Below are 57,036 nucleotides of genomic sequence, written 5' to 3'. Positions count from 1 at the left end.
TTCTGAATAGTGGCATAAACCCCCTGTACCACTTTTGCCATACGCTGATAATCCAGTTGGTCCCAGGTATCACCGTTAGATTCGTGGTAGTGGTGATTACGATAAAATGCGGTATCGGTGATCATTACCGCCGGGAAGTCCTGCTTCCAGTAATGCAGATGGTCAGAATAATCGATTCCGGGAATGAATGAGGGGGCATTCAGTGAATAAACCGGTAAGTCGCTGGCACCCATCATCAGGCTTTTCACTTGTGCCGTGATGTCCCGATTACTCAGATTGCTAATGACGGTAATAAAGTGCCCTTTATCACTGTAGAGCGATTTCATTATACTCAATGGAAAATCTTGTGAGTCTGCCTCATCACTGAAATAACCAATCATTTCCAGCGACATCATCAGTTTTACTGGTCGTTGAGTTTCCGCTAATTGTCGGGCATGGAAAGCGCTTCCCATTTCATCGGTACTGAAAAAGGGCGGTTCTTCCAGACTGTAAGCCACCAGTTCCACCGGCGATGAAGGCGGATGTTGTTTTAACAAACGGGCTAATTCCAGCAAACCGGCGACCCCGCTGGCGTTATCATCCGCACCGCGAGTTTTATGGTAGGAGTCATAGTGAGCACCAACCACAATTAATTCACCTTCCGCGGGTCCAAAACGGGCAATGATATTGCGATAAGGCTTATCTCTTACGGTAAATTTTTGCTCTGATAGCCTGTCGGTATAAGGTTCCAGCTGTTGCATAATGTAATCAGCGCTGGCATTCAGATTTTCCGGATGGGTGTAATCTCTTGGGTAATAGGTTTCGGATAACTGCCTGACGTGTTGGGTTAACCGTTCGCCAGAAACATCCGGGGCAGTACTGTATCTGGCTTCCACCGAAGATTGAGTAAATAGTGAGCAAGAGGTCAGACTAACCGCAAATAAGCATGTTATCGAAACCAGCAGCGATTTTTTGTTGATATTAAAAGATGTCTTCATATCCCTGAATGTTAACTCCTGATACCTGACGTAAGGTTTCTACCCACCGCCAATGATTAATTGGAAAAAACAGCGCTCTGTTAACAGTATTAGCACAATCTATAGCCTATCATGATCTGAATCATGCATTTCTTTGTTACGGCTCACGCATTATCAGGTATAATTTGCCGATTTTTTTGAGAGCGACAGTGCACCATCCGCGATATGGGAGAGGAATAAATGAAGATCGTTGTAGTTAAGCATCCACTGGTTAAACATAAGTTAGGCCTGATGCGCGAAGAAGATATCAGCACTAAACGTTTTCGTGAATTAGCCTCAGAGGTTGGTAGTTTACTAACTTACGAAGCAACCGCCGATTTAGAAACTGAAAAAGTTACCATCAATGGCTGGAATGGCCCGGTAGAAATCGAACAAATCAAAGGTAAAAAAATCACCGTCGTGCCGATTCTGCGTGCAGGCTTAGGCATGATGGAAGGGGTATTGGAACACGTTCCAAGTGCGCGTATCAGCGTAGTGGGTGTGTATCGTGATGAAGAGACCCTGCAACCGGTGCCTTATTTCCAAAAACTGGTTTCCAATATTGAAGAGCGTATGGCGCTGGTAGTTGACCCAATGCTGGCGACCGGTGGCTCGATGATTGCAACCATCGATTTACTGAAAAAAGCAGGCTGCCAGTCAATTAAAGTTCTGGTACTGGTTGCTGCACCTGAAGGCGTTGAAGCATTAGAAAAAGCGCATCCGGATGTTGAGCTGTATACCGCTTCTATCGATCAGGGCTTAAACGAAAAAGGTTATATCATTCCGGGTCTGGGTGACGCGGGCGATAAAATCTTTGGCACTAAGTAATCAGTAAACTGATATTCAACAAGGATGTTGTTGCCGGGGCCGGTGTTGATTGTGCTACCCACTCTACCTCTGATAATTAGGGTGGTTTATCAGTCGTCGGTGCCCGTTTGGTTTTAATAAAAATAAGGTGTGTCGTATGCCACGTTATAATTATTTTTTAGCGGCAATATTCTCCCTGTCTTTTGCCTCTCCGGTATGGAGTAGCGAAGCCCCTGTTAATCATGCCAACAGCAATGCCAATAGCCGTGAAGTAGCCAGTGCGTTGGGTGGCATTACCAACAAGACCTTTTCCTTAAAAGAAGCGCCAGTACTGAAGGTAGCTTCTTTCAATATCGCTGCCGGTAAAGTCAGTGATATGACGGCAATTGCCAAAGCCATTAAAGCTATGAATGTTGATATTGTCGCCCTACAGGAAGTGGACAAACTTACTGCACGTAGCAGTAAAGTGGATCAACTGGCTGAATTAATGAAGCTAACCGGTATGCACGGTGTGTTTGGTCGGGCTATTGACTATGACGGCGGTGAATACGGTCTGGCTTATCTGTCTAAATATCCAATTAAAGATCAGGTTATCTATCCATTGCCTTCAGGTCAGCGGGAACAACGCATTGCGTTTGTGGCTAAGGTTGAAGTGCCTAATTTTGCAGTACCGGTTACCGTAGTGAATGCTCATCTGGATACCAAAGAAGATCCGGCTATGCGTTTGGATCAGGTGAGAGAGTTAAACGATCGCACCATTGAAATCCGCGGTATCAAGCTATTGTTCGGCGATATGAACGATGTGCCACAGAGCGTAACCTGGCAGGAATTAAATCGTTACTGGAATGATATTCAACCGGGTGACAAAGATGGTCGCAGTTGGCCTGCTGAAAATGCCGAAATCAAGGTAGACTATATCTTTACCGGTAATGCACAACGTTGGCATCTGGATAATCTTATTATTCCAAATGCGACCGGTGAGTGGGCGGGTATTAACTGGCCATCGGTCAGTGACCATCTCCCCATCGTGGCGGAACTCAGGATGACTGAGCAATAAACAGATAAATATGGGCGACACGATCGCCCATATTTATGGATGCAAGTTGGCTAATAGTATGGTGGTTTTACGGAACATCCGGGTGTTATCAGGCTAAAAGTAAACCTGATAACAAAGTCTGATTGGTTCAGCTTTGTGTTTTAACATAGCCAATCGGAGGGAGAGCTTTCCGTTTGGGTCGACTTGGCGTAAGCCAACGAAGCGCCCATAGGAAAGGTAGGCCCGACGCGCTCCGCAGCTAAGTACAAATGGTTTACCGACCGTTACCAGTGCCGATATCAGCACATCGTTTTTACGGTCGGAATATTCACGACTGCCAATTTATCAGCAATATCAGGCTAAAAAATCAGCCTGCAGTAGTAATAATAAGTCATAAGAAATTAGTTACAGGCAAGACGACCGGCGCTCATGTAAAGGTGTAACCGCGCCGGATAACAACATCATTTCAAACTAGAGGTTTATTTTATGCAACAGCCGTCAATGACCGGCGCACAGCCACCTGCCTGGCAGAACGTTCTGGTGGGAGCTCAAATGCTGTTTGTGGCATTTGGTGCGTTAGTACTGGTACCGCTGATCACAGGGTTAGATACCAACGTGGCACTGTTTACCGCAGGCTTCGGTACCTTGCTGTTTCAACTCTGTACTAAAGGTAAGGTGCCGGTCTTTCTGGCGTCATCTTTTGCCTTTATTGTTCCTATCAGTTACGGCGTTCAAACCTGGGGGATCCCTGCCACCATGGGTGGATTGTTTGCCGCCGGTGTGATGTACATGATTTTTGGCGGCCTGATTAAACTGCGCGGTTCGAATATTATTGAAAGGCTGCTACCACCGGTCGTTACCGGCCCAATGATTGCGATCATCGGTCTGACGCTGGCACCTGCAGCGGTAAACATGGCATTAGGCAAAAGTGGAGATGGTGGTTCAGTGATTCTGGGGGATTACCGTACCGCACTGTTCATTTCTATGCTGTCGCTGCTGACGACCTTACTGGTAGCCGTTTGGGCAAAAGGTATTTTCCGCCTGATTCCAATTTTATCCGGCATTGTGGTTGGTTATGTTGTCGCACTGATGATGGGAATCGTTAACTTCCAACCGGTGCTGGATGCGCCGTGGTTTGCTATTCCTAATTTTACCGCGCCGGAATTCCACTGGCAGGCGATTCTGTTTATGTTACCGGTGGTTATCGCGCCAACGATTGAACACGTTGGCGATATTATGGCGATCAGTTCGGTTTCCGGTAAAGATTACGCGAAAGACCCGGGCCTGCATCGTACGCTGGCGGGTGATGGTCTGGCCACTTCGGCCGCGGCCTGTTTTGGTGGTCCTCCTTGTATTACCTATGCAGAGGTTATCGGTGCAGTCACGCTGACTCGTAACTTTAATCCATTAGTCATGACATTTGCTGCCTGTTGGGCGGTGTTCATGTCATTTATCGGTAAGATTGGCGCTTTCCTGAATACGATTCCATCGGTAGTGATGGGCGGTATTATGGTGCTGTTGTTTGGTTCAATCGCCGCCGTAGGTATCAATATTCTGGTGAAAAACCGCGTAGATCTGTCCGTTGCGCGTAACCTGTGTATTGTTTCTATCGTTCTGGTGTTCGGTATCGGCGGTATGGTGTTTAACTTCGGTCAGTATTCACTGCAGGGCATTAGCCTGTGTGGTGTCATTGCTATCCTGTTGAACCTGATCCTGCCTAAAGCGCCGGTTCACCATGAATCAGAGAAATCAGCCCATTAATTTGGCTGCCGGCAACCTGGTGTTGCCGGTTCTCCCTCTCTCTTCGGTATGCTAGACTGATCCGGTTTTCGGTTTTTTTAGTTTGAGGTGTTTCTGAATACATCGACGCAGCTATCTTTTCCTCTCTATCTTTCTGATGATGAGCGGTTTGCCAGCTTTTATCCCGGCGAAAATGCGTCGCTGCTTTCGGCTATTCATTCCGCACTGGAACAGGAACACAGTACTTATATCTATTTCTGGTCTGGTGATGCCAGCGGAAAGAGTCATCTACTGAATGCCGCCTGTTCGGCGCTCTCTCAGAAGGGAATGGCAGTCGGTTATGTGCCGCTGGATAAGCGCACCTATTTTGTGCCTGAAGTGCTGGATGGCATGGAACAACTGGCGCTGGTCTGTATTGATAATATTGAGTGTATTGCCGGTGACAGTGAGTGGGAGATGGCTATCTTCAACCTGTATAACCGCATCCTTGAAACCGGGTTTACCCGGCTGTTGATTAGCGGTGATGTTCCTCCCCGTCAGTTAAATCTGTCATTGCCTGATTTGGCTTCGCGTCTGGATTGGGGGCAAATCTATCGATTACATCCACTGTCAGATGAAGACAAACTTCAGGCGCTGATTCTACGGGCAAAACTACGTGGTTTTGAACTACCGGAAGACGTGGGGCGTTTTCTGCTTAAGAGACTTGAGCGGGATATGCGAACTCTGTTTGAAACGCTGGACCGTTTAGATTCAGCATCTATCACGGCCCAACGTAAATTAACCATTCCTTTTGTTAAAGAAGCACTGGAACTATAAGCTTCTCATAACACCATTTTATAACGTACAGGGCTGAAAACGCTCGAAATCGGTTCTGGTTTCACCCATCTGACCATAGGTCACATTAATAATCAGCTCATCGAGATCGGAGATCATCGAATAGGGCCGATCTTTATTGGCTTTTTTCATTGCCTCATAAAACGGTTGATAAAAGTCAGCAGTTTGCCCCTGAGGATCGTATTTGAGGCTGACATAAAAAACCGGGTAATCGCCGTTATTGCATAGCTTAGCCGCGGTAACATCAACACCATATTTGGCTAAAACATCCCGGGTTGCTGGTTTCCAGTCTTTTAATACAACATCCCGGCAGTCATGAGTTATCTCGGTAAATAGCCTGGTTTTCTCCAGTGAAGGAATATATTCAGCGGCGAAAGGAGTGCCGGACATAACCAGACCGGCAGAGAGCAGGCTACCCATAAATAATGATTGTAGATGTGGCTTTTTCATTATTCATCCTTAAACAACGTGGGCGTAGATTCAGATAATTTCCAATACGTTTTCTGGCGGTCGTCCTAAACGTGCCTGTTCACCAACTATCACAATGGGTCGCTCAATCAGTTTTGGGTTAGCCGTCATGGCATCAATCAGCTCTTGTTCTGAGGCATCCACCAGATTTAGCTCTTTATACAGATCTTCTTTAGTGCGAATTAGCTGACGAGCGGAACTGAAATTCAGCTGCTTTAACAGGGTATGAATTTGTTTGCTATCGGGTGGGGTATCCATATACAAAACAACATCAGGTTTAATCCCTTTTTCTTCCAGTAGCTCCAACGTTTTTCTACTGGTACTGCAACGAGGGTTATGAAAAATAGTTACGGTTTTAGTCATTATTATTGTTCTCCTGAGATCATTCTTAAGATCGGTCAAACTGTTTAAAGCGTTGTTGTAGTTGGCGTAGCTGGTCGATACGTGCATCATAACGCGCCTGTTTCAGGCTCCCAACCTGAACCGAAGAACTGGCGGTGGTCAGCATACTAATTGCCTGATCGAGGCGACCAACCAATGCCATACTCTCAGCCCGGGCGGCTAACTCTTCATCACGTAATCCTTGATCGGCCGCGGCTTTTGCCAACAAGTCCCAACCGTTAGGATCTTCCGGATGGCTATAGGTATAGCGATTAAGCAAGGTGGTCGCTTTCGCGGTTTGACGAGCTTCAATATAAGCATTACCCAGATTGAGCTGCAGTACAGCGCTGTTTGGTTGGCTCTTAATCGCCTGTTCTAAGCGGCTGACTGCTTGTGGAGCACGGTTTTGCTCCAGATCGATATCGGTGGCCAGATCGAGGAACCAAACATTGTTGGGTTGCTGAGTTAACAGTGGCTGAATAATGTTGCGAGCGGCATCGAACTGCTTGGATTTATAGTAGAGAATCGCCTGACCATACTTTCCGGCCATCTGTTCACGGGCGTTGCCTTTTTTATAGTCATCCAGCATAAACTGGCTTAATCCGTCCATACCGCCGTACATACCTAATACGCGCAGTTTAGCAAACAGATAATCCTGAGAAGAGGCAACGACTTTATGGCCTAGCTGCTGGGCGCGACTACGGGTGTCAGACATACGACTGTCTGGCAGGGGGTGAGTCAGTAACATTTCTGGAGGCTTGCTGGCATAGCGATATTTGTCTGCCAGTTTTTGCATAAAGTCCGGCATGCCCATAGGGTCAAAACCTGCGCGTTGTAATACGCGAATGCCGATACGGTCAGCTTCCTGCTCATTGGCTTGAGTGAAACTGATCATACCCTGTTGGGTTCCGGCAATGGTGGTACTTAACGCTGCCATACCCGCCTGAGGGTTAGCCATTGCCAGTAAAATTGAACCTAAAGCCCCAACCCAGGTCAATGGTGCATTACGCTGCTGTTCTTCCATAGCGCGCGCTAAATGGCGCTGGGTAACGTGTGAAATTTCGTGGGCCATTACTGAAGCTAACTGACTCTCATCGTCCGTTTCGCGAAACAGGGAAGAGTGCAGAACTACGTTGCCGCCAAAGAAGGCAAAGGCGTTGATCTCGTTATTCTGGATGAGATAAAAATGAAAGGGTGTTCTTACCGCATCGGCTTTAGAGACCAACTTTTGACCCAGATTATTTACGTAATCAGTCAGCAGCGGATCGTAAATCAGCGGTGCGCCGGAACGCAGTTGCCGCAGGTAAAAGTCACCCATCAGCAGTTCTTGATTAATACTGAGAGTACCACCGGCAGTGGTACCAATATCCGGCAAGTCGCTGGTAGTATCAGCGATAACCGGGATGGCCGGGCTGCATAGCAGCGTACTACCTAATAAGGTGACGAGTAAGGATTTACCAAAACGGGTGGACATATCGATATCAATTCCAGAAGTTATATTAACCTACAGAACAGGCTCTGATGCTGATGCAATGAGAGCCGTTTTCCCTAAACTTACATTTGTCTGCATTTTCCCGAGAAAACCATCGGGTTACCTTAAATCTTATCGTGTTAACAGGCGGTTTGTTGCTATTATAGCGATAGCTCCGGTTAGCCATCCTTCAGTATGCAATACATGATAAATTATCACTGTTATGCGGCGGTTGCACCGAATAACTGAAGCTTAGTTGAGGCATTTCCGGGCGATAGTTTACTCACCTGATTATGTAGACAACGAATATCATGTTTTGTCCTGTCTATTTCTGTTCTTCCTATAGGTTTTTTAATTTGAATCTATATGAAGCACTGAAACAGATTCAATGAAAGGTTTTCTCCCCGGAGGTTGTTATGTTGGAGATGTTGTCTCGCTGGTATCGCCGGCGTTTCACTGACCCTCAGGCTGTAGCATTACTGATTATTTTAGTCGTAGGCTTCGGTATTATCTATTTTTTCCATGGTATTTTGGCGCCGCTATTAGTGGCGATTGTACTGGCCTATTTACTGGAATGGCCAACTACCAAAATCCAGGATATGGGGCTTTCTCGTGGGTTAGCCGCGACCAGCGTGATCATCCTGTTTGGTGGAATCATGTGTGTAGCCATTCTGGTGGTCATGCCAGCAGCATGGCAACAGGGGGTGAATCTGGTTGCGGATATGCCGAAGATGCTAAACCGCTTTCACGACTTTGCCGCAACGCTTCCTGCTCGCTATCCGGCGCTGGTTGATGCCGGCATCATTGATTTATTTGCGGAAAATCTGCGTACCAAACTGGCCGGTCTGGCGGATTCAGTGGTGAAATACTCTATGGCATCACTGATGGGGCTTTTAACGCTGGCGATCTATTTGATTCTGGTACCGTTGATGGTGTTCTTCTTGCTGAAAGATAAACGGCAGATGATTTATGCGGTACATCGCATATTGCCGCGTAACCGTGGGTTGGCAGGCAAAGTATGGTTGGAGATGAACCAACAAATCACCAACTATATTCGCGGTAAAGTGGTTGAGATTGTGATTGTTGGTGTGGCCACTTATCTGGTGTTCTGGTTTATGGATATGCGCTATTCCCTATTGTTGGCGGTGTTGGTTGGGATATCGGTGTTAATTCCTTATATCGGCGCAGTGTTAATCACCATACCGGTGTTTATTGTGGCGTTATTTCAGTGGGGGATTGGGCCTGATTTCTGGACGCTGGTTATTGCCTATCTGGTGGTTCAGGGGCTGGACAGTAACATTCTGGTGCCATTTTTATTCTCAGAGGCTGTTAACCTGCACCCGTTAGTGATTATTCTGTCAGTAGTGATTTTTGGCGGGCTGTGGGGATTCTGGGGCGTGTTCTTTGCCATTCCTCTGGCAACACTGGTTAAAGCGGTTATTCACGTTTGGCCGGACGATTTGATAGCAGAGAATCTGCGTTAAAAAAACGAAACAAACAACGGCTACCTCCCCTGATGGGGTAGCCGTTGCCATAAAAATCCGTCAACCTTTACCGTTTAGATAGTTCAGTACAATCTCATGGTGGTTGTTGGTTTTGAAATCATCAAAGACTTTTTCAATTTTTCCATCAGTGCCAACTAAAAAGCTGATGCGATGAATACCGTCATAGGTTTTACCCATAAAGGTTTTTTCACCCCAAACGCCAAACAGTTCGCAAACCTGATGTTCCTCGTCAGAAAGCAGCGTAAAGTTCAGCAGATCTCTTTCAACAAAGCGAGATAGCTTTTCTGGTTTATCAGTGCTGATACCCAGAATGTCTACACCGAGTTTTTTCAGTTCATCCATGTTATCCCGTAATCCGCAGGCTTGTACGGTACAACCTGGCGTCATGGCTTTTGGATAAAAATAGATAAGAACTCTCTGCCCTTGAAAATCACTCAGGCTGATATCTTCACCATCTTGATCCGGGAGTGTAAATTCAGGGGCGGTATCACCGGCTTTTAATGGGTTTATCACTAGTTCCGTCCTTTTTTCATGCTTGTGGATTGATTACGATGTTAATACTGCCTTGTGCATTTAGTTCTGTACAGAGGCAATAGAAATCTTGTTCAACCTTTTTATGCGTGCCGGTCAGGGCACTGTGTAAAGTAATCTCAATATACAGCTTAGCTTCTTTTGTTATTTCGCAAATGCTGGTTTTTGAAGTAAGTTCAGCAATGCTGGTTTCTGCTGCATCAAATAAGTTGGTAAAGCGTTCAATCAAGTGGGGCGAATCTTTTACCTCTACTTTTACCCACATCGTGACCGGCATGGGAGGGCGAGGGTGCTGAGTTGTGCGCTTCATCACAATCAATAACTCTAATTCCACCCCTTTTTGTGGCAAAGTAGATTCGAGCAGCATCATGGCGCTCCATCCACCGGAAAGCAGCATAATAAAAGTAAATTCTTCACCCAACAGTGCCAGACGGCTATCCTCTATATTACAGCCGCAGCTACTGACATGCCGGGTAATAGTATTGACTATTCCCGGACGATCGGTACCCAAGGCGGTAATGACAAGGTAATATTCAGATTGCTGTGGCACGTTAAAACTTCCTGCCTGAAAATGATGATACTATGGTAAACATAAAAAAATCACCCAGACAAGCAGTTAGAGTGATGTTGTTGCTTGCTTTTCGCTATTGGTCAAAAGTACCATGTTCGATATGTCTATTAAGGGGAATCGCTTATGTTTACGGGAAGTATGGTTGCACTGGTTACGCCAATGGACTCAACAGGTTCAGTTGACCGCGCCAGTTTGAAAAAACTGATTGATTATCATGTGGCTAGCGGCACTGTCGCGATCGTTTCCGTAGGCACCACTGGGGAATCAGCCACGCTTAATCATCATGAACATGTTGATGTGGTGAAATTAACGTTAGATTTAGCCGATGGTCGCATCCCTGTTATCGCCGGAACCGGCGCTAATGCGACAGCGGAAGCCATTTCTCTGACTCAGCATTTCAATAATACCGGTGTTATCGGTTGTTTGTCCGTAACACCCTATTACAATAAGCCAACTCAGGAAGGTTTATTCCAGCATTTTAAAGCGATCGCCGAGCATACTGATTTGCCTCAAATCCTTTATAATGTTCCTGGTCGCACCGGTTGTGATATGTTACCTGAAACCGTTGCCCGTTTAGCGGAAGTGCCAAACATTGTTGCATTGAAAGATGCAACCGGTAACTTAAGCCGGGTTAGCCAGACTCAGGCGCTGGTAGGAAATGATTTTAAATTGCTCAGCGGCGACGATGCGACCTCTTTAGAGTTTATGCAGTTAGGTGGTCACGGTGTGATTTCCGTTACGGCAAACGTTGCTGCGCGTGAAATCGCAAAATTATGTGAATTAGCTGCGCAAGGAAACTTTGCTGAAGCTCGTTGTCTTAATGAACGGATAATGCCTTTACATCTGAAATTGTTTGTTGAATCCAACCCAATTCCAGTGAAGTGGGCATGTTATCGTTTAGGTTTAATTGCTGATGATACAATGCGGTTACCAATGACTCCGCTGGCGCAAAGCGCCCGGCCGATAGTTGAACAGGCGTTAAAGTCTGCTGGTCTGCTATAAATTTTAGGAAAAATTAATGGTTCATTCATTACAGAAAATAGTTGGTGTCTCGCTGGTTGTGCTGCTGGCTGCTTGTTCTAACGATCAGACATATAAGCATCAGGTAAGTGGCGATGAAGACTATTTAAAAGCCCCTGCGTTAAAGGAATTACGCGCGCCGGCAGGAATGATATTGCCTGTTCAGAACGGTCAGTATGCGGTAAGCAATAGAGCTGTCTCAACCGGTAACGTTGGTTTAGCGCTGGATATTCGCCCACCATCTCAGCCTCTGGCTCTGATGACCGGATCGCGAGTGCAGTACAGTGCCAATACCGCCACGCTTTCATTAGAGAACAGCAGCAAGTATCAGGCGCTATGGTCTCAGGTTATTGCGGTTCTTGAGCAAAAAGGCTATCGCATCGCCGACCGTCAGGATGCCAGCCAAACGCTGACAACTGACTGGGTTAACTGGCAGCGTAGCGATGAAAACGTTGCTCACAGCGCTCGTTATCAGATAGCGGTTCAGCCTCAGGGTTATCAGAATCAACTGTCAGTGAAAGTGCTGGAACTGAAAGCCGGTGATAAAACGGTGTCTGATGCCGCTTCTATGCAACGCTACAGTATCAGTATGTTGAATGCCATTACTGAAGGCTTAGATAAAACTCAGAGCAATCTGAGTTCTCAACAGGCTGCAAAAGCAGGTGGTAGTATTGTTCTGCAAGCAGCCCACGATGATACTGGTCTACCGGTAGTCATTGTACGCGCGCCTTATACTAACGTTTGGGAGCGTCTGCCAACGGTGCTGGAAAATGTGGGCATGAAGATTAACGATCGTAATAAGCAACTGGGCTTAATTACCGTGACCTTCAAGTCATCAAACAGCAACTGGGCAGCATTGAGTGTGCCAAATCCAGATTTGAAAAACGGTGATTACAAAATTCAGGTGGGCGATTTAGATAACCGCAGTAGCCTGCAATTTAGTACCGATAAAGGCCAGGTGTTGAAAGAGTCAGAAAACAACGCACTGGTTACGGTTCTGCAATCCGCGTTTAACCATAGCTTGATAGCTGAATAATGAAAAAAGGGGCTTAACGCCCCTTTTTTATTCCACGTTTAGTAATAAAAACCATCACATTTGAAATCAACGGAGAAAACTGAAGATGCAAAAGGTAGCCGAACTTTATCGTGGTAAGGCAAAAACCGTTTATACAACAGAGGATCCGGACCTGCTAGTTCTGGAATTTCGTAATGACACTTCAGCCCTGGACGGTGAGCGCATTGAGCAGTTCGATCGTAAAGGAATGGTCAATAATAAATTTAACTATTTCATTATGAGCAAGCTGGAAGAGGCGGGAATTCCGACTCAGATGGTGCGTCTGCTTTCTGATACTGAAGTACTGGTTAAGAAGCTGGAGATGGTGCCGGTTGAATGTGTAATCCGCAACCGTGCTGCGGGATCTCTGGTGCGTCGTTTAGGCGTAAAAGAGGGAATGGAACTCAGCCCACCGTTGTTCGATCTGTTTTTGAAAAACGATGCCATGCATGACCCAATGATCAACGAATCTTATTGCACTACTTTTGGTTGGGTGAATGAGTCTAATCTGGCGCGAATGAAAGAGCTGACCTATAAAGCCAACGACGTGCTAAAAAAACTGTTTGATGATGCCGGTCTGATCCTGGTGGACTTTAAGCTGGAGTTTGGTCTGTTTAAAGGTGAAATTGTGCTGGGCGATGAGTTCTCCCCGGACGGCAGCCGCCTGTGGGATAAAACAACGCTTAACAAAATGGATAAAGACCGTTTCCGCCAAAGCCTGGGTGGCTTGATTGAAGCGTACGAAGAGGTAGCACACCGTCTCGGTATTAATTTGGACTAGTTGCGCAATCGATTTCGTAAGCTCAGTGTCACTGTTAAAAGCCGGTTTATCCGGCTTTTTGCTTATCTGGTGATGGTGATTCTTACAACAAAATTATGCTTTATTACTCGTTTTATCCTGCATCAATAGGGCTTTTTATGTTTTGCTGCATATACTCAGGTTATATAATGTAATTATTGGCCTGATTTATGGCCGTTGATAATGAGAGACAAGATTATGCGTTGGCAAGGTCGTCGGGAAAGCGATAACGTTGAGGATCGCCGTAGTGAGTCAGGTGGTTTTTCTCGTGGAATGGGTGGCGGCGGTATGCGAGTACCCAGAGGTAAAGGTGGATTGGTTCTGCTGGTCGTGGTACTGGTGGCCGGATACTACGGCGTAGACCTGACACCACTGCTAAACGGTGGCGATGTACAACCTACCCAGCAAAGCCAGGCTCTCTCTCCGCAGGATAACGAAAAGGCTAAATTCACCTCAGTGGTATTGGCCTCTACAGAAGATACCTGGGATGCCATCTTTAAAAAAGAGGGGAGTAGCTATCAGGACCCTAAACTGGTGCTGTATCGCGGCGCAACCCGTACCGGTTGTGGTACCGGTGAATCAGTGATGGGGCCGTTCTATTGCCCGGCGGATAAGACCGTATATATCGACCTGTCGTTTTATCAGGATATGGAAACACGTCTGAAAGCCGGTGGTGATTTTGCTCAGGCCTACGTTGTTGCTCATGAAGTTGGCCACCATGTACAAAATCTGATGGGTATTGCCAATAAAGTTCGTGCTATGCAGCAGCAATCCCGTAGTCAGGCTGAAGTGAACCGTCTCTCTGTGAAGCAAGAGCTACAGGCAGACTGCTTTGCCGGGGTCTGGGGGCACAGTATGCAAAAACAGCAGGTATTAGAAATGGGTGATATGGAAGAAGCGCTCAACGCCGCTCAGGCGATTGGTGATGACCGTCTGCAAAAGCAAAGCAGCGGCCGCGTTATTCCTGATAGTTTTACTCACGGTACTTCACAGCAGCGTTATACCTGGTTCAAACGTGGTTTTGATTCTGGTGATTTTCGCCAGTGTGATACTTTCTCAACCGATAAACTATAACGCTTTTGATTATTTGCGGTATGATGAATATCGGAATTTCTTAACCGATATTCATCAAGCATTTATTTGTATCTTCATTTATGAGAACTACCGCAAATGCCCAGTATTGACCCCACACTTATCATCCTGCTGGTATTGGCCGGGCTAGGTATTCTTAGCCACAACAATACCGTCACTATTGCCATTCTTGTTCTGCTTATCCTCCGCCTGACGCCACTTGAGGCTGCATTCCCAATGGTGCAGAAATATGGATTAACCGTGGGTATTACCATATTGACCATTGCGGTGATGACACCGCTGGCTAACGGTAAAATGAGTCCAGCCATGTTGTTGCAGGTGTTTGTTAACTGGAAATCGATAGTCGCAATCATTATCGGGATTGCCGTAGCCTGGTTGGGGGGGAGAGGGGTAACGCTGATGACCAGCCAGCCCTCCATTGTGGCGGGGCTGTTGATTGGTACCATTATTGGTGTGGCATTTTTCCGCGGAGTACCGGTAGGCCCATTGATTGCTGCCGGAATGGTATCACTGATTGTTGGCCGAACCTGACGGTTGATCGGTTAGCGAAAACCGGCGATAGCGGGATGGTGAAGTAGCAAAATACTTTTTAAATGCCCGACAAAAGCTCTGCTGAGAATCAAATTGATATTTTGCCGCCACATCGGCCACGGTTACTCGGCTCTTTTTTAATTCACTGGCAGCATTATTGAGCCGCTGGATGCGAATGTAAGAGGCGAGTGGATAGCCGGTAATGCTCTTAAACATTCGCTGAAGGTGCCATGGAGAGTAGCCTGACCTTGAAGCAACCGTTTTGATATTAAGCGGCTCCTGAAGATTATCCTTAATCCAGCTGGTGAGTTGATTGACCACATTGGTATGAAACATGAGTTTTCCCTCCTGCGAGTGATTGTCTGGCTGTGATTCAGGCTGGTTGGGCCATCGCTGGTAAATTGAACATCTGCCCGATTCGCTGCATAGCATTAGCCATTGCCACATCTCTGCCAGGATGGGACATACTGACACCCTCTGCCCGAACAATATGAATATCCTTTAAGCCTAATGTTCCCAACATAGAAACCAGATAAGGCTCCTGAAAATCATGGGCTAAGCCTTCTCCATGGCTATAGATACCACCGCGAGATGAGGCAATAAATACCGGTCTGTCTTTCAGTAAGCCCACCGGGCCACTGGAGGTATAACGAAAAGTTTTCCCTGCCTGACAAATCAGGTCCAGCCAGGTTTTCAGATGGCTGGAAATAGAGTGGTTGTACATTGGAGAGCCAATAACTAAAGCATCACACACTTTTAGCTGTTCTATGGCTTGATTAACGGCGGTGATTTCCGCCAGGGCGCTGTCGGATAGATTTGTGCTCTGGTGTGAACGCAGGCTGGTCATGGCTTCTGCTGACAGGTGTGGCGGTGAATTAGTGCCATAGTCCTGATAGACGGTATTCACTTCAGATTCTGTTTGTTTCAAGGCAGTAACGATAGCGGCTGACAGCTCCCGGGAGACAGAGTCTTTGATGAAGGGGCTGGAGTCGATATGTAAGATATTCATAAAAATTTGTTCCTGTTGCTTGTGTTTTTTACCTGACACATGGCTTGTTAATAAAAAGACATTCAGTTTTGAGTATGTTTCGTCCACTAATAGTGCAGTATCTAAATTAATCATAGTGCGAGTGGCCGAGCAGGAGGCGTTAAGGCGAACGCCTCCTGCACCTCCGCGCCTTCGCACCCGAATCCAGGTCGCCTGACGGCGACTTCCCTCCGCCTTTATTCGGGCTTACGCACCGGCATGGATTCGTTCCAGACGAAGCCATGCCTCGCCAAACCTCCATGTTTGGCGTGCTACCCTCATTCAGTTGTCGGCTGAATTCCAGTGCTCTTCAGGAAGGTCAAGACCTCTCTTAATCAATAGTTCGTTTCCTGTGGCTTGTGCTTACTTAACCGGGATAAGAATATTCGTTGCATAATTAATGTGAAATATCTAAATTTGAAACATATTGTTCCATTTTCAGGACAATAAGAAATGAGTCAGGATTTAAATGATATGGCCTATTTTGCTGCGGTTGTTCAGCACCATGGTTTTACTGCGGCAGGTAAAGCGCTGGGCGTTTCGAAATCCTTAATCAGTCGACGGGTAGCGGAGCTGGAGGCGCGTTTGGGGGTCAGGTTGTTACAGCGATCTTCCCGTAAGTTACAAATCACCGATATCGGGCAAAAGTATGCTGAACAGTGCGTGAAAATGCTGGAGCAGGCGGAAGTGGCTCAACAGATAATTAACGATATTTCCGGTCAGCCAAAAGGGCGCTTAAGGATCAGTGCTCCGGTTATGATGAGCGAAGTTCTGATAGGCCCTTTGGTACAGGACTTTCTGGCTCAATATCATGAAGTGCAAATTGACTTACTGGCGATTAATCGTGATGTGGATATTCTTGATGAAGGAATAGATATCGCATTTCAGGCTAAGCCATTACCGCTGGCCGACTCTAATTTGCATATGAAAAGCTTGGGGAATCAGCGGGACTGGCTGGTTGCCAGCCCGGATTTCGTTGCTCAGTACGGTAATCAATTAACTCTGGAAGGATTAAGCCGTTTACCTACCCTGAGCCGTAGTCGGATGAGTCATTGGATATTGGAGCATGAGCAACAGCAGCGGGTGAGAATAGATATACAGCCCCGGCTGTCAGCAAATAACCTTAATGTGCTGGTTCAGGCGGCGGCTAAGGGGTTGGGCGTTACATTAATTCCGGAATATGATTGTTACAAAGCCATTGATGACGGACGTTTGATTCAGGTGTTACCACAGTGGCGCTCGCCATCAACTCATGTACATGCCATCTTTGCCTCCAGTAAGGGGTTGTCTCTGGTCTGCCGCACTTTTCTGGATTATATGACTGAACAATTACGTCCCAGATTTAACTGATATGTATTCACCCATAATATGAATATAATCAGCTATCAAACAAACAAACGAATCAATCATAAAGTGATAGCTCAGCGATGAATATTGATTTAGCGCCTTACCTTAGTCAGATGCAGCAATATGGCGTACGTCGCCTGCTGGTTTTAAGCGGTGAGGTGGAGTGGTGTCGCCAGCAGGCGTTAGGTTTCACCCGTCAATATTCCGGTGACTGGCTGTGGATAGCCGATGAGCCATTATCGGATTACCCCCATCTACAGCGAAAACCAGAAGCGGTGCAAAATTTGTTAGGCTCAGAGTTTCGTCATGCGGTGTTTGATGCCACTGAAGGTCTCAATGCGGAGGCATTAATTGCCGTTTCCGGTACTTTGTCAGCCGGGAGCCTGCTGGTGTTAATGCTACCGGAATGGAACAGCCTGGAACAGCAACCGGATAACGACAGTTTGCGTTGGAGTGAAGCGCCTGAAGCGATTAAAACGCCCTATTTTATCCAACATATTAAACGCCAATTGAATAGTGACCCGGACGTACTGCTCTGGCTGCAGAACAGCGAATTTACCGGTCAATTACTGGCAGAACGAAAAACATGGCTGATGCCCGATGGTTCCCCGACAGAAGAGCAGCAACATTTACTGGAAAATCTGCGGCAGACAGATACCGGCACCTATGTGTTAATTGCCGGTCGTGGACGGGGGAAATCAGCACTGGCAGGTATGCTGGCCGCTCAGTGGAGTGGTAAAGGTGAATGTTGGCTAACGGCACCGGCTCAGGCATCGGGAAATACTTTACGACAATGGGCCGATGGTAAGGTTAACTTCCGGGCGCCGGATGCACTGCTGGAGCAGTGTCAGAAAGAATCACCGCAAAATGTAGACTGGCTAATTATTGATGAAGCCGCTGCAATACCTACGCCACAACTTTATCGTTTAATTGCCTGTTTTCCGAGAGTATTACTCACCACCACCGTTCAGGGTTATGAAGGCAGCGGTAGGGGATTTTTATTAAAATTCTGTGCGGGCTTGACTGATATGCACCTGCTAAATCTGCAACAGCCCATTCGCTGGGCGGAAAACGATCCGCTGGAACGCTGTATTCATCAATTATTGCTGGTAGAAGCTGAAAATAGCCTGAGTGAGCAACCGGGTAAGTTGCAGCAGATTATCGAGATTAATCAGCATCAATTAGCCAATAACGAAAAGCTGCTTAATCAATTTTACGGTTTATTAACCAGCGCCCATTACCGTACTACTCCGCTGGATTTGCGCCGCTTGTTTGATGCGCCGGGCTTATCGTTTTCCGTTGGTTTAGATGACAAACAGTCAGTGATTGCCGCACTGTGGCTGGTGGATGAAGGTGGACTCTCTCCGGATTTGGCTCGCGAAGTCTGGGCCGGACGTCGGCGACCCCGGGGAAATCTGGTAGCACAATCACTGGCGGCTCATGGCGCAGAGTATCTGGCACCTCAGTTACGTTCTGCCAGAATTAGCCGTATTGCCGTGGTCTCCGCCATGCGTCGTCAGGGGATTGCCCGCGCCCTTATTGCTCAGCAAATTGAACGGGCAAAACAGCGCGGTTTAGACTATCTGTCAGTGAGTTTTGGTTATACCGACGAGTTATGGCAATTTTGGCAAGCCTGTGGCTTTGAGCTTATTCATATGGGAAGCCATCAGGAAGCCAGCAGTGGATGCTATGCGGCAATGGCGATTGTGCCTTTTAGTCAGGATGCGGTATTACTCGCCAGAAGAGCCAAGCGGCAGTTTTTGCTTAATCAGTTGCTGTCTTGTGTCAAATTGCATCATGTTAATGATATTGCCCCGGCAGAGCTGGCGGAAGAGGATTGGCGTGAGCTGGCTGGATTTGCGTTTGCTCACCGCACGCTGGAGGCCAGTCAGGTATCACTGTATCGCCTGTTACGCCATCAGGTAGCCCGGTGCCATAGTTTAAGACCACTATTGGAAGGGCTGACAAGCGTGGAACGGTTGGTAAAAGAGGGCAATCTTAGCGGACGTAAAGCATTGATGCAGCAATGGCGACAAGAAGTGGCAGAGGCGCTGTTGGTGCTAAATTCAGAGAAGTGTCACTACTGGAAAAGCTGGGTAGTCGCCCGGCTACCGGTTATCAGTCCGGTAACTCAGGGGCGATAGTCTACTTTTTATTGTTGCGGTTCCACTCTTCGTCTTCCTCTTTGTCCCATGCCGCGTTGTTGTCCCGGTGAGGAGGAAGCTTCGAGTTTTCTTTCATTGAGCGGTCATAATTCACTTTATACAGTGCTTTTATACCATTGATAATCATACCGACCAGAATGATCAGGATTACCCACCAGTAGTCTGCGAGCCAATGCATGATGATGACACTCCGTTGGGTAGGGTGATAAAACGTTTAAATACCTGGTTAAGATGGCAAGAGAGCCAGCTAAAACCCGCAATTTCTTTATCCTGCCAGGCCGACAGCAACAGTTCTGGTGTCAACAGGTGTTCGGCCTGTTGAGCCAGTGGATAATAGCTGAGGTGCCATGGCTCTGCGGCAACACCGCCCTGGTCGCTGACGAAAGGTCGATAGAAGCCGTATCTATTCATATTAGCGCTTAACCAACAGCTTAGCGGATAAAAATAACCATTTTCTTCATATTCCCAGGGTTCCAGCTGTAGCTTTTCCCCTTCAGGTAACAGGTCGGGATCGTAAATATCCAGATCGGTTCCCCAATGATGGCGGCTGGCTCCCGGCATTGCTGACCAGCGTAAAATTGCACAGCAACGTTGTTCATCATCCAGCGTTGAGATATCCATCGGTTGACTCATCGCGTCCATTACCGGACGCAGACCGATAAATTTCTCATTCCAAATCATTTGTTGGCGGGTAAAATCCCGAAAGGTGCTGGCGGGTTGAAGGTTAAACCCCACCTCTTTTGCTGCGGCCTGCATGGCAAGGAAAGCGTTAACCGCTTCCGGCTGCAGGCGATGGTTTCCCGTCAGGGTGACCAGATGCTCTTCACTCTGGCCGGTCAACATGGCTGGCGTTATCATACTAATAACTGCTCCATGATTTTTTGGTACATACGGCTAAGCAACTGCAAATCAGACGCTTTAACGCATTCGTTCACTTTATGAATGGTCGCATTGACCGGTCCAAGTTCTACTACCTGAGTTCCCAATTGAGCAATAAAACGACCATCGGACGTGCCGCCGTTAGTCAGTAACTGGGGGGTAGTTGCCGCGTAATACTCCACCGCATGGGACACTGCATCAACCAGTTTACCGCGCGGGGTCAGGAAGGGTTTTCCGGACAGGTTCCATTCAATAGTATAGCGTAGCTGGTGGCGTTCCAGCATGGCTTGCACCTGATGCATAATTTGTTCGTGGGTCAGCTCGGTACTGTAACGGAAGTTGAACTGCACAAACATCTCTCCGGGAATCACGTTATTACTACCGGTTCCGGCGCGGATATTGGCGATTTGCATGCTGGTAGCCGGGAAGAATTCATTGCCTCTGTCCCATTCGGTATTCACCAGTTCATTGATAAATGGCGTAGCGCGGTGAACCGGGTTATCCGCCAGATGAGGATAAGCCACGTGTCCTTGCGTACCATGAATAGTTAAGTTAGCGGTAATTGAGCCCCGGCGTCCGTTTTTAACTACGTCGCCTACGCGTTCGGTGCTGGAGGGTTCTCCCACCAGGCAGTAATCAACCCGCTCACGGCGAGCCGCTAATGCTTCAACCACTTTAACCGTGCCGTTAACCGCACTGGCTTCTTCATCGGAAGTGATGAGAAAGGCCAGACGTCCGCTATGGTTAGGATTAGCGGCAACAAAACGTTCGGCAGCGACCACCATGGCCGCCAGAGAGCCTTTCATATCGGCTGCACCACGGCCATACAGAAAGCCGTCCTGAATGGTGGGTTCAAACGGTGGCTGATGCCAGTGGCTTTCATCACCGGCTGGAACCACATCGGTATGACCAGCAAACGCTAAAGTAGGCGCTCCACCATGACCGCCGCGCCATGCCCAGAAATTAAGGGTATCGCCAAAATTCATCTCTTCAACGGTAAAGCCAATGGCTTTTAACCGTTCAATCATCATCTGCTGGCAGCCTTCATCATGCGGGCTTAAAGAAGGGCGCTTAATTAACTGCTGTGCCAGAGTAATCACCGGACAGAACATTATTTATCTCCACCGGTAAATTGCTGATAGTTGTCCACCGAAAATCCTAACAGCATTTTGCCATCAGCGACCAGTACCGGGCGTTTAATGATAGATGGTTGTTCTAACATAAGTGTTTTAGCACCGGCCTCAGTAGCTGCTGCTGCCTTTTGATCGTCAGTCAGCTTGCGCCAGGTTGTTCCGCGAGTGTTGAGCAGCGGCTCCCAGCCTAAGCCATCAATAAGCTGTTGTAGCAATTGGTCATCTAAACCATCAGCGCGGTAATCGTGAAAACGGTAGTCTATCTGGTGTTCTTCCAGCCAGCGGCGGGCTTTTTTGATGGTATCGCAATTCTTAATGCCGTAGAGGCTGTATGTCGTTTTCAAAGAGGTTCCCTCATCAGTCAAAATTAGTACGCCTGCCGTAAACTTACCCGTTCAGCAAAAGGCTGACAAAGCAGGGAGGATAGCTAATAAATTTACCATTAAATCCGGGGGGATGGGGAAAGTATTTCGAATGTATTAATGTATAAAGGAAAAGGTGAAAAGTTAATGGAGAATCATCAATTAATAAAATACGCTCAGAAGGCTAACGGTTGGCAATAAAAAACCGGACTCCCCACCGAAAGCCCGGTTCTTTCACCGAATTGAATCTTAACTTAGCCGTTACTGGCTTTTTCTTTCCAGGTACATTACGGTTGCCGCCACGCGTGAACGAACGTTCAGCTTACGCAGCATATTACGGATATGTACTTTGACCGTCTCTTCGGAAATGTGTAAATGAGAGGCGATTTGTTTGTTAGACATACCGCGAGCCACTTCCTGCAACACATCTAACTCGCGTTCAGTTAATGATTCAAATGGATCGCTCTGGTCATCCCGGGTCTCGAGATATTCAAGAATAATGTCGCTAAACACATTCTCGCCGTTGGCTGCCTGCAGAATTTTCTTCAGTAGTAGCTCCGGCTCGCTGTCTTTCAGCAAATAGCCATCGGCTCCTGCATCAATTAGTGCATAAATATCGCTGCGGGAGTCAGAAACGGTAAGGACGATAATCCGGGCTGCAATGCCCTCATTACGCAGGGCTTTTAAGGTATCCAGACCCGACAGACCTTTCATATTCAGGTCCAGCAGAATCAGGTCAGGCAGCAACTGACAGGCATAAGTAACCGCTTCGTTGCCGTTGCTGGCTTCTGCCACAATGTTGAGTGAAGGCTCCAGTTCAAGCAACTGCCGGACTCCGCGTCGCATCAGGGGATGATCGTCTACGATCAAAATATTACACTGTTCTTGCACGGTCATTACTCCATTCTTTTTAAAATTATTAAATTAAAAGGTGCCGCAACGCTATTTCTAACCTTGTCATTCTTATTGTTGAGGGAAGATGAGACGGACTAATGTCCCACCTTCTTCATGCGGCCCAATGGTTAACGTTCCACCTAAACGTGAAGCACGTTCGCTCATAATGTTGAGTCCGTAATGTCCTTCGGGCTCATCTAAACTTTTTATTCCAGCTCCGTTATCGGTAATGGTAATCATATTATTACCATCACCCGTAGGCTCACAATGGATACTAATCAGGCTCGCATTGGCGTGTTTTATGGCATTCAAAACCGCCTCTCGGACAATTTGTAATGCGTGAACCTGCTGTTGCGCATTTAACGCCTGTGACGAAAGGGCACAGTGCATTTGAATAGGGACTTCCGTTTGTGCCTGTAACGGAGTGATTAACTGATTTAGGGCTTCGTGCAAGTCAGCTTCCTGAATTGTGAGTCGAAATGTGGCTAATAGTTCCCTGAGCTGACGATAAGCACTGGAAAGCGCCTGATCGAAATCAGTAATCACACTCATAGCTTTCTCATTATTACTGGGAATAACACGTTTAAGCAAGGTGAGTTGAATTCGCAGGAAAGAAAGCGATTGTGCCAGCGAGTCGTGAAGTTCCCGGGCGATAGTGGCCCGCTCCTCCATCAGGAGTACCTGTAAATAACGTTTTTGCGCCCGGTTAAAATAGATCCCCCGGCTAAGAATATTGCTTACGTTTTCAATTAATTGGGGATGGACGGCGGTGTCTGAACATTGCCAGCTCATCTTACCCAGAATCTGTTCATCTTGCTGCAGTGGCAGATGTTGCCAAATTCGGTTTTTATCTTCATCGCCTTCTTCAAGTACCCAGCGGCCTTCTCCGCTGTCCTGAATTTCCAGACGAATCGCCACCATATTTTCACTGGTGCGAACAATGTGCAGAACCTGTTCGAAACACTGACGATCAACCTGGCTAACGCTCAGGGCCTGAAGGCAATCGTATAAAACGCCCAGTGAGCGGTTAGCCTGAGTCAGCTTAATGGTTTTCTCTTCCACTTTTTGTGCCAGTGACTGGTACATTTTGGCTAAATCAGATGACATAGAGGTAAAGGCCGTTGCTAATACCCCTAACTCATTATGCTTTTCTACATCTAACGGTTGATGGTCAAACCGCCCGGTTTGAATATAGTGGCTGGCCGCCACCATGCGGTTAAGCGGGTCGACAATTTCCCGGCGACTGAAGTGGATAACATAAAACACCAACCCAATGGTGCTCAGCACGCTGATGATACTGATAAAAACTGCGGCTTTGAGTTTCAGTTCGGAAAATAGCTGAATGGCAAGTACAAACTCATTAATTTCATTAACGTAATCAGCCAACTGACTGATGTAAACATCCCCATTATTATGCGTCAGCTCTTGTTCCAGCTCCTGCCAGCGATCCAGTAAAGTTTGGTACTTTTGTTGTATATCCGCCGGAAAGTAAAATTCGTTAATCTCTTTTAAGGCTGGTGCATTAATTGACAGCGCATACTGTCGGATATGCGAGTTCAGGTAAGGGGAGTTGGTGGTCAAATCATAGGCCAGACGGTAACTTTGCATACGCAAAGAACCAGAAATATTGATGGCTTCGGCATCTGTACGGCTGGCCGCCAATGAAATCAAAGCAAGCCCGGCAGACAAGATTGAGAGGATCACAATTGCGATCAGCATACGGGCGATACTATTGGTTACCGAGCGTTTAACAGAAGCCATAAATCCCCAAAGCGTTAATTGATTTGTACTTTGTCATGTCCATGTACCAGAGCAAATTACCTGCCCACTTCTGCTCACTGATGGTAAGGGCAACCTGCTTTTTGTTTAGTCTACTGATTATTTTGCTGGGTTTTAACCCAAAAATAACCAAATAAAATGCTGTAGGGGTCAAATATTGGGTTAAAAATGCAGCGAACGATTGATCTAGCGCAAGCTACCTACCTATTTACCCCTTAAGAGTAATTATATCTCTACTTCGCAAGGATTAACTTACTCTGGCCAGAGTCTCTAAATATGTCGTTTTAAGTAACAGAGATGATGTAAGTAATTAATGATGTCCTCCTGAGCGAGTGGAGTAATTAAAGCATGTCAATTTTATCCCGGCGAAATCTGTTACGTGGTCAATGGCGAGGCCACGATGCTATCAGGCCGCCGTGGTCGGTAGATGAAGCATTGTTTACCGATGGCTGTAGCCGTTGCCATGCTTGCGTTGAGGCCTGTGAAACGGGCGTTATTATGGTAAGTGGTAACCAAAGTTTTCCTGAGCTGGATTTTCAACGTGCAGAGTGCACGTTTTGCAAACGCTGTGTAGAGGTTTGTCCGGAACCGATATTTCATTCAACAGAAAGTCAGCCCTGGCAGCGTTATGCAGTGATTAATCAAACGTGTCTCACTTATCAGGGGGTGGCCTGTCGAAGCTGTCAGGACGCCTGTGAGCCCTATGCAATTAAATTCAAACTGCGGTTGGGGGGCATTGCTCAACCGGAGCTGGAAAGAGAGAGCTGTACAGGATGCGGGGGCTGTGTCCGAAGCTGTCCGGTTCAGGCAATAACAACCCGTGAGAGTGATCAAGATAATGACGGAAAACAATGACTGGCACGTTTGTAGTTTGATTGTTCAGGTACGTCCGGAAGACATACCTAAAGTAAGCGAAGCGCTGTATGCACTACCAGGAACAGAGATTCCCGGAGTGAATGAAGACGAAGGAAAGTTAATTGTTGTTATGCAGGCGGACAATTCAGATGTTCTGTTTGCCCAAATTGAGTCAGCACGTGATATAGCCGGTGTGTTGGCGGTGTCGCTGGTTTATCACCAGCAAGATGAGCAAGGTGAGGATACGCCATGAAACTCAGTCGTCGAGACTTCATGAAAGCAAATGCAGTGGCTGCAGCCGCAGTTGCCGCAGGAATGACTATTCCGACAGTAGCGGTTGCTGCTGATGGGGATCAATCAATTAAGTGGGATAAAGCTCCGTGCCGCTTCTGTGGTACCGGCTGTAGCGTACTGGTTGGGACGCAAAACGGTCGCGTTGTAGCTTCTCAGGGTGACCCGGATGCACCAGTTAACCGTGGGTTAAACTGTATCAAGGGTTACTTCTTACCTAAGATTATGTACGGAAAAGACCGTTTAACTCAGCCACTGCTGCGGATGAAAAACGGCGAATACGACAAGAACGGTGAATTTACTCCGGTTAGCTGGGATAAAGCCTTCACTGTGATGAGTGAGAAATATAAAAAAGCCTTTAAAGAACAAGGGCCAAACGGCGGCGGTATGTTTGCCTCCGGTCAGTTCACTATTTGGGAAGGTTACGCTGCCGCTAAATTATTTAAAGCGGGTTTCCGTTCTAACAACATTGACCCGAATGCCCGTCACTGTATGGCGAGCGCCGTAGTTGGCTTTATGCGTACTTTCGGTATGGATGAGCCAATGGGCTGTTACGATGACATCGAGCATGCTGATGCCTTTGTACTTTGGGGCTCCAACATGGCAGAAATGCACCCGATCCTGTGGTCGCGCATTACTGACCGTCGTCTGTCGAATCCAAACGTTAAAGTTGCGGTCATGTCGACCTATGAACACCGCAGCTTCGAATTAGCCGATAACCCGATTATCTTTAAACCGCAAACTGACCTGGTTATTCTGAACTATATCGCTAACTACATTATTCAGAATAATGCTGTTAATCAGGACTTCCTGGACAAACACGTTAATATTCGCCGCGGTGATACCGATATCGGCTATGGTTTACGTCCAAACCATCCATTGGAAAAAGCGGCTAAGAACCCAAACAGCGACAAATCCAGCCCAATGACTTTCGACGAATATAAAGCGTTCGTTGCAGAGTACACTTTGGAAAAAACCGCTGAAATGACCGGCGTGCCAAAAGATTCGCTAGTTGAACTGGCGAAACTGTATGCCGATCCAAATGTGAAAGTAGTTTCTTACTGGACTATGGGTTTCAACCAGCATACTCGTGGTGTGTGGGCCAACAACCTGTGTTACAACATTCACCTGTTAACCGGTAAGATTTCTCTGCCGGGCTGTGGTCCTTTCTCTCTGACCGGTCAGCCTTCTGCTTGTGGTACTGCGCGTGAAGTAGGTACTTTCGCACACCGTCTGCCTGCGGACATGGTGGTCACCAACGAAGAACACCGTAAGATTTCAGAACAGAAGTGGAAATTGCCGGAAGGCACTATTCTGGGTTCTATCGGCCTGCACGCCGTTGCTCAGGACCGTGCGCTGAAAGACGGTAAGTTAAATGCTTACTGGACGCTGTGTACTAACAATATGCAGGCGGGTCCAAACATTAATGAAGACCGTATGCCGGGCTGGCGCGATCCGCGTAACTTCGTGGTGGTATCCGACCCTTATCCAACCATCAGTGCGCTGTCTGCGGACCTGATTCTACCTACCGCAATGTGGGTGGAAAAAGAGGGTGCTTATGGTAACGCTGAGCGTCGTGGTCAATTCTGGCGTCAACAAGTTAAAGCACCGGGTGAGGCAAAATCTGACCTGTGGCAAATTGTTGAATTCTCGAAGTACTTTAAAACCGATGAAGTTTGGCCAGCCGAGCTGTTAGATAAAAACCCGGAATATCGTGGTAAGACCCTGTACGAAATTCTGTTTGCTAACGGTCAGGTTAATAAGTTCAAACTGGATGAGCTGGCGGAAGGCCAGTTAAACGATGAATCCCATGATTATGGTTTCTATCTGCAAAAAGGGCTGTTTGAAGAGTACGCCAGCTTTGGTCGTGGCCACGCTCACGATCTGGCTCCGTTCGATGATTACCACAAAGCTCGCGGCCTGCGCTGGCCGGTAGTTGACGGTAAAGAGACCCTGTGGCGTTACCGTGAAGGCTATGACCCGTATGTTAAGGCCGGTGAAGGCGTTAGATTCTACGGTAAGCCGGATGGTAAAGCGGTTATTTTTGCTCTGCCTTATGAACCACCTGCAGAAAGTCCGGATGCGGAATATGACCTGTGGCTGTCAACCGGCCGCGTGCTGGAACACTGGCACACAGGTTCAATGACGCGTCGTGTACCGGAACTGCACCGCTCTTTCCCTGAGTCAGTACTGTTTATTCACCCGCAGGATGCCCAGAAACGTGGCATGCGTCGCGGTGATAAAGTGAAGATTCAGTCACGTCGCGGTGAAGTTATCACGATTGTGGAAACTCGTGGTCGTAACCGGGTACCGCAAGGGCTGGTCTATATGGCGTTCTTTGACGCAGCACAGTTAGTTAACGCACTGACACTGGATGCAACCGATCCGCTGTCAAAAGAGACTGACTACAAAAAATGTGCGGTTAAAGTCGTTAAAATATAAGGAAAGCAGGGCGCACGATTATGGCTAATGAAAGGGATAAAGGACCCGCACGTCGCCGCTTTTTACGCGACGTAGCACGCAGCGCAGGCGGCCTGGCCGGTCTGACGTTGTTGCTGGGTATTCCGCAGAAACAGTCTCAGGCACGTGAGGGGGTCGCGCTGCGTCCACCTGGCGCGCTGTCTGAGGAGGCGTTTAACCGCGCTTGCATCCGCTGTGGGCAATGCGTACAGGATTGTCCGTACGATACGTTAAAGCTGGCAACGTTGTTGTCACCGGTATCGTCGGGCACACCGTACTTTGTGGCTCGCCAGATCCCCTGTGAGATGTGTGAAGATATTCCTTGCGTTAAAGCCTGTCCGAGTGGCGCCCTCGATTCTTCTCTGACAGAGATTGATAATTCCCGTATGGGGCTGGCGGTATTGCTTGACCACGAGAACTGCCTGAACTGGCAGGGCTTGCGCTGCGACGTTTGCCATCGCGTATGTCCGTTAATTAATAAAGCCATTACGTTGGAACTACATCGTAATGAGCGAACGAATAAACACGCGATGTTTTTACCCACCGTGCACAGTGAATACTGTACCGGTTGCGGTAAATGCGAAGAGGCTTGCGTACTGGAAGAAGCGGCAATCAAGGTACTTCCGCTATCACTGGCACAGGGCAAACTGGGTAAACACTATCGACTGGGATGGGTAGAGAAGGATAAGGCAGGGCATTCATTAATCCCTGAGGCTCTGACTCTGCCAACCCGTAAACCGGAAGGAGGACAATAATGGCAAATGCAGCTAAGAACGCAGGCCATGAGGCCCAGGCGAAGTTTGGCTGGTGGTATAGCCACCGCTTTCTGGTTTTTCGTCGTATCAGTCAACTGCTTATTCTGTCGATGTATCTGACCGGGCCACTTCTCGGCGTCTGGATCCTGCGGGGTAACTATAGCGGCAGTATGCTGCTGGACACTATCCCGCTTAGCGATCCGTTAATGATGCTGCAAACGTTGGCCAGCGGTCATCTTCCTCAGGTGCCAGAGCAATCTGGTTGGGCAGCATGGTCTGAATGGTATGCCCTGATTGGTGGTGTGATTATCGCACTGGCTTATGCACTGTTTGCCAGTCGGCTGTTTTGCGGTTGGGTTTGTCCACTCGGTTTGGTAACCGATTTTGCTGCCTGGTTGCGGCGTAAGCTGGGGCTGCGCAGCAGCGCGACGATTCCGGCAACGCTGCGCTATGGCATTCTGGTTGCCATTATCATCGGCAGTGCCATTACCGGTACGCTGGTGTGGGAATGGGTAAACCCGGTATCCGCATTTGGTCGTGGGTTAATCAGTGGATTCGGTCACTCAGCATCGTCTGGCATTATTACCGGTTTAGTCTTCGGTTTTGGTGCCAGTATTTGGCTGATCGTGGTGGTGTTCCTGTTTGACCTGTTGGTAGTGGAACATGGCTGGTGTGGTCATTTATGCCCTGTTGGTGCTCTTTATAGTGCAATTGGCTGTAAAGGTGTGCTGCGCATCAGTGCGGAAAATCGCAAAGATTGTACCCGTTGTATGGATTGTATTCATATCTGTCCGGAACCGCAGGTGCTACGTGGACCACTGTTTGGTAAACAGGACAGCCCGTTAGTGCTAAGTAAAGAATGTATCTCCTGCGGTCGCTGTATTGATGTCTGTTCAGAGAAAGTATTTCAAATAAAAACACGATTCCATCGTTCGGGAGTAGAGGAATGAAGAGTAACGTCTTGAGAAAGCAGCTTACCTTATGGACTATGCTGGTGGCATTAGTTTCCGGTAGTGTGGTGTTTGCTGCAGATAGCGTTGATTTGAGTCAGTCACCGGAAGTGTCTGGTACCCCTGAAGGCTCAGTTATTATGCCTAAAGAACAGTCTCGTATGGCGCTCGATTATGTTAACCAACCACCGATGATTCCACACAGCGTGGATGGCTATCAGGTGACAACGAAAGTGAATACCTGTCTGAAGTGTCATGGGGTACAAAGCTATCGTACTACCGGCGCACCGCGTATCAGTCCGACTCACTTTGTTGATAGTGCAGGCCATGTCAGTAGTAATGTGGCACCACGCCGCTACTTCTGCCAGTCCTGTCATGTGCCTCAGGCTGACGCTGCGCCAATTATTGGTAATACGTTCACACCGGCACCGGGATATGGTAAGTAATCGGGGGATTCATGAGTAAAGATAAAAAACCAGGTGTAATTCGCCGGGCATGGACTTGGTTCCGAACCCCCAGCCATCTGGCGATTGGTACCTTGCTGGCAATGGGCTTTGTAGCGGGCGTGGTCTTCTGGGGCGGTTTCAATACTGGTATGGAAGTCATGAACAGCGAGAAGTTCTGTATCAGTTGCCATGAAATGCGCGATAACGTCTATCAGGAATATATGGATACGGTGCACTACAGCAACCGAACTGGCGTACGCGCCGTTTGTTCTGATTGTCACGTACCGAAAGAGTTTGTTCCTAAGATGATCCGTAAGATCAAGGCATCCAAAGAGTTATATGGTAAAGCGATGGGCATTATCGATACGCCACAGAAGTTTGATGAGCATCGTTTGCAAATGGCGAAGAATGAGTGGGCACGTATGGATGGTAATAACTCTCAAGAGTGCCGTAACTGCCATAGCTTTGATTATATGGACTTTACCGAGCAGAAAACCGTAGCCGGGAAGATGCACTCGATGGCAATTAAAGAGGGTAAAACCTGCATTGATTGTCATAAGGGGATTGCGCATAAGCTTCCGGATATGACGGGGATCCCGAATGGGTTCTGATGCTGAGATTATGGCTGACGAGATTGTTTTAATCGGCTGCTGAGGGTATTCCGGCCGTAAAAGTCATTGTGCTTATTTGGGCATAGTGCCCGGCCGGAAGACCATCAGTACTCGGTGCTGGTGTGCGTCGGGCCTACCTTTCCTATGGGCAGTTATGAAACACCTTGCGGTGTTTCACCCTGACGGGCCAGCGCAAGCGCTGTTCAAACAGGCTTTGCCTGTTTGTCGTCAGCCAACGAAGCGCCCCTAACCCGGCCAGGCCCAACGTGCTCCGTAGCTAAGTACAGATGGTTTACCGACCGCACTCGATGCTAATTTAAGCACATTCTTTTTACGGTCGGAATGTTCACTAATGTTGATTTATTAGGCGCTTCTATTTCTTCTGCTGCTTAAACATCAACAACCACTTATCCAGCTCATTAGCGAACTGTTGACGATCGCGTTGGTTCAGGGTGCTGGGGCCGCCGGTTTGGATGCCGCTGGAGCGCATGGTGTCCATAAAGTCACGCATGGTGAGTTTTTCGCGGATAGTGGCGGGGGAGTAACGTTCGCCTCTGGGATTGATGGCTGCGCCACCTTTTTCCAGAACTTCGGCAGCCAGTGGAATATCTGCGGTGATGACCAAATCACCGGGTTCAGTGCGTTTAACGATTTCGTTGTCAGCTACATCAAAACCTGCCGCAACCTGCATGCTGCGGATATAAGGAGACGGTGGCGTTTTGATATATTGATTAGCGACCAGCGTTACCATGACCTGCGCACGATCTGCCGCGCGAAACAGCACTTCTTTTATCACATTGGGGCAGGCATCGGCATCGACCCAGATTTGCATAGTTGATCCTTATCGCTCTGATGTCTCATCATCAGGAAAATTGAGTGAAGATTCCGCACTTAATTTAAGCAATGAACCGGGGAATCTTCACTTATCTGTTGCACTTAACGCTAAACTTACCATAATCGTGCACTATAACAGGGTTAAACGGTGAAGATGATGGAAATCCGTATCTATAAACAAGATGACTTTGAAGATGTGATAACGCTGTGGGAACGCTGCGATTTACTGCGCCCGTGGAACGATCCTGAAACCGATATTGAACGTAAACAGAATAATGACCCGGAACTGTTTTTAGTTGCTGAGGTCGGAGGTGAGGTAGTTGGCACGATAATGGGCGGATATGATGGCCATCGTGGCTCTGCCTATTATCTTGGTGTACACCCAGATTACCGTGGCCGGGGCATAGCCAATGCGCTTATCAGCCGTCTGGAAAAGAAGCTGATAGCCCGCGGATGTCCAAAACTGCAACTTTTAGTGCGTGATGATAACGATGCCGTTATTGGTATGTATGAGAAACTGGGTTATGAAATCCAGGATACGGTGTGCATTGGTAAACGCATGATTGAGGATCAGGAGTATTAAGGCGTTGCGTTATACCCTGATTTTATTCACTTAATAGGATAGTAGATGAATATACGTATTGTTTTACTGTTGGTTCCATTTTTCATTACAGGATGTTCGACAGTCAGTAATTTTTCCTGGTCTAAGTTATCGCCAACTAACTGGTTTGGCAGCTCTCTGGAATTAAATAATGCAGGGCTGGGGGAAATCTCCTCCGTGACGCCAATGGAAGAAAAAGCACTGAATCAAACGTTGAACGGTGATTACCGTTTGCGTAAAGGTATGGGAATGAGTAACGGTCAGATGACCAGCTACTATGAAGCGCTGAACGACGATAAAGTGATGTTGGTCTTCCACGGTAATTCATCAAACCGGGTTGAGCGTATTGACGTCATGGATAAATCGATTGAGACGCCAAAAGGCTCTCATGTGGGTACGCCATTCAGCGATCTTTACCAAAAAGCATTTGATGTTTGCCGGGTCGGCTCCGGAGACGATAACGGTAAAGTACTTTGTCGTTCACCCGAAAGTTCGCGCATTACTTATGTATTTAGCGGCGAATGGATGGGGCCATCAGAGATTATGCCTTCCGACGATAAGCTAAAAGTCTGGACTATCAGTAAAATGATATGGCAATCAAAGTAATAGGCTAAATCTTTATTCAGACTTGAGTTAGCGCATGATAGCGTCGTCTGATTTAGTTATTATAGACTCATGTTTAGTTAAAGCGGTGCCGGCAAACAGCACCGCTTTTCATTGATATGAGGATTGAGTCATGGCTCAGGTTCAGAGCGGTATTTTGCCGGAACACTGTCGTTTTGGTATTTTTATTGAAGCAAAGGTTGGCGAGGATTTAGATCAGATCCGTAGCGGCTGCAAAACGTTTGTGAAGACGTTGACCGAACTACAACAAAAATTTCCTGAAGCTGCATTAGGTGCAGTGATCTCTTTCGGTTCAGATTTGTGGAAGACGCTATCCAATGGCCAGGGTGCCAGTGAACTTAAGCCATTTACTCCGTTGGGTAATGGATTAGCTCCAGCCACTCAACGCGATATGTTAGTTCATATCCTGTCTCAACGTCATGATGTTAACTTCACTCTGGCTCAGGCCGCATTAAAAGCCTTTGGCTCAGCTATTACTGTGGAAGAAGAAACTCATGGTTTTCGTTGGACAGAAGAACGTGATTTAAGTGGTTTTGTTGACGGCACAGAAAACCCGGTAGGGGATGCGCGTCCTGGCGTTGGTATCATTCCTGAAGGGGAAGATGCTGGCGGTAGTTATGTGTTGGTACAGCGTTATGTACATAATCTTGATGTCTGGAACAATATGCCGGTGAAAGCTCAAGAGAACGCCATGGGTCGGACAAAAGTAGATAACGAAGAGTTACCATCGGACAAGCGTCAGCCAACCTCTCATCTGGGCCGAGTTGACCTGAAAGAAGATGGCAAAGGTCTGAAAATTATTCGTCAAAGCCTGCCGTATGGTACTGCCAGCGGTGAACATGGTCTGTTCTTTATCGCTTATTGCGCCCATCTGCACAATATTGAACAGCAACTGCTGAGTATGTTTGGCGAGCGCGATGGTAAAACCGATCAATTGCTAAGATTCAGCAAACCGGTAACCGGGAGCTATTTCTTTGCCCCATCGTTAGACAAGTTACTCTCTTTATAATTTGAATCGGGATAATGCGGAAGTCATCTGCGTTATCCCGATTGTTTTTTCTGATAATTTCCCTTCTGTTGTTTCCCCCATATCGGCGTCCATATTGCATATTCTTTTTTGCTCTTAATCAGTGCGAAACGGTATATGAAATTGTTATAAAAAAGTGAATTCAGCCCATACACTATGACTTATCAAAGCATCATTTTTGGCGATAAGTGAGAGTGTAAAATGAAAAAGTTAGGGCTAAAAAGCTGGATTATCGCAACGATGATTGCGACGTCTTCTGTCTCTGCGGCTGAGTTACTGAATAGCTCATATGATATTTCTCGTGAGCTGTTTGCTGAAATTAATCCGGCATTTGAAAAAGCCTGGAAGCAAAAAACGGGTGAAGACTTAACGATCAAACAGTCTCATGCTGGTTCATCAAAGCAAGCGTTGGCAATCCTACAGGGTTTGAAAGCGGATGTGGTTACTTACAATCAGGTGACGGATGTGCAGATTCTGCATGATAAAGGCAACCTGATTCCCGCTAACTGGCAAAGCCGCCTGGCGAATAACAGCTCTCCTTATTACTCCACCATGGCGTTTTTGGTACGTAAAGGAAACCCGAAAAAGATTCACAACTGGAACGATCTGGTTCGTGATGACGTGAAGCTGGTTTTCCCTAACCCTAAAACTTCCGGTAACGGTCGTTATACCTATCTGGCAGCCTGGGGAGCCACTAACCTGGCCGATGGCGGCAATGAACAAAAAACTCGCGAATGGATGACCCGCTTTCTGAAAAACGTAGCGGTATTTGACGTGGGTGGACGTGGCGCGACGACCTCATTTGTTGAGCGTGGGCTGGGTGATGTGCTGATCAGTTTTGAATCTGAAGTGAAGAATATTCAAAAGCAGTATGGTGCCGATAACTACGATGTTGTGGTTCCTGAGGTTGATATTCTGGCGGAGTTCCCGGTGGCATGGGTCGATCGTAACGTTGAACGTAATGGCACAGAGAAACAGGCTAAAGCCTATCTGGATTTCCTGTATACCCCGGAAGCTCAACAAATCTTCACTCGCTATAACTACCGCGTGTATGACAAAGCCGCGATGGACGCAGTGAAGGATCAATTCCCACAGGTAAAACTGTTTAAAGTGGAAGATCAGTTTGGTAACTGGGAGCAGGTAATGAAAGTACATTTCAATACCGATGGCGTTCTGGATCAACTGCTGGCTGCGGGGCATAAAAGCTAATGTTGTTATCTATATCTGCCAAGCGTGTATTACCGGGCTTCTCTCTGAGTTTAGGGAGCAGTCTGCTATTTACCTGCTTAATTCTGCTGTTGCCCATGAGCGCATTAGTCATGCAGCTCGCCAATATGAGCTGGCATGAATACTGGCAGGTAGTTACCCATCCTCAAGTGGTAGCGGCTTATAAAGTGACGCTGGCGGCAGCAGCTGTAGCCAGCATCTTTAATGCAGCCTTCGGTATGTTGATGGCATGGATTTTAACCCGCTACCGTTTTCCTGGCCGTACCCTGCTGGATGGCCTGATGGATTTACCCTTTGCACTGCCAACGGCGGTTGCGGGTTTAACACTGGCCAGCCTGTTTTCAACCACAGGCTGGTACGGTACCTGGCTGGCGGAGCTGGGAATTAAAGTTTCATTTACCTGGTTAGGCATCGCTGTTGCCATGGCATTTACCAGCATTCCTTTTGTGGTGAGAACCGTTCAGCCCGTATTAGAAGAGCTGGGGCCTGAGTATGAAGAAGCCGCCGAAACTCTGGGTGCCAGCCGTTGGCAAAGTTTTCGTCGGGTTGTGTTACCGGAAGTTGCTCCGGCGCTAATGACCGGCACGGTACTGTCGTTTACCCGCAGTTTGGGGGAGTTTGGCGCAGTAATTTTTATTGCCGGAAATATCGCCTGGAAGACGGAAGTAACCTCGTTGATGATCTTTATTCGTCTGCAAGAGTTTAACTATGCGGCAGCCAGCGCGATTGCCTCAGTGATTCTGGCTGCCTCACTGGTATTGCTATTTATTGCTAACGTTTTGCAGAGCCGCTATGGCAAACGAGTTGGAGGTCACTAATGACAGATTTTACGTTCCAGCAGACATTCAGCTCTCGTGATATCAACTGGGGTAAGTGGGCACTTATTATCGCTGGGGTGGTGATTTCAGTGCTGCTGCTGGTGATACCGATGGTGGCCATTTTTGTTACTGCATTTTCTGCCGGAATCGACGCGCTGTGGAACAACCTGAGCGATCCGGACATGCTGCACGCCGTTTGGCTAACGGTACTTATTGCGTTGATTACCGTACCGGTGAATCTGGTTTTTGGCACGTTGTTGGCGTGGCTGGTTACGCGTTTTGAGTTTCGTGGCCGTCAGCTGTTGTTGACGTTGATTGATATTCCTTTCGCCGTATCGCCGGTGGTGGCCGGGCTGCTGTATTTACTGTTTTACGGCTCAAACGGTGTGGTTGGTGGCTGGCTGGAATCACACAATATTCAACTGATGTTTTCATGGCAGGGCATGGTGCTGGTCACCATTTTCGTTACCTGTCCATTTGTGGTGCGTGAACTGGTCCCTGTGATGATGAGTCAGGGCAGTCAGGAAGATGAGGCGGCAGTGCTGCTGGGTGCTTCCGGCTGGCAAATGTTCCGTCGGGTTACGTTACCGAATATTCGCTGGGCGCTGCTGTATGGCGTAGTCCTGACCAATGCCCGGGCGATTGGTGAATTTGGTGCCGTTTCGGTGGTGTCCGGCTCTATTCGCGGTGAAACCTATACCTTACCGTTACAGGTTGAGCTACTTCATCAGGACTACAACACCGCTGCAGCGTTTACTGCCGCAGGTCTGTTAACCCTGATGGCGATAGTGACCTTGTTCTTAAAAAGTACTCTGCAATGGCGTATTGCCCGTCAGAAAAAGCAAGATACTCAGGAGATAAATCATGAGCATTGAGATTAAAGGTATTAATAAATACTTTGATCAAACCAGAGTCTTGCAGGACATCTCTCTGGATATCCATTCCGGTGAAATGTTGGCGCTACTGGGGCCATCCGGCTCGGGTAAAACTACACTGTTGAGAATTATTGCCGGGCTGGAGTATCAAAACTCAGGTCTGTTGAGTTTTAACGGCAAAGATGTCAGTCGCCTTCATGCCCGGGATCGTCAGGTTGGTTTTGTCTTCCAGCACTATGCGTTATTCCGCCATATGACTGTGTTTGATAATGTTGCTTTTGGCCTGACGGTACTGCCTCGTCGTGAGCGTCCAACCGCAGCGGCAATTAAGCAAAAAGTCGATGGCCTGTTAGAAATGGTACAACTGAGCCATCTGGCAAATCGTTTTCCTTCTCAGTTATCGGGTGGTCAGCGCCAACGGGTAGCATTAGCGCGTGCGTTGGCTGTCGACCCACAAATTCTGTTGCTGGATGAACCCTTCGGTGCTCTGGATGCTCAGGTGCGTAAAGAACTGCGTACCTGGCTGCGCCAATTGCATGAAGAGTTAAAATTTACCAGTGTCTTTGTGACTCACGATCAGGAAGAAGCGATGGAAATTGCCGATCGCGTAGTCGTGATGAGTCAGGGGCATGTTGAACAGGTTGGTACACCGGAAGAGGTGATGCGCGAACCGGAAAGTCGTTTTGTGCTGGAGTTTCTTGGTGAAGTTAACCAGATTAAGGCGGAAATTAAAGGTAATCGCTTGCTGGTGGGTCAGCATCACTGGCCGCTGGAAGTATCACCAATACATCAGGGGGCGGTGGAGCTCTATTTGCGTCCGTGGGAAGTCGAACTCAGTGCTCAGCCCACCTCTCGTTGTGTATTACCGGTGCAGGTGACGGACAGCATACCAAAAGGTCATTACTGGCAGCTCACATTACAACCATCAGGCTGGCAACAAACGCCACTTAGCGTTACCTTTAGTCATGAGCATGGCGTGCCACCACAAAAAGGTGAGCGCTACTATATTGGTGGAGAACGGGCGCGTCTGTACGCAGGAGATGAATTGCTATTGCAAAGTTATCCCTACGCAAAAAGCGCCTGAGGCCTCTATGTGAATACCTATTTGCATCCGGAAAAGCACGTGTCAACTTTAGAAGACTATATTGGAAATACGCCGTTGGTAAGATTACAGCGGCTGACGGAAGGGCTGGAAAGCGAAGTTTGGGTTAAGTTGGAAGGCAATAACCCGGCAGGATCGGTAAAAGATCGTGCAGCGTTATCAATGATTCAACGCGCTGAACAACGGGGGGAAATTCACCCTGGCGATCGGTTGATTGAAGCGACCAGTGGTAATACCGGTATTGCTCTGGCAATGATTGCCACGCTAAAAGGATATTCTCTGCGTTTGATTATGCCGGATAATATGAGCCGTGAGCGTCAGGCTTCTATGCGTGCCTATGGCGCGGAGTTAATTCTGGTCAGCCGTGAACAGGGTATGGAAGGTGCCAGAGATCTGGCGCAGCAGATGGCCGCTGACGGGCAGGGGAAGATCCTCGATCAGTTTAATAATGATGATAATCCTTATGCACACTTCACCACTACCGGCCCGGAAATCTGGCAGCAAACTTCTGGTCAGGTTAGCCATTTTGTCTCCAGTATGGGAACCACCGGAACCATTACCGGTGTTAGCCGCTATCTGAAATCGCAAAATCCCGCAGTCCAAACAATTGGTTTACAGCCTGCCGAGGGCAGCAGCATTCCGGGGATTCGCCGTTGGTCTCCCGGGTATCTACCGGGAATTTTTCGTCCTGAACTGGTGGATACCATTATGGATATCAGCCAGATTGAGGCGGAATTAACGATGAAACAACTGGCTACCCGTGAGGGTATTTTTTGTGGGGTAAGTTCCGGCGGTGCTGTTGCCGGGGCATTACGTATCGCCGCTCAGCATAAAGATGCAGTGATTGTGACGGTTATTTGCGATCGTGGGGATCGTTATTTATCGACTGGGGTATTTGATGATTAGTGTTGGGTGCTGGATGGGGCTCAGGCTGCTAGGAATCTAATAAATCAGCACCTGCGGATATTCCGACCGTAAAGATAATGTGCTTATATTTACAGTGTGAGCGGTCGGTAAACCGTCTGTACTTAGCTACGGAGTGTGTCGGGCCTGGCCGGGTTAGGGGCGCTTCGTTGGCTTACGCCAAGTCGACCCCAACACCCGTCCCTCCCGACAATTGGTTATGTCAGGTACAAAAATTGAACGATTAGATTTTATTATTAATCTGATGCCCACAGTGTTGTGGACATTTTGCTTTTACAGGAAATATTACTCTCGTTCCAGGGCGTTGATAGGGTCCATTCTTGCCGCCCGGCGGGCCGGGAAGAAGCCAAATACCATACCAATCATGGTTGAGCAGACAAATGCAGCAACGATAGAGGTTATGGAGTAGACCATGGAGAAGCTGCTAACCAACTGGTCGAAGATGACGCCAATGCCCAGTGCTAATCCTACGCCCAATGCTCCACCTAACAGGCAGACCAGAATCGCTTCAATCAGGAACTGTTGCATGATATCACTGGAGCGAGCGCCAACGGCCATGCGTACTCCAATCTCTCGGGTTCGTTCGGTTACCGAAACCAGCATAATATTCATTACGCCAATACCGCCAACCACCAAAGAGATAACGGCTATCATAGAGACCAACAGCGTCATGGTGGCGGTAGTATTTTCAATGGTTTGTCGAATGCTATCAGTGTTCAGAATAAAGAAATCTTGTGTGCCGTGGCGCTGAGTCAATAACTTGGTAACGCCTTGCTCAGCGACATCCATATCAATATTGTCTTTGATACGCACGGTGATACTTCTCAGATATGACTGGCCCAGCATACGCTTCATTACCGTAGTATAAGGTAGCCAGACGTTAAGGCTTTCACTGCTGCCAAAGCCACTTTGCTGTTCTTCCGCGACGCCAATGATTCTGGCTGGCAGACTACCCAGTAAGATCACCTGTCCAACCGGATTACTGTTTTTACCAAACAGCTTTTCTTTGGTGTTAGAGTCAATGACCACATCCTGAGCCAGAGAATCTACGCTGCTTTGGCTAAAGGCCATACCCAGTTCCATTTTGTAGCCGCGTACATCAAAGAATTGTTGACCGACACCATTGACGGTTCCGGTCACTGACTGATTATTGACACGAAACGTGGTGGAAGTGGTGACGCTGGGGGTTACGCTATGGACGTAACTTTGCTGGCTCAGGGCATCTGCATCAGTTCCGCGTAACGTATGTATGGTAGAGGCTTTACGGTCACCGAAGTCTTTACCGGGAAAGACTTCCAGCGTACTGGTACCCATCGAACTGATATCAGCCAGAATTTTTTGACGAGAACCTTCGCCCAATGCCACAACGGAAACGACTGAAGCGATACCAATAATAATTCCTAACATGGTCAGGAAGGTTCGCAAGCGCTGGGAAAACATAGCCAGTAGCGCCATTTTAAAGGCATCAACAAACCGATCCCGTAGTGCAAACCACCCGTTATTGGTTTTGGTTGCATGGGATGATGAAGAGGACTTTTGAATGATCTCTTCTGGTTCTTTGTACACTTTTCTATCGGCAATGATATGACCATCGCTGATTTCGATAATACGTTCTGCGTGTTCAGCAATTTGCATATCGTGGGTAACAATCACCACGGTATGGCCCTGACTGTGTAAGTCCTTAAGGATCTTCAGTACTTCCTGTCCGCTATGCTTATCTAACGCACCGGTTGGTTCATCCGCTAAAATTATCTGACCACCATTCATTAGCGCGCGAGCAATACTCACACGCTGCTGCTGGCCGCCGGAGAGCTGACTTGGGCGGTAGCTGGTACGTTCATCCAAACCCAGACGCGTTAACAGCGCTACGGCCCGCTCCTTGCGTTTTTGACGCTCGGTTCCGGCATAGATAGCAGGCACTTCAACGTTACCCGCAGCGGTCAGGTCTCCCAACAGATGATAACGCTGAAATATAAAGCCAAAGTGTTCACGGCGCAGTTCTGCCAAATCATCGGGGGCCAGTTCATTGGTTGCGCGTCCGGCAATGCGGTAGGTTCCGCCACTGGGCTTATCCAGACAGCCAAGGATATTCATCAGCGTTGACTTACCTGAACCGGAGGCACCGACAATCGCGACCATTTCACCAGAATGAATCGTCAGATTGATTCCTTTCAGAACGGTAACGGTTTGTTCTCCGGCAGGAAACTGGCGGGAAATGTTATCCAGTTGTAGTAACGGTTGACTCATCAGACTACATCCTCATCCGCATGCGTGCCGGTTGAGTTGATCCTGCAGCACCCGCTTCACTGACGATCACATTTTCACCTTCTTCCAGACCGGAGATAATTTGCACATCAACGTTGTTATTAATACCGGTTTTGACTTTCTTCTGGATGACTTTTCCTGATGCGTCAACAACCTGAACGCTGGCATTGCCCTGATTATCAGTATCGTTAAGCGCCGTGGTAGGGATAACAATGGTGTCTTTAGCCTGATCCAAAACAATGTAGACCTGAGCCGTCATAGAGATACGCAGTTTGCCATCCGGGTTTTCCACATCGAACAGACCATTGTAGTAAATAGCCGTAGTGGTCGAACTGGATGAGGTGCTGGTGGTGGTATCACTGCTATTGATAGAGTCGGGCGCTGGCTCTATGGCTCGTAACTTAGCGCTATAATGTTTGCCTGGCTCTCCCAGAATGGTGAAGTAAACCGGCATACCGGTTTTAACCTTAGGCACATCGGCTTCGGAAATTTGAGCTTCAATGGTCATGGTATCCAGTTGAGCAACTTTCAGGATGGTTGGGGCGCTTTGTACGGCGTTAACCGTTTGTCCTTCTTCAACCGGAATGGCTACTACGACACCATCAATAGGTGAGCTAATTTTGGTATAGCCAAGATTCAATTTGGCGGTATCCATGGCGATTTGCGCCTGAATAATTTGCGCATCCAGAGATTCGATTTCTGCTTTAGTCGCATCTAACTGGGCTTTGGCCGCGTCGTAATCTGCCTGAGCGCCAACACCTTTTGCCAGAATCTGGCTTTGGCGATTGAAGGCTAATTGATTGTTTTTCAGTGTGGCTAATTTAGCCTGACGTTGGGCCTGTACGCTTTTTAAGCCCGCTTCAGCATTGTGCAAATCATTGTTTTGCGGCAGGTCATCGATTTCTGCCAGCGCCTGTCCTTTAGTAACCTTGTCACCAAGTTCCACATGTAGTGCTTTAATCTGACCTGAAACCTGAGCACCTACGTTAACCTGTTTTAAGGCTTTAATGGAGCCATCTGCCAGAACGGTTTGCTCTATACTGGTCTTCGTTGCTGGCGTAGTAATATAGTTAGGTTTTACCACTTCAGGAAAAAAGAATAGTTTTATCAACCAACCGGCGATCAAAATGGCTGCAATAATCAGCACATATCGTAGTTTGGATGTAGGTAATTGCATAAGTTTCAGTTGCCTTAAAAGTACTAAATATTGAATAAAAACCTGAGGACGTCACTGTCCGCTATAGATTATGCACTAATGTACAACGAGTTAATGGTGCCAGGGGTAAGCTCATCATAAGGAAAGTGTAAGGTTTAAGTAAAAGTAGCTGCATATTACAACTGAAGACGTAAGAATGATAAAAAATATATCCACCATTCTCAGCATATGTGGTCTTTCAACAGTGCGGAACCTGATGGATATAAACATAATAATCAGGAGAAGGGCATGAAAATTCTTTTGGTCGATGACGATGTAGAACTTGGCAGTATGTTACGGGAATACCTTCAGGCTGAAGGCTTTTCGGCTACGGTTGCCTTGACCGGACAAGCGGGAATTGATGGTGCCATGTCAGGCGATTATGCCGCCATGATTCTGGATATTATGCTGCCGGACATGAGCGGTATCGATGTTCTGAATAAAGTACGTAAGAAAAGCCGTTTACCCATCATTATGCTGACGGCAAAAGGTGACAATATCGATCGGGTCATTGGATTAGAGATGGGTGCCGATGATTATGTACCCAAACCCTGTTATCCGCGGGAATTGGTCGCTCGTTTACGTGCCGTGTTACGCCGTTTTGAGGAGCATATTGAGCCTCAGGATGATGCGATTATTTGTCTGGGAGATTTATGTCTGGATGCATCTCAACGCACCAGCGAATGGAAAGGCGAAGCTTTTGAATTAACCGCGTCAGAATTTAATTTACTGATGCTGTTAATGAAAGAAAAAGATCGGGTAGTTTCCAAAGATGAACTGTCTGAGCAAGGGTTGGGGCGTCCACGGGAAGCTTACGATCGTAGCGTAGATGTTCATATCAGTAATATTCGACAAAAACTGAGTCAGATTGCTGGCGAAACATTATCGATTGAAACAGTACGTAGCATTGGCTACCGTATCAGGTAATAAATTATGCGCCGAAGTCTGTTCTGGAAAATATTAATCGGTTTCTGGGTAACCTTCATTGTGATTACTCAGGCGGTCTGGCTGGTGTTTTATTATTATGCCAGTCAGAAAGAGCCGTTTGAAAATCGCATCGCTAATCGTATTGTTTCGCTTCAGTTTACCTCCGCGGTAACCGTGCTGGAGGCCGAGGGTATTGATGGTCTTAACCGGATGACTGATGGATGGCCGACTATCGATCAACGACATATTGCGGTTATTCCGTTGAAAATCCCATTAACTCAGAATCCTCAACGAACCTCATTGATTCCTTTAACAGATGACGTGCGGGTTGAACATGTTAAAGGCGGAGATGGTAAATATTATCTGTTGAAATACGATGTGGAAGCACTCAGGAAAGAATATCGTCCAAATCGTTCGGGCAGGGTGCTGTTTTTCAATATTCCTAATCCGCTATTGATATTAGGTGGAATAGGCGGTTTTCTGTTTAGTTTTACACTGGCATGGCATTTAACCAGACCGATGCGCTTATTAAGATCCGGTTTTGATCGGGTTGCTCAGGGCGATCTGGATGTACGCCTTTATCCCGTGATGAATAAACGTCGGGATGAGCTTAGCGATATGGCGCGTGATTTTGACTCCATGGTGGAGCGCTTAAAGTTGTTGGTAGGGGCAAGAGAGGCTTTATTGCATGATGTTTCCCACGAATTGCGTACTCCGCTGGCGCGTTTGCAGTTAGCAATAGGATTAGCGCGACAGAATCCTCAGAATGTCGAAAACTCTCTACAGCGTATTGAACATGAGTCAGTGCGTCTGGATAAGATGATAGGTGAGTTACTTACGCTGTCCCGTACTGATGCTGCCGGCATCTCTGATGAAGAGTATTTTGACCTGTATGGCTTACTGGAAGCAGTAGTCAGCGATGTTCGTTATGAAGCTCAGGTGCCAGGCGTCGATATTATTCTTGAAGCTGACGATGCCGTTAAAGAGGATGCGACAATAAAAGGCAACTCTGAACTGATGAGACGTGCTGTAGAAAATATTGTGCGCAATGGGTTACGTTTTTCCAAAGGCGGGCAGCAAATTCGTGTTGTATTGAGCAAAGTTGAAAGTGAGTTTGTGATTAAGGTCAGCGATCAGGGACCAGGCGTAGATGAAGATAAGCTTTCGAGCATTTTTGACCCGTTTGTTCGGGTAAAATCAGCCGCTTCAGGTAAAGGTTATGGCCTCGGATTAGCCATAGCCCGGAAGGTTGTTAATGCACATGGTGGTACCATTGAGGCAAAAAATGGCACAGATGCCGGGTTAGTTATTGATATTCATCTACCGCTGTGGACTGGGCATTGAAACCAGCATATTAATTAACACTATGTTAAAAATAAAATAGTTTCAATTAAAATTATTTTGTTTCAAATCAAATTATATCAAATAGGCGGAGTGTAATTTAAGCACACATTGTTATGAATACATAGGATGAGCAGGCTTTAAATGGAGGACCCATGTCTTACTCAAAACTATTAATGTGTGCGGGTGCTGTTGGTGGAATATTAGTATTATCTGGATGTGCTGGCAAGAATGAGCCTTCGCGCTATGAGAGCGGGGCTGTAGCTGATGTAGTACAAGTAACAGCTATAAAAGGTTACAAATACCGGAAATCTGATAAAGGAAGTCTGCTGGATGCCGCGGTGAATGCGGTATTTGTCTCTGAAGATACGCAGTATACGGTCAAGGACTATAAAGGTCGTTCATTTGAAATTTTCATGGAAGGAATACCGTCAAAAGCAGAGTTTACTGTAGGCCAATGTGTGACTCGCTGGCGATACAATAGTAATCCGACTTATCCACGGCTAGGATTGGCAACTGCCGATTGTAAAGCAGTACAAACTGAACCTCAGACAGATATAGAGAAAGATCCTGTCGATCAGCGTTGGAATTATGAAGCCCGAGTCAATGGGGTAATGAATACGTGGTTGGACTCTCAAGAAGATGAGGTTATTCGTGCCTGGGGACCACCAAATAAGGCTTATGAGTCTAATGGTTCTCGTTTTATTTCCTGGAGTTCGCAGTCAACGAGTGTTTATAGCAATCCTGACTGGAGTGTTTCATCTGCAACTTATTCGTGTGAAAAAACGCTGGAAGTTCGGGAAGGTATTATCCAGTTGTGGTCCTGGAAAGGTAATGATTGCTAAAGATTAAAATCCCCCGATAGCTTTAAGCAATCGGGGGATAAATTATATGTAAAACTACTTCTTGATACGAATGACCGGCGTTTCTCCCACGACAACGCTGCCGCTGAGTTTAGTCAGCTCTTTGATTTCATCCATATTAGAGATTACAACCGGTGTCAGAGTAGACTTAGCTTTCTCTTCAAGTAAGGCCAGATCAAATTCGATCACTAAATCGCCTTTCTTGACGTGCTGGCCTTCTTCAGCGATACGCTTGAAGCCTTCACCTTTCAGTTCAACGGTATCAATACCGAAGTGAACAAACAGTTCGATACCACTATCAGATTCGATAGAGAACGCATGGTTAGTTTCGAAGATTTTACCAATGGTGCCATCAACAGGAGCAACCATTTTGTTGCCGGTTGGTTTAATGGCAATACCATCACCAACGATTTTTTCAGCAAATACAACATCAGGTACATCTTCAATGTTGACAATTTCACCGGACAGCGGAGCAACAATTTCAATGCTGCCTGCGTCTTTTTTATCATCAGAAACGAGTTGTTTCAACTTGTCGAACAGACCCATGATTTTCTCCTCAGCAAAAATATTTTAATCGGCGTTGCCTTAATGCTTACCCATTAGACTATTTTACATGTTATTTTGGGCCTGAGTAGTGGCTAATACCTTAATTATACGTTTGTCGCTTAAGGTATTTGTTCACTAACTCGGCCCAAAGTGGCTGTAACAATAGCTGCTACAGGGATCGGCTTTTATTATAAAGCTAACTTAGCAGAGCGTTTTTTCTTCAATGAATTTATTTACAATCGCTAATACCTGCTCAGCCGTTGGTTGTGCTAATGCATTTTCCGCCAGCGTTTTTACATCAGAATAGTTCGCGTTACGAATAATTTTCTTGATGCGAGGTATAGAAATAGCACTCATACTAAACTCATCCAGGCCCATGCCGAGCAGCAACAGAGTTGCACGTTCATCACCCGCTAACTCACCACACATCCCAGTCCATTTGCCTTCTTTGTGAGAAGCATCGATAACCTGTTTGATTAAGGTTAACACAGATGGAGAGAGTGGGTTATAGAGATGAGAAATCAGCTCGTTGCCACGATCTACTGCCAGAGTATACTGGGTTAAGTCATTTGTCCCAATACTAAAGAAATCAACTTCTTTTGCTAAATGATGCGCAATAGTGGCTGCAGCAGGTGTTTCTACCATTACACCCACTTCAATTGTCTCATCAAAGGCAACATTCTCTTTTCTGAGCTGATCTTTTAGCATTTCCAACTCAGCTTTCAGTAAACGTACTTCTTCTACTGAAATGATCATTGGGAACATAATCCGCAGCTTGCCGAAAGCAGATGCACGCAAAGTCGCACGTAACTGTGCATGGAGGATCTCTTTACGGTCTAAGCAGATACGAATAGCGCGCCAGCCAAGGAATGGGTTTTCCTCTTTAGGCAAGTTCATGTACGGCAGGTCTTTATCACCGCCGATGTCCATAGTACGCAGGATAACAGGTAAATCACCCATGGCTTCAACCACGGCTTTATAGGCCTGAAATTGCTCTTCTTCCGTTGGAAAAGCATCGCGATCCATAAACAGGAATTCAGTACGGTAAAGTCCAACACCTTCAGCGCCATTGCGCTCAGCGCCTGGCACGTCACGTACGGTACCGATGTTAGCCGCGACTTCAACCTGATGACCGTCCAGCGTGACTGCAGGCAGGTCTTTCAGTTTGGCTAACTCATTTTTGTCACTCAGATACTGAGCCTGAGCGGCTTTTAACTGGTCGATAGTTTCTGCCGGTGGGTTAACGTAAACTTTATTGTTTACGCAATCCAGAATCAGATAATCGCCATTTTTCACCTGCTTGGTAACATCATTGGTACCGACAATCGCAGGAATTTCCAGCGAGCGGGCCATGATGGAGGTGTGGGAAGTACGACCACCCAAATCGGTGATAAAGCCAAGGACTTTATCCAGATTTAACTGAGCGGTTTCTGATGGAGTCAGATCGGTAGCAACCAGAATGGCTTCATCCTGAATTGCACCCAGGTCGACAATGGTCATACCCAGAATATTTTGTAATAGGCGCTTGCCGATATCACGAATATCAGCAGCGCGCTCTTTTAAGTACTCATCTTCCAGACTTTCAAGTTCGATCGCCTGAGCTTCAAACACACCATGAGCGGCGGCATCAGCAGTTTCTAATTTCGTTTTGATTCGGCTTTCGACTTCCTGCTCGAGGTCTTCGTCCTCCAACAGCATGATATGACCTTCAAAGATGGCCGCTTTTTCTTCACCGAACGTTTCGCTCGCTTTTTCCATGATGGCATTAAGCTGGGTGCTGGCTTTATCGCGACCAGCTTTAAAACGGGCTATTTCTTGCTCGATGTTATCGCTGGAAATCTTCTTGTTATTAATGACGATCGGATCGTCTTTTAATATAAGAGCCTTACCAAATGCAATGCCTGGAGATACTAGGATGCCTGAAATCATAAGCCTACCTTAATCTAAAACGGGTGTTAAAATGTAATACAGGGCTTATTCAAGTTCTGCCATTAATTTTACAAGATGCTCAACAGCTTGTTGCTCATCTTCGCCTTCAGCTGAAATCGTTACCACAGTACCCTGAGTCAGACCAAGAGTTTGTAATTTAAACAGGCTTTTAGCGCTGGAGCTCTTGCCATTTGAAGTAACAGTGATATCAGAAGTAAAAGCTTTCGCTTCTTTTACGAACTGTGCAGCTGGGCGGGTATGCAGGCCGTTTGGCGCGGTTACTGTAACATCTTGCTGGAACATAGTGATCCTCAACTTAGTTGGATTAAAGCTTTTGGCGTTAACACTTAAGTTTAGCCTATTATTTTTACTAATACGGCGTTAGCGTAACAGCAACATTGCCATATTAATGCTGGAATGCGCGGGATAGATGGAACTACGTGAGGGGCTTCAGCAGCTGTTCTCTGGTTGTCCCGAACTACGATATATCACTTACGCTATTATATATGGCTCCTTTTAGCAAGGAGCTAAACGATTAAGAAGTGATTTAATTCGCGCATCGAAAAAAGTATTTAGCTTGATACGCGTTGAGACGAAAAAAATCAAATTTTTTTATTTAAAAGCGAGATGTGGTGCACAGAAAATGGTCGGGAAAATGACATTGGTTACGAAAATGTTATTTGATTGAAACGTGAATTTAAACAGAATGAATGTTTTGTAACGACCGAATTTTTAATAGAAAAATGGCGATCTGGCAGTCAGAAAAAGCAGGTTGTTTATTTAACGAAAAAACCACCGCAAAACGTTTACAGTGGTTTTTTAGCAATATTGGTAAGTGAGTATGTACTATTTTACTGCTGCAACTCTTTTTCGGTAAACAAATCAGCAAAAAGCGGGGTGCTTAAATAACGCTCTCCGGATGAAGGCAGAATCACCACGATATTTTTGTCGGCAAACTCAGGCTGTTCAATTAAGCGTAAAGCAGCAGCTACCGCTACGCCTGATGAAATACCAGCAAGAATACCTTCTTCGTCCATTAAACGACGCGCGGTAGAAATAGCCTCTTCATTACTGATTTTCTCAACCCGGTCAATCAAACTCAGATCAAGGTTACCTGGAATAAATCCGGCACCAATACCCTGAATCTTATGCGGCCCTGGCTTCAATTCTTCACCGGCTAATGCCTGGCTAATAACCGGGGAGTCGGTTGGCTCTACGGCGACTGAAATAATTTTCTTACCTTTGGTATTTTTGATGTAACGGCTTACACCCGTCAAGGTACCGCCGGTACCAACGCCAGCGATGAATACATCTACATTACCATCCGTATCTTCCCAGATTTCAGGGCCGGTCGTCTTCTCATGAATGGCAGGGTTAGCAGGGTTGTTAAACTGCTGCAACATTAAATAATGTGCAGGGTCGGAGGCAACAATCTCTTCTGCCTTAGCAATTGCACCTTTCATACCTTTAGCGGCTTCGGTCAGCACCAGATTTGCGCCCAACGCTTTTAACAATTTGCGACGCTCAAGACTCATCGACTCTGGCATAGTAAGCGTTAACTTATATCCACGAGCAGCTGCAACGAATGCTAAAGCAATACCGGTATTACCACTGGTTGGTTCAACTAACTCAACACCTTTCTTTAATGTTCCACTCTTTTCTGCATCCCAAATCATGTTGGCACCGATACGGCACTTCACGCTAAAGCTGGGATTGCGGGATTCGATTTTTGCCAGGATTTTTCCATTCCCAATGCGATTCAGGCGTACCAGCGGGGTATGTCCGATGGTTTGTGAGTTGTCTTCATAAATCTTAGTCATGGTTTATCCTTTAATATTATGAATTTTCTGGAGAACTAATACAGCATAGCGCCAAATTCTGAAGAGTGAAGGAAGGATTTGATATATCTATATGTGATTAGGGAATAAGTTTTTATATTCAGTTAATTATTCTCAAATGCTATCAATGGTTGTTCAACGTTTCTATCTATTTATAGGACAAAAAATTAGGGAAAGTTATAAAAGATTCATTAGTTCAATATATTGACATTTAAACTAATTTAAGCTTGTTTCTATATTAAATCAATACGTTAAGTGAGTCTATTTTACGCTGATTATGTTTAGCTTTGCTTGCGATTGAGGTGCAAGTGAGTATAATCGCCCACAACAGATAAGGTCTGCCATTTACAAAAAGTAAACAAAATATGCTGATTAGCAAGTTAGTTATCTATTTTTTGATTTAAGTCATTCATTAGAGTGGATTATAAATCTTATTACCTGTCTGTGGATATGTGCAATGCTACAACGTTGTGTTTTTGGGCTAGTAATCCAAAGGCGGTAGCGTGCGTCAAACTTAAGAAATACAAAAAATTAAAACCTCAATGAATTGGAATTGGTAATGACAGAGAAAAAACAATATCAACCACAACCGATGAACATCGATTATTACTCTGTGCAACAACAGTATAACAACCCCTATGATATTGATTTATTTGATTTAGCAATCCAGTCATGGAAGAAAAAAAGTTGGATTGTTGGATGTGCAATTATAGTTACTTTATTATCGGCTATATATGCTTTTACGGCGAAAGAACAATGGACAGCTACAGCAACAATTGATGCTCCAAGTTTCAATTCAATTGAGAATTATTATCAGGCGTATCAGCTTATTGAGGATGGTGTAGATAGGGGAACAACCTTAGATACGATAGGTGAGCGACTTTTTAAACAATTTATTAGTCAGGCTGGTTCGTATAACGAGTTGAGTAACTATATCAGGAAAAGTACTTATTTTCAGGAGATTTCCAGTGAAAAAAGTGAGCAAAATAAGACTATCTTATTAAACGAAATCATTGACAATATAAAAATAGTAAAAGATAAAGATGATCTCATTTATTATATTAGTTTTTCTGCCGATTCTGCTAATCAGGCAAAAAATTTATTGGCTGGTTACATGGAGACTATGGCCAGTAATGTAAGTCAAATTCAATATTCTCAATTAAAGACTCTTATTAGTAATAAAAAGAACAACATAAAAAATCAGATGGATGCATTGAAAAAAATTGCAGAAGAACAAAGAGTTGAAGAAATTGATAATATAAAAATGTCACTAGCTATTGCAGAAAAATCTAATATCAAAAAACCTGAGTTAAACGGCATGGCTAGATTAGATAATAACAACTTGTTTCTGTTAGGTAGCGATGCATTAAGTGCAATGTTTGGAAGTATTAAAAATAAACCTTTAGCTTTAGATGGTTCTTATTATAACTTACAGCGACAATATATTAATTTAGATAAATTTAAAGTTGATGGCTCTGGTGCTCAGGCTTTCAACTATTTAAAGAATCCTAGTGAGCCAATCAGTAGAGATAAACCCAAAAGAATCTTTATTATAATTGCAGGGTGTATTTTGGGCGGTTTTATTGGGGCTGGTTATGTATTAATATCAGTCACTATCCAAGTTTATTCTAAAAGATACGTTAATTTTTCAAAAGAAAATAGTAACTAGCTATAGAGTGGGCAATCATTAGAATTCGTAATTATATGGACTATATGTAATGTCGAAAAAAGTACAATTGCGAGTTGCAGCAAATTTATTTGGAAAATCGTCCTATTCTATTTTTTATTTACTATCAATACCCTATTTAAAAGATTTGTTAGGAGTTGATGGTGTTGGTGTAATAGGTTTATTTGTATCATTGCAAGTAATTATTTTATTACTTGAAGGTGGTATGACATCTGCTTTTATTCGTGGTCTTGTCAATAAACATTATCGAAGCCAGGGGTATAAGGCGGAGCAATATATATTATCTTATGGGATAGTGTTTATTTGTATCTCACTAGTGGTTGGTTTAGGGATGACTTTGTGTAACAATATTATTGTCTCCTTATTTTCAAATAGTCAGTTATATACTGCAGATGAGTTGTTTTCTGTTGTGAGAGTTATGGGATGGGTTATCAGCTGCCAATTTATTATTTTATTTTATGAAGCAATCTTTATTGCAAATGAAAAACAAATCCCACTAAATTTTTTAAATGTGTTTTATTCTTTCTCCAGAACATTAGGTGCTGTTTTTGTTTTACTTTATATACAGTCTGATTTGATAATATATTTTTATCTACAGCTTATAATTAATATTATTTACATTTTACTATTGCATAGTTATTCGTGGTTACTACTCATAAGAAAATCTTTTATTAATGCATTACGTGAGTTTGATCTAAAAAAACTATCTGTTATTAAGTATGAAAGAAGTTTTGGGCGAGATATGTTTTATATATCAATACTTTCTGCTATTGCGTTTCAAAGTGATCGCCTTTTTATTTCAAAAAATATTAGTTTATATTATTTAGGTATATATAATATTGCTTATGCATTAGCATCAGCGCCAACCCTATTTACATCATCTCTATATAATGTTGTTTATCCTAGATTAATTAAATTAGGAAGAGAATCACTATTTGATAGTATAGTTTTTTTTAAAAAAACTTTTGATATTATCATCTTAATTATTGTGCCGATATGTATATTTAGTTCAATAAACTCAGGTGCCATAATATATATTTGGATGGGTGAGGTACAGAATGATGTGTCAAAAACTTTAAAATATCTTATCATAGCCACATTATTTCTTGGGCTGCAAGTAATACCTTATTCATTACAAATTGCCAGGGAGTGGACAAAGTTAACAGTTATTATGAATATCATATTATTGCCTATTCTATTAACTTCATACTATATTATGTCAGTAAATAATTATTTTTACGGGATAAGTTTATCTTGGATGTTATATAATATATTAAGTTTTTTAATAATGACATCATATATATATATAAGAGCATTATCTATAAAAGATCTTTTAAAGGTTTATTTAAAAGTATCATTATCTATTGTAATGACAGCAATTATCGGATTTGTTTTTAAGGGTTATTTTGTTGAATTATCTAGATTAATGTTACTTGTTATGTTTGTTCCGGCAATAATGATTTGTATGAGTATGTCATCATTATCCTTTTTATGTATAAATAAGATGAGTAAATAAATGGTTCTTTTATCAATTGTAATTGCTACACACAATAGACAAAACTATGCAATTGAAGCTATTCGAAGCATATTAGATATTAATAATAATAAAATACAATTGGTTGTACATGATACTAGTGACTCTTTTTTATTAAAAGATTTGGTTTCAAATATAGTTGATATTCGGTTCAAATATCATCATTGTACAGAAGTATTGTCAATGACTGAAAATTATAATCGAGCTGTTGCTTTAGCAGATGGAAAATATATCACCTTAATTGGTGATGATGATACAATATTAAATGAATTAATTGATGCTGTTGAGTATGCAAATGCTAATGATATAAGTGTTATTACACCGAAGGTTTTTGCGGAGTATTATTGGCCTGATTATAATACAAAGTTGTCGGGAAATTATCATGCTGGAAAATTACGAATAACACCGTTTGCTAATAATAAAAAAATTGTTATGTCTGATAAGGCCTTAACGCAAGCATTTGATGCTTGCTTTCAAGGAACATATGATTTGCCAAAACTTTATCATGGTGTAGCGAAAAAAGAATTATTAGATATTATAAAATCTAATACTGGTGATTATTTTCATGGTGTTAGCCCAGATATTTCTATTGCTATCTCATTAGCTTATTATTCTGATAATTATCTAGTAGTAGAGTATCCATTAACCCTGCCTGGTTCTTCTGGCAATAGTAACTCGGGTAGAAGTGCTATGAGAACACATGTGGGACGCCTTGAAGACGATCCGCATATGAAACGTTTTAAATCATATATATGGAATAATACGCTACCTAGATTTTTTAGTGTTGAAACTGTCTGGGCTCAAGCTGGAATTGAAACTATAAATAAAATTCCAAATAGTAATAATAAATTTAATTATTTAAAATTTTATTCTTTGTGTTTAGTTAATCATCCTTCTTATTATAGAGAGGTTTTTTCAGCATTGAAGTGTTATAAGAATGAGTCAGGACTAAGTTCTATGGCTATTCTCTTTCCTGTTTTTAAATATATAATGTATTTAGGCTATAAAAAAATACATTCATTAACGTATAAAGTCTATAGTAGGTTTGTAGGTAATAAAGTTAAATCAAATCAGATGGTTGAATTTACTGCGTTAAATGTATTCGATGCCAAGAAAATTGCTGATGACTATTTATGTAAACTTAATAAATGTTTATTTAAAAAGTAGTTAATGTATTAATTATTAAAATTTAAGAGACTAAGTTGTATGTTTACAAATAAAAAAATCCTTATCACGGGTGGAACCGGCTCCTTTGGAAATGCAGTTTTAAAACGTTTTCTTGATACAGACGTTAAAGAAGTTTTAGTGTTTAGTCGTGATGAAAAAAAACAAGATGATATGAGAAAGGTATATCACAATGATAAATTGAAATTTATTATCGGTGATGTTAGAGATGAAAGAGCTGTTATGGAAGCAACATCAGATGTTGATTTTATATTTCACGCTGCAGCATTAAAGCAAGTTCCGTCATGTGAATTTTATCCATGGGAAGCTGTTAGAACAAATGTGTTAGGAACTGAAAATGTTTTAGTAGCGGCTAAAAAAAATAAAGTAAAAAAAGTTATTTGTTTAAGCACTGATAAAGCTGTTTATCCTATAAATGCTATGGGAATATCCAAGGCTATGATGGAAAAAGTCATGGTTGCTAAAGCAAGAACATATGATGATGCTATTTCCGTTGCATGTGGTACTCGTTATGGGAATGTAATGTCTTCTCGGGGTTCTGTAATCCCCCTATTTTTGGAACAAATATTGGCTAATAAACCAATTACGATTACTAATCCAGAAATGACTCGTTTTATGATGACATTAGATGATGCTGTTGATTTAGTTCTTTTTGCTTACAAAAATGCAAATAATGGTGATATTTTTGTACAGAAAGCTCCTGCAGCGACGATTGATGTTTTAGCAAAAGCACTTTGTAATTTGCTTGGAGTACCAAATCATCCTATTAAAGTTATTGGTTCCAGACATGGTGAGAAAATTTATGAAACTTTGCTAAGTCGTGAAGAAATGGCAAAGTCACAAGATTTAGGTGACTACTTTAGAGTATCTCCTGATAATCGTGATATGAATTATGAAAAATTCTTATCAGAAGGTTCTATAAAAATAGAGTCATTTGAGGATTATAATTCTCATAATACGACTAGACTTGATGTTGCAGGAATGGAAAAATTATTATTAAAGTTAGATGTTATTGGTCGTGCAATAAAAACAGGCTCAGTAAACTTTACAGATTAATTAGGTTAACGATATGAAGACTATTTTAATTCTGGGTGCTAATGGCATGCTTGGTAACTCTATATTTAGATTTTTGAGTTCAAATGTTCATTGTAATGTTATAGGAACGGTTAGAGATTTGAAGTCTTATTCTTCACAGATGAATAATGTAAGGAATATAATTGAATTAAATGATGTTTTTGATAAAGATACTCTGACAGATTTAATTAAAAAAGTAGATTATGTTATAAATTGTATTGGTATTATTAAGCAAAAAGATTCTGTAGATTATCTCAATTGTATAAAAGTTAATACATACTTGCCTCATTATCTGGCTTCGATATGCAGTGATACGGGGAGTCGATTAATTCACTTTTCTACAGATTGTATTTTTGATGGTACCAAAGGAAACTATTTAGATGATGACTTACCTGACGCTAAAGACTTATATGGTCGTTCGAAATCGTTAGGCGAGGTTAGTTACGGGAATCATTTAACATTACGAACATCTATTATTGGGCATGAAATTAATAGTCATTTAAGTTTAGTGGATTGGTTTTTAAATGCCAAATCGCCAATTAATGGTTATAGCAAGGCAATTTTTTCAGGATTACCTACCAGAGAAATAGCCAGATTTATTTTAGAAAAGATTATACTCACTGAAAAATCTATTTCCGGATTGTATAATTTATCTGCATCACCAATATCTAAATATGACCTATTGATTTTAATTAATTCTTGTTATCAGAGTAATAAATCCATAAATAATGATGTATCCTTTGTAATAGATCGAAGTCTTAACTCTGAAAAATTAAGAGCAGCTGTTAATTTTTACCCAGATGAATGGCCTGATTTAATATCTATTATGCATGAAGATTATATTAACTTGAATGAGTATAGGCATGTTAAATAATAATATCTTGGATGATTTACGTGATAGGGCCATTCTGTCACCCAGACGTCGTGCTCATCTAAATATACATAACTCCTATGATTCGATTATTCAGAAAGTAATTAGTTATGTTTGTACCGATTCCTATATACCACCTCATTATCATTATTTAGACTATCAGCTTGAAACATTTGTAGTACTGAATGGAGAGTTTGTTTTATATACATTTGATGATACAGGTATCATTACATCTCGCACTGTTTTAAATAATAAAAACCCGATTTATGAAGTAAATACACATACTATACATACTGTAGTAGCTAATTCAGTAGATTCCATATTATTGGAAATTAAGCAGGGACCTTTTTTTGCTGAAACATCAAAAGCATTTCCCCTATGGTCTGTACTAGAGAATGATGATAGAGCTAATGATGGTTTTGAGTGGTTAAAACAAGCTCAGGTAGGGGATGTCTGGTGCATATAACTTTTTGTTAGTCTACACATTAGGTAACATACTTTTATATGAAGTAATAATAATAAGCTAATTAATATGATATATTATTTTTCAACATTTTTATTTTCTATTTTCTATTTTTTATTAGTCTTGTATTAAAAAATAAAAGTGCCAATATTTTATTATTTTTTGCCATGTTTCCTATGGCTTTTATTGTTGTTTTTCGAGGGGATGTTGGTGTTGACACTGCTACATATATTCAATTAATTCAATATATTCAAGATACTCCAGGATATACAAATATATTTGAACCATTCTTTGAGTTATTGATATATGTTTTTTCTATTATGGGGCTTAATGCCAGAGAGATAGTTTCATTATTATCAGTTATAACAATAATAATATTATTATATTCTTCATATAAAATAGAGAAGCGACTTGTTATTTTTTCAAGTTGCATTGTCCCAATGTTTTTCTTTGATATGACAATGAACGGTATTAGATATGGCTTATCATTCTCAATC

General features: G+C 44.8%; 58 protein-coding genes (2 of these 58 only partly in view). 37 read left to right on the top strand and 21 right to left on the bottom strand.

Going from position 1 to position 57,036, the window contains the following annotated elements; translation table 11 throughout:
* Positions 1-977, bottom strand: partial view of a M28 family peptidase gene (locus EKN56_RS17255; RefSeq protein ID WP_130592942.1) — the 5' portion only. The gene continues 10 nt to the left of window position 1, outside the view; the window shows 977 of its 987 coding nt (coding positions 1-977); its start codon is at positions 975-977; its stop codon lies off the left edge, out of view.
* Between the two features lie 219 nt (positions 978-1,196).
* Here EKN56_RS17255 and upp point away from each other — a divergent pair, with 219 nt between their 5' ends.
* The 4 genes from upp (at position 1,197) to hda (ending at position 5,394) form a co-directional block, all read left to right on the top strand.
* Positions 1,197-1,823 (top strand): uracil phosphoribosyltransferase, encoded by a 627-nt coding sequence (upp, locus tag EKN56_RS17250; protein ID WP_130592941.1) that lies wholly within the window; start codon positions 1,197-1,199, stop codon positions 1,821-1,823.
* A gap of 136 nt (positions 1,824-1,959) precedes the next feature.
* Positions 1,960-2,859, top strand: a complete 900-nt coding sequence (locus EKN56_RS17245; RefSeq protein ID WP_130592940.1) for an endonuclease/exonuclease/phosphatase family protein — start codon at positions 1,960-1,962, stop codon at positions 2,857-2,859.
* A 465-nt stretch (positions 2,860-3,324) separates the two neighbouring features.
* Positions 3,325-4,599 (top strand): uracil-xanthine permease family protein, encoded by a 1,275-nt coding sequence (locus tag EKN56_RS17240; protein WP_130592939.1) that lies wholly within the window; start codon positions 3,325-3,327, stop codon positions 4,597-4,599.
* An 87-nt stretch (positions 4,600-4,686) separates the two neighbouring features.
* The gene (gene hda / locus EKN56_RS17235) at positions 4,687-5,394 is read left to right on the top strand and encodes a DnaA inactivator Hda (RefSeq protein ID WP_130592938.1); all 708 of its coding nucleotides are present in this window, start codon (positions 4,687-4,689) and stop codon (positions 5,392-5,394) included.
* A gap of 18 nt (positions 5,395-5,412) precedes the next feature.
* Here the strand turns inward: hda and EKN56_RS17230 are convergent, their stop codons facing one another.
* From EKN56_RS17230 to bepA, 3 genes are read right to left on the bottom strand one after another with little or no spacing between them, the layout of a single operon-like run.
* Entirely contained in the window at positions 5,413-5,862 is a 450-nt protein-coding gene (locus EKN56_RS17230; RefSeq protein ID WP_130592937.1) for a hypothetical protein, read from the bottom strand.
* A 30-nt stretch (positions 5,863-5,892) separates the two neighbouring features.
* Positions 5,893-6,243: an arsenate reductase (glutaredoxin) gene (gene arsC / locus EKN56_RS17225; protein WP_130592936.1), complete on the bottom strand. Its 351-nt coding sequence runs from the start codon at positions 6,241-6,243 to the stop codon at positions 5,893-5,895.
* 25 nt (positions 6,244-6,268) lie between these two features.
* Positions 6,269-7,735 (bottom strand): beta-barrel assembly-enhancing protease, encoded by a 1,467-nt coding sequence (gene bepA / locus EKN56_RS17220; protein ID WP_130592935.1) that lies wholly within the window; start codon positions 7,733-7,735, stop codon positions 6,269-6,271.
* A gap of 413 nt (positions 7,736-8,148) precedes the next feature.
* On the opposite strand from bepA, the gene EKN56_RS17215 reads away from it, so the two are divergent.
* Positions 8,149-9,216 carry an AI-2E family transporter gene (locus EKN56_RS17215; protein ID WP_130592934.1) on the top strand — a complete coding sequence of 356 codons (1,068 nt, stop codon included), beginning with the start codon at positions 8,149-8,151 and terminating at the stop codon, positions 9,214-9,216.
* A 60-nt stretch (positions 9,217-9,276) separates the two neighbouring features.
* On the opposite strand, the gene bcp is transcribed toward EKN56_RS17215, so the two are convergent.
* Together bcp and EKN56_RS17205 are read right to left on the bottom strand one after the other, a co-directional pair.
* On the bottom strand, positions 9,277-9,747 hold the full coding sequence (bcp, locus tag EKN56_RS17210; protein WP_130593760.1) for a thioredoxin-dependent thiol peroxidase: 471 nt from the start codon (positions 9,745-9,747) through the stop codon (positions 9,277-9,279).
* Between the two features lie 19 nt (positions 9,748-9,766).
* Positions 9,767-10,318, bottom strand: a complete 552-nt coding sequence (locus tag EKN56_RS17205; RefSeq protein WP_130592933.1) for a glycine cleavage system transcriptional repressor — start codon at positions 10,316-10,318, stop codon at positions 9,767-9,769.
* Positions 10,319-10,462: 144 nt separating this feature from the next.
* Between EKN56_RS17205 and dapA the strand changes: the two genes are divergently transcribed.
* The 5 genes from dapA (at position 10,463) to EKN56_RS17180 (ending at position 14,835) form a co-directional block, all read left to right on the top strand.
* On the top strand, positions 10,463-11,341 hold the full coding sequence (dapA, locus tag EKN56_RS17200) for a 4-hydroxy-tetrahydrodipicolinate synthase (protein ID WP_130592932.1): 879 nt from the start codon (positions 10,463-10,465) through the stop codon (positions 11,339-11,341).
* Between the two features lie 16 nt (positions 11,342-11,357).
* On the top strand, positions 11,358-12,395 hold the full coding sequence (gene bamC, locus EKN56_RS17195; protein ID WP_130592931.1) for an outer membrane protein assembly factor BamC: 1,038 nt from the start codon (positions 11,358-11,360) through the stop codon (positions 12,393-12,395).
* Positions 12,396-12,480: 85 nt separating this feature from the next.
* On the top strand, positions 12,481-13,194 hold the full coding sequence (gene purC, locus EKN56_RS17190; protein ID WP_130592930.1) for a phosphoribosylaminoimidazolesuccinocarboxamide synthase: 714 nt from the start codon (positions 12,481-12,483) through the stop codon (positions 13,192-13,194).
* A 216-nt stretch (positions 13,195-13,410) separates the two neighbouring features.
* The gene (ypfJ, locus tag EKN56_RS17185; protein WP_130593759.1) at positions 13,411-14,286 is read left to right on the top strand and encodes a KPN_02809 family neutral zinc metallopeptidase; all 876 of its coding nucleotides are present in this window, start codon (positions 13,411-13,413) and stop codon (positions 14,284-14,286) included.
* A 96-nt stretch (positions 14,287-14,382) separates the two neighbouring features.
* The gene (locus tag EKN56_RS17180) at positions 14,383-14,835 is read left to right on the top strand and encodes a DUF441 domain-containing protein (RefSeq protein WP_130592929.1); all 453 of its coding nucleotides are present in this window, start codon (positions 14,383-14,385) and stop codon (positions 14,833-14,835) included.
* Here EKN56_RS17180 and EKN56_RS17175 read toward each other — a convergent pair.
* Positions 14,812-15,171 (bottom strand): helix-turn-helix domain-containing protein, encoded by a 360-nt coding sequence (locus tag EKN56_RS17175; protein WP_168189679.1) that lies wholly within the window; start codon positions 15,169-15,171, stop codon positions 14,812-14,814. The genes EKN56_RS17180 and EKN56_RS17175 overlap by 24 nt on opposite strands.
* Positions 15,172-15,208: 37 nt before the next feature.
* Positions 15,209-15,844 (bottom strand): FMN-dependent NADH-azoreductase, encoded by a 636-nt coding sequence (locus EKN56_RS17170; protein ID WP_130592927.1) that lies wholly within the window; start codon positions 15,842-15,844, stop codon positions 15,209-15,211.
* A gap of 471 nt (positions 15,845-16,315) precedes the next feature.
* Between EKN56_RS17170 and EKN56_RS17165 the strand changes: the two genes are divergently transcribed.
* Positions 16,316-17,212 (top strand): LysR substrate-binding domain-containing protein, encoded by an 897-nt coding sequence (locus EKN56_RS17165; protein ID WP_130592926.1) that lies wholly within the window; start codon positions 16,316-16,318, stop codon positions 17,210-17,212.
* A gap of 77 nt (positions 17,213-17,289) precedes the next feature.
* Complete coding sequence (locus tag EKN56_RS17160; RefSeq protein WP_130592925.1) at positions 17,290-19,353, top strand: tRNA(Met) cytidine acetyltransferase TmcA; 2,064 nt, start codon at positions 17,290-17,292, stop codon at positions 19,351-19,353.
* 1 nt (position 19,354) lies between these two features.
* On the opposite strand, the gene EKN56_RS17155 is transcribed toward EKN56_RS17160, so the two are convergent.
* The 6 genes from EKN56_RS17155 to narQ all read right to left on the bottom strand — a co-directional run bounded on the left by EKN56_RS17155 (position 19,355) and on the right by narQ (position 24,403).
* Positions 19,355-19,552, bottom strand: coding sequence for a YpfN family protein (locus tag EKN56_RS17155; protein WP_130592924.1), 198 nt, complete (start codon positions 19,550-19,552; stop codon positions 19,355-19,357).
* Entirely contained in the window at positions 19,522-20,232 is a 711-nt protein-coding gene (locus EKN56_RS17150) for a M15 family metallopeptidase (RefSeq protein WP_130592923.1), read from the bottom strand. The genes EKN56_RS17155 and EKN56_RS17150 overlap by 31 nt, the downstream gene beginning before the upstream one ends.
* Positions 20,229-21,365, bottom strand: coding sequence for a succinyl-diaminopimelate desuccinylase (dapE, locus tag EKN56_RS17145; RefSeq protein ID WP_130592922.1), 1,137 nt, complete (start codon positions 21,363-21,365; stop codon positions 20,229-20,231). The genes EKN56_RS17150 and dapE overlap by 4 nt, the downstream gene beginning before the upstream one ends.
* Positions 21,365-21,730 (bottom strand): ArsC family reductase, encoded by a 366-nt coding sequence (locus tag EKN56_RS17140; RefSeq protein WP_246019866.1) that lies wholly within the window; start codon positions 21,728-21,730, stop codon positions 21,365-21,367. The genes dapE and EKN56_RS17140 overlap by 1 nt, the downstream gene beginning before the upstream one ends.
* Before the next feature lie 279 nt (positions 21,731-22,009).
* Positions 22,010-22,645 carry a two-component system response regulator NarL gene (gene narL / locus EKN56_RS17135; protein WP_130592920.1) on the bottom strand — a complete coding sequence of 212 codons (636 nt, stop codon included), beginning with the start codon at positions 22,643-22,645 and terminating at the stop codon, positions 22,010-22,012.
* Positions 22,646-22,711: 66 nt separating this feature from the next.
* Entirely contained in the window at positions 22,712-24,403 is a 1,692-nt protein-coding gene (gene narQ / locus EKN56_RS17130; RefSeq protein WP_130592919.1) for a nitrate/nitrite two-component system sensor histidine kinase NarQ, read from the bottom strand.
* Positions 24,404-24,769: 366 nt separating this feature from the next.
* Here narQ and napF point away from each other — a divergent pair, with 366 nt between their 5' ends.
* The 7 genes from napF to napC are packed head-to-tail and all read left to right on the top strand — an operon-like array spanning position 24,770 to position 30,789.
* Entirely contained in the window at positions 24,770-25,276 is a 507-nt protein-coding gene (gene napF, locus EKN56_RS17125) for a ferredoxin-type protein NapF (protein ID WP_130592918.1), read from the top strand.
* On the top strand, positions 25,260-25,529 hold the full coding sequence (napD, locus tag EKN56_RS17120) for a chaperone NapD (protein WP_130592917.1): 270 nt from the start codon (positions 25,260-25,262) through the stop codon (positions 25,527-25,529). Before napF ends, napD begins: the two co-directional genes overlap by 17 nt.
* Positions 25,526-28,009, top strand: a complete 2,484-nt coding sequence (gene napA / locus EKN56_RS17115; protein WP_130592916.1) for a nitrate reductase catalytic subunit NapA — start codon at positions 25,526-25,528, stop codon at positions 28,007-28,009. Before napD ends, napA begins: the two co-directional genes overlap by 4 nt.
* Positions 28,010-28,029: 20 nt before the next feature.
* A complete protein-coding gene (napG, locus tag EKN56_RS17110) occupies positions 28,030-28,782 on the top strand; it encodes a ferredoxin-type protein NapG (protein WP_130592915.1) in 753 nt (250 codons plus the stop codon).
* Positions 28,782-29,732 (top strand): quinol dehydrogenase ferredoxin subunit NapH, encoded by a 951-nt coding sequence (locus EKN56_RS17105; protein WP_130592914.1) that lies wholly within the window; start codon positions 28,782-28,784, stop codon positions 29,730-29,732. The genes napG and EKN56_RS17105 overlap by 1 nt, the downstream gene beginning before the upstream one ends.
* Positions 29,729-30,178, top strand: a complete 450-nt coding sequence (napB, locus tag EKN56_RS17100; protein WP_130592913.1) for a nitrate reductase cytochrome c-type subunit — start codon at positions 29,729-29,731, stop codon at positions 30,176-30,178. Before EKN56_RS17105 ends, napB begins: the two co-directional genes overlap by 4 nt.
* 11 nt (positions 30,179-30,189) lie before the next feature.
* Positions 30,190-30,789, top strand: coding sequence for a cytochrome c-type protein NapC (gene napC, locus EKN56_RS17095; protein WP_130592912.1), 600 nt, complete (start codon positions 30,190-30,192; stop codon positions 30,787-30,789).
* 373 nt (positions 30,790-31,162) lie between these two features.
* Here the strand turns inward: napC and EKN56_RS17090 are convergent, their stop codons facing one another.
* Entirely contained in the window at positions 31,163-31,621 is a 459-nt protein-coding gene (locus tag EKN56_RS17090; protein ID WP_130592911.1) for a YaiI/YqxD family protein, read from the bottom strand.
* Between the two features lie 159 nt (positions 31,622-31,780).
* Here EKN56_RS17090 and EKN56_RS17085 point away from each other — a divergent pair, with 159 nt between their 5' ends.
* The 8 genes from EKN56_RS17085 (at position 31,781) to cysM (ending at position 38,803) form a co-directional block, all read left to right on the top strand.
* Entirely contained in the window at positions 31,781-32,206 is a 426-nt protein-coding gene (locus EKN56_RS17085) for a GNAT family acetyltransferase (RefSeq protein ID WP_130593758.1), read from the top strand.
* Positions 32,207-32,251: 45 nt separating this feature from the next.
* Entirely contained in the window at positions 32,252-32,830 is a 579-nt protein-coding gene (locus EKN56_RS17080) for an RpoE-regulated lipoprotein (protein ID WP_130592910.1), read from the top strand.
* A 130-nt stretch (positions 32,831-32,960) separates the two neighbouring features.
* Positions 32,961-33,857 carry a Dyp-type peroxidase gene (locus tag EKN56_RS17075; protein ID WP_130592909.1) on the top strand — a complete coding sequence of 299 codons (897 nt, stop codon included), beginning with the start codon at positions 32,961-32,963 and terminating at the stop codon, positions 33,855-33,857.
* Between the two features lie 219 nt (positions 33,858-34,076).
* On the top strand, positions 34,077-35,084 hold the full coding sequence (gene cysP, locus EKN56_RS17070; protein WP_130592908.1) for a thiosulfate ABC transporter substrate-binding protein CysP: 1,008 nt from the start codon (positions 34,077-34,079) through the stop codon (positions 35,082-35,084).
* 2 nt (positions 35,085-35,086) lie between these two features.
* Complete coding sequence (gene cysT / locus EKN56_RS17065) at positions 35,087-35,920, top strand: sulfate/thiosulfate ABC transporter permease CysT (RefSeq protein ID WP_130593757.1); 834 nt, start codon at positions 35,087-35,089, stop codon at positions 35,918-35,920.
* Positions 35,920-36,795 (top strand): sulfate/thiosulfate ABC transporter permease CysW, encoded by an 876-nt coding sequence (gene cysW / locus EKN56_RS17060; RefSeq protein ID WP_130592907.1) that lies wholly within the window; start codon positions 35,920-35,922, stop codon positions 36,793-36,795. Before cysT ends, cysW begins: the two co-directional genes overlap by 1 nt.
* Positions 36,785-37,879, top strand: a complete 1,095-nt coding sequence (cysA, locus tag EKN56_RS17055; RefSeq protein WP_130592906.1) for a sulfate/thiosulfate ABC transporter ATP-binding protein CysA — start codon at positions 36,785-36,787, stop codon at positions 37,877-37,879. Before cysW ends, cysA begins: the two co-directional genes overlap by 11 nt.
* A gap of 39 nt (positions 37,880-37,918) precedes the next feature.
* Positions 37,919-38,803 (top strand): cysteine synthase CysM, encoded by an 885-nt coding sequence (gene cysM, locus EKN56_RS17050; RefSeq protein ID WP_130592905.1) that lies wholly within the window; start codon positions 37,919-37,921, stop codon positions 38,801-38,803.
* Positions 38,804-39,106: 303 nt separating this feature from the next.
* Here the strand turns inward: cysM and EKN56_RS17045 are convergent, their stop codons facing one another.
* Both EKN56_RS17045 and EKN56_RS17040 read right to left on the bottom strand, forming a co-directional pair.
* Positions 39,107-41,068 carry a MacB family efflux pump subunit gene (locus EKN56_RS17045; RefSeq protein WP_130592904.1) on the bottom strand — a complete coding sequence of 654 codons (1,962 nt, stop codon included), beginning with the start codon at positions 41,066-41,068 and terminating at the stop codon, positions 39,107-39,109.
* 4 nt (positions 41,069-41,072) lie between these two features.
* Entirely contained in the window at positions 41,073-42,263 is a 1,191-nt protein-coding gene (locus EKN56_RS17040) for an efflux RND transporter periplasmic adaptor subunit (protein ID WP_130592903.1), read from the bottom strand.
* Positions 42,264-42,530: 267 nt separating this feature from the next.
* Between EKN56_RS17040 and EKN56_RS17035 the strand changes: the two genes are divergently transcribed.
* The 3 genes from EKN56_RS17035 (at position 42,531) to EKN56_RS17025 (ending at position 45,394) form a co-directional block, all read left to right on the top strand.
* Positions 42,531-43,208, top strand: a complete 678-nt coding sequence (locus EKN56_RS17035; RefSeq protein ID WP_130592902.1) for a response regulator transcription factor — start codon at positions 42,531-42,533, stop codon at positions 43,206-43,208.
* 6 nt (positions 43,209-43,214) lie between these two features.
* Positions 43,215-44,552 carry an ATP-binding protein gene (locus tag EKN56_RS17030; RefSeq protein WP_130592901.1) on the top strand — a complete coding sequence of 446 codons (1,338 nt, stop codon included), beginning with the start codon at positions 43,215-43,217 and terminating at the stop codon, positions 44,550-44,552.
* Positions 44,553-44,704: 152 nt separating this feature from the next.
* Positions 44,705-45,394: a hypothetical protein gene (locus EKN56_RS17025; RefSeq protein ID WP_130592900.1), complete on the top strand. Its 690-nt coding sequence runs from the start codon at positions 44,705-44,707 to the stop codon at positions 45,392-45,394.
* 54 nt (positions 45,395-45,448) lie between these two features.
* Here the strand turns inward: EKN56_RS17025 and crr are convergent, their stop codons facing one another.
* The 4 genes from crr to cysK all read right to left on the bottom strand — a co-directional run bounded on the left by crr (position 45,449) and on the right by cysK (position 49,707).
* Positions 45,449-45,958 (bottom strand): PTS glucose transporter subunit IIA, encoded by a 510-nt coding sequence (gene crr, locus EKN56_RS17020; protein WP_108901690.1) that lies wholly within the window; start codon positions 45,956-45,958, stop codon positions 45,449-45,451.
* Positions 45,959-46,159: 201 nt separating this feature from the next.
* A complete protein-coding gene (ptsI, locus tag EKN56_RS17015; RefSeq protein ID WP_130592899.1) occupies positions 46,160-47,887 on the bottom strand; it encodes a phosphoenolpyruvate-protein phosphotransferase PtsI in 1,728 nt (575 codons plus the stop codon).
* A 45-nt stretch (positions 47,888-47,932) separates the two neighbouring features.
* Positions 47,933-48,190 carry a phosphocarrier protein Hpr gene (gene ptsH, locus EKN56_RS17010; protein ID WP_047781613.1) on the bottom strand — a complete coding sequence of 86 codons (258 nt, stop codon included), beginning with the start codon at positions 48,188-48,190 and terminating at the stop codon, positions 47,933-47,935.
* 548 nt (positions 48,191-48,738) lie between these two features.
* Positions 48,739-49,707 (bottom strand): cysteine synthase A, encoded by a 969-nt coding sequence (gene cysK / locus EKN56_RS17005; protein WP_130592898.1) that lies wholly within the window; start codon positions 49,705-49,707, stop codon positions 48,739-48,741.
* A gap of 577 nt (positions 49,708-50,284) precedes the next feature.
* On the opposite strand from cysK, the gene EKN56_RS17000 reads away from it, so the two are divergent.
* From EKN56_RS17000 to EKN56_RS16970, 7 genes are all read left to right on the top strand, one after another.
* On the top strand, positions 50,285-51,394 hold the full coding sequence (locus tag EKN56_RS17000) for an LPS O-antigen chain length determinant protein WzzB (RefSeq protein ID WP_130592897.1): 1,110 nt from the start codon (positions 50,285-50,287) through the stop codon (positions 51,392-51,394).
* 49 nt (positions 51,395-51,443) lie between these two features.
* Positions 51,444-52,928 (top strand): lipopolysaccharide biosynthesis protein, encoded by a 1,485-nt coding sequence (locus EKN56_RS16995; RefSeq protein WP_130592896.1) that lies wholly within the window; start codon positions 51,444-51,446, stop codon positions 52,926-52,928.
* A complete protein-coding gene (locus EKN56_RS16990; protein WP_130592895.1) occupies positions 52,929-54,113 on the top strand; it encodes a glycosyltransferase family 2 protein in 1,185 nt (394 codons plus the stop codon).
* A gap of 39 nt (positions 54,114-54,152) precedes the next feature.
* Positions 54,153-55,187, top strand: coding sequence for a polysaccharide biosynthesis protein (locus tag EKN56_RS16985; RefSeq protein ID WP_130592894.1), 1,035 nt, complete (start codon positions 54,153-54,155; stop codon positions 55,185-55,187).
* Between the two features lie 13 nt (positions 55,188-55,200).
* Positions 55,201-56,079 carry a dTDP-4-dehydrorhamnose reductase family protein gene (locus EKN56_RS16980; protein ID WP_130592893.1) on the top strand — a complete coding sequence of 293 codons (879 nt, stop codon included), beginning with the start codon at positions 55,201-55,203 and terminating at the stop codon, positions 56,077-56,079.
* Entirely contained in the window at positions 56,069-56,542 is a 474-nt protein-coding gene (locus EKN56_RS16975) for a WbuC family cupin fold metalloprotein (RefSeq protein WP_168189678.1), read from the top strand. The genes EKN56_RS16980 and EKN56_RS16975 overlap by 11 nt, the downstream gene beginning before the upstream one ends.
* 71 nt (positions 56,543-56,613) lie before the next feature.
* A protein-coding gene (locus tag EKN56_RS16970; RefSeq protein WP_322091103.1) for an EpsG family protein crosses the window boundary here: on the top strand, positions 56,614-57,036 show its beginning. 603 nt of this gene lie beyond the right edge of the window; only the first 423 of its 1,026 coding nucleotides appear in the window; it begins with the start codon at positions 56,614-56,616; its stop codon lies off the right edge, out of view.

This window comes from Limnobaculum zhutongyuii, from assembly GCF_004295645.1.
In the GTDB taxonomy this organism is placed as follows: domain Bacteria; phylum Pseudomonadota; class Gammaproteobacteria; order Enterobacterales; family Enterobacteriaceae; genus Limnobaculum; species Limnobaculum zhutongyuii.
Note: the sequence above shows the minus strand (reverse complement) of the source record. Positions and strands in the feature narration are given on the sequence as shown.

What these genes read in the sequence shown, in the direction of transcription:
- napD (WP_130592917.1), top strand. Translation starts at nt 25,260, where the DNA reads ATGACGGAAAACAATGACTGGCACGTTTGTAGTTTGATTGTTCAGGTA.
- EKN56_RS16995 (WP_130592896.1), top strand. Translation starts at nt 51,444, where the DNA reads ATGTCGAAAAAAGTACAATTGCGAGTTGCAGCAAATTTATTTGGAAAA.
- EKN56_RS17025 (WP_130592900.1), top strand. Translation starts at nt 44,705, where the DNA reads ATGTCTTACTCAAAACTATTAATGTGTGCGGGTGCTGTTGGTGGAATA.
- EKN56_RS17000 (WP_130592897.1), top strand. Translation starts at nt 50,285, where the DNA reads ATGACAGAGAAAAAACAATATCAACCACAACCGATGAACATCGATTAT.
- EKN56_RS17160 (WP_130592925.1), top strand. Translation starts at nt 17,290, where the DNA reads ATGAATATTGATTTAGCGCCTTACCTTAGTCAGATGCAGCAATATGGC.
- bamC (WP_130592931.1), top strand. Translation starts at nt 11,358, where the DNA reads ATGGTTCATTCATTACAGAAAATAGTTGGTGTCTCGCTGGTTGTGCTG.
- napA (WP_130592916.1), top strand. Translation starts at nt 25,526, where the DNA reads ATGAAACTCAGTCGTCGAGACTTCATGAAAGCAAATGCAGTGGCTGCA.
- EKN56_RS16985 (WP_130592894.1), top strand. Translation starts at nt 54,153, where the DNA reads ATGTTTACAAATAAAAAAATCCTTATCACGGGTGGAACCGGCTCCTTT.
- EKN56_RS17230 (WP_130592937.1), bottom strand. Translation starts at nt 5,862, where the DNA reads ATGAAAAAGCCACATCTACAATCATTATTTATGGGTAGCCTGCTCTCT.
- EKN56_RS17085 (WP_130593758.1), top strand. Translation starts at nt 31,781, where the DNA reads ATGGAAATCCGTATCTATAAACAAGATGACTTTGAAGATGTGATAACG.
- cysA (WP_130592906.1), top strand. Translation starts at nt 36,785, where the DNA reads ATGAGCATTGAGATTAAAGGTATTAATAAATACTTTGATCAAACCAGA.
- dapA (WP_130592932.1), top strand. Translation starts at nt 10,463, where the DNA reads ATGTTTACGGGAAGTATGGTTGCACTGGTTACGCCAATGGACTCAACA.
- EKN56_RS16975 (WP_168189678.1), top strand. Translation starts at nt 56,069, where the DNA reads ATGTTAAATAATAATATCTTGGATGATTTACGTGATAGGGCCATTCTG.
- EKN56_RS16990 (WP_130592895.1), top strand. Translation starts at nt 52,929, where the DNA reads ATGGTTCTTTTATCAATTGTAATTGCTACACACAATAGACAAAACTAT.
- EKN56_RS17215 (WP_130592934.1), top strand. Translation starts at nt 8,149, where the DNA reads ATGTTGGAGATGTTGTCTCGCTGGTATCGCCGGCGTTTCACTGACCCT.
- EKN56_RS17155 (WP_130592924.1), bottom strand. Translation starts at nt 19,552, where the DNA reads ATGCATTGGCTCGCAGACTACTGGTGGGTAATCCTGATCATTCTGGTC.
- EKN56_RS17035 (WP_130592902.1), top strand. Translation starts at nt 42,531, where the DNA reads ATGAAAATTCTTTTGGTCGATGACGATGTAGAACTTGGCAGTATGTTA.
- napB (WP_130592913.1), top strand. Translation starts at nt 29,729, where the DNA reads ATGAAGAGTAACGTCTTGAGAAAGCAGCTTACCTTATGGACTATGCTG.
- cysK (WP_130592898.1), bottom strand. Translation starts at nt 49,707, where the DNA reads ATGACTAAGATTTATGAAGACAACTCACAAACCATCGGACATACCCCG.
- upp (WP_130592941.1), top strand. Translation starts at nt 1,197, where the DNA reads ATGAAGATCGTTGTAGTTAAGCATCCACTGGTTAAACATAAGTTAGGC.
- ptsH (WP_047781613.1), bottom strand. Translation starts at nt 48,190, where the DNA reads ATGTTCCAGCAAGATGTTACAGTAACCGCGCCAAACGGCCTGCATACC.
- cysP (WP_130592908.1), top strand. Translation starts at nt 34,077, where the DNA reads ATGAAAAAGTTAGGGCTAAAAAGCTGGATTATCGCAACGATGATTGCG.
- EKN56_RS17030 (WP_130592901.1), top strand. Translation starts at nt 43,215, where the DNA reads ATGCGCCGAAGTCTGTTCTGGAAAATATTAATCGGTTTCTGGGTAACC.
- EKN56_RS17045 (WP_130592904.1), bottom strand. Translation starts at nt 41,068, where the DNA reads ATGAGTCAACCGTTACTACAACTGGATAACATTTCCCGCCAGTTTCCT.
- EKN56_RS17175 (WP_168189679.1), bottom strand. Translation starts at nt 15,171, where the DNA reads ATGTTTCATACCAATGTGGTCAATCAACTCACCAGCTGGATTAAGGAT.
- crr (WP_108901690.1), bottom strand. Translation starts at nt 45,958, where the DNA reads ATGGGTCTGTTCGACAAGTTGAAACAACTCGTTTCTGATGATAAAAAA.
- dapE (WP_130592922.1), bottom strand. Translation starts at nt 21,365, where the DNA reads ATGTTCTGTCCGGTGATTACTCTGGCACAGCAGTTAATTAAGCGCCCT.
- EKN56_RS17075 (WP_130592909.1), top strand. Translation starts at nt 32,961, where the DNA reads ATGGCTCAGGTTCAGAGCGGTATTTTGCCGGAACACTGTCGTTTTGGT.
- EKN56_RS17180 (WP_130592929.1), top strand. Translation starts at nt 14,383, where the DNA reads ATGCCCAGTATTGACCCCACACTTATCATCCTGCTGGTATTGGCCGGG.
- narQ (WP_130592919.1), bottom strand. Translation starts at nt 24,403, where the DNA reads ATGGCTTCTGTTAAACGCTCGGTAACCAATAGTATCGCCCGTATGCTG.
- ptsI (WP_130592899.1), bottom strand. Translation starts at nt 47,887, where the DNA reads ATGATTTCAGGCATCCTAGTATCTCCAGGCATTGCATTTGGTAAGGCT.
- cysW (WP_130592907.1), top strand. Translation starts at nt 35,920, where the DNA reads ATGACAGATTTTACGTTCCAGCAGACATTCAGCTCTCGTGATATCAAC.
- EKN56_RS17240 (WP_130592939.1), top strand. Translation starts at nt 3,325, where the DNA reads ATGCAACAGCCGTCAATGACCGGCGCACAGCCACCTGCCTGGCAGAAC.
- EKN56_RS17165 (WP_130592926.1), top strand. Translation starts at nt 16,316, where the DNA reads ATGAGTCAGGATTTAAATGATATGGCCTATTTTGCTGCGGTTGTTCAG.
- napC (WP_130592912.1), top strand. Translation starts at nt 30,190, where the DNA reads ATGAGTAAAGATAAAAAACCAGGTGTAATTCGCCGGGCATGGACTTGG.
- ypfJ (WP_130593759.1), top strand. Translation starts at nt 13,411, where the DNA reads ATGCGTTGGCAAGGTCGTCGGGAAAGCGATAACGTTGAGGATCGCCGT.
- EKN56_RS17245 (WP_130592940.1), top strand. Translation starts at nt 1,960, where the DNA reads ATGCCACGTTATAATTATTTTTTAGCGGCAATATTCTCCCTGTCTTTT.
- EKN56_RS16980 (WP_130592893.1), top strand. Translation starts at nt 55,201, where the DNA reads ATGAAGACTATTTTAATTCTGGGTGCTAATGGCATGCTTGGTAACTCT.
- EKN56_RS17150 (WP_130592923.1), bottom strand. Translation starts at nt 20,232, where the DNA reads ATGATAACGCCAGCCATGTTGACCGGCCAGAGTGAAGAGCATCTGGTC.
- napF (WP_130592918.1), top strand. Translation starts at nt 24,770, where the DNA reads ATGTCAATTTTATCCCGGCGAAATCTGTTACGTGGTCAATGGCGAGGC.
- narL (WP_130592920.1), bottom strand. Translation starts at nt 22,645, where the DNA reads ATGACCGTGCAAGAACAGTGTAATATTTTGATCGTAGACGATCATCCC.
- EKN56_RS17170 (WP_130592927.1), bottom strand. Translation starts at nt 15,844, where the DNA reads ATGAATATCTTACATATCGACTCCAGCCCCTTCATCAAAGACTCTGTC.
- bepA (WP_130592935.1), bottom strand. Translation starts at nt 7,735, where the DNA reads ATGTCCACCCGTTTTGGTAAATCCTTACTCGTCACCTTATTAGGTAGT.
- purC (WP_130592930.1), top strand. Translation starts at nt 12,481, where the DNA reads ATGCAAAAGGTAGCCGAACTTTATCGTGGTAAGGCAAAAACCGTTTAT.
- EKN56_RS17080 (WP_130592910.1), top strand. Translation starts at nt 32,252, where the DNA reads ATGAATATACGTATTGTTTTACTGTTGGTTCCATTTTTCATTACAGGA.
- EKN56_RS17040 (WP_130592903.1), bottom strand. Translation starts at nt 42,263, where the DNA reads ATGCAATTACCTACATCCAAACTACGATATGTGCTGATTATTGCAGCC.
- napG (WP_130592915.1), top strand. Translation starts at nt 28,030, where the DNA reads ATGGCTAATGAAAGGGATAAAGGACCCGCACGTCGCCGCTTTTTACGC.
- EKN56_RS17105 (WP_130592914.1), top strand. Translation starts at nt 28,782, where the DNA reads ATGGCAAATGCAGCTAAGAACGCAGGCCATGAGGCCCAGGCGAAGTTT.
- arsC (WP_130592936.1), bottom strand. Translation starts at nt 6,243, where the DNA reads ATGACTAAAACCGTAACTATTTTTCATAACCCTCGTTGCAGTACCAGT.
- EKN56_RS17090 (WP_130592911.1), bottom strand. Translation starts at nt 31,621, where the DNA reads ATGCAAATCTGGGTCGATGCCGATGCCTGCCCCAATGTGATAAAAGAA.